Origin of the sequence: Bacillus infantis (genome assembly GCF_050107595.1) — a bacterium.
Taxonomy (GTDB): domain Bacteria; phylum Bacillota; class Bacilli; order Bacillales; family Cytobacillaceae; genus Bacillus_AB; species Bacillus_AB infantis_C.
The window spans coordinates 400,794-458,464 of record NZ_JBNILH010000002.1; the positions used below are offsets into that span (position 1 = coordinate 400,794).

The following is a 57,671-nucleotide window of genomic DNA, read 5'->3' on the forward strand; positions in this document are numbered from 1 at the left end:
ATGTTTGCATCCCATCTGGTGGGCTATGTTGAAAAGCCCGAAGAAGAGGATAAGGATGAACCGGACAGAACGCCTGCAGTGGGAAGGCTCGGGATAGAAAAAAGCCTGAATACCGTCCTGAGCGGCATCAATGGGAAGGTAACCTATGAAAAAGATCACTGGGGATATCTTCTTCCAGGGACTGACGAAAAGGTAAAACCTGCGAAGGATGGAAATGATGTTTATCTGACGATCGATAAGAAAATCCAGACATTCCTGGAAGACAGCATGAATAGTGTCCAAAAGGAATATAATCCGAAGAAAATGGTGGCGATCGTGGCTGACCCTAAGACCGGCGACATTCTTGCCATGTCGCAGCGGCCATCCTTTCACCCTCAGACAAGGGAAGGCCTTTCGGATGATTGGTATAATGAGGCAATCGAGATTTCGTTTGAACCAGGTTCGACCATGAAGATTTTCACGCTGGCATCTGCGATAGAAGAAGGGCAGTTCAATCCCAATGCCTGGTATGAGTCAGGGACATATGTGGTTGACAAGGGATCAAGACCGGTCCGTGACCATAACTATGGACAGGGATGGGGTTCGATCACCTATCTTGAAGGCGTACAGCGATCCTCCAATGTCGCTTTTGCAAAAATTGCCAAAGAGCAGCTTGGCTTTGATGCTTTCAGGAAGTATTTGACCAGGTTTGGGTTTGATAATCCTACGGGGATAAACCTTCCGAATGAAACAGGTGCTAAGTTCGCCTATCAGTATCCGATTGAAAAGGCTAACACTGCTTTCGGACAAGGGACGGCTGTCACACCGATCCAGCAGATCCAGGCAGCAACCGCTATTGCAAATAAAGGGCAAATGATGAAGCCCCATGTGATTGACAAAATCGTGGATTCACGCACAGGAGAAGTGATTAAGGATACAAAGCCAGAAAGCGCCGGAAAGCCGATTTCCGAAAAAACGGCAAAGGAAGTCCTTGATATACTTGAAACAGTGGTTTCATCAGAAAAAGGCACAGGCTATAAAAAATATAATCTGGAAGGCTATAAAGTTGCCGGGAAGACCGGTACCGCACAGATTCCGGGATCAGGCGGATATTTGACGGGGCCTGAGAACTATGTTTTCTCTTTCATGGGCATGGCGCCGGCAGAAGATCCTGAGCTGGTCATGTATGTGGCAGTCCAGCAGCCGCAAATCGATGATTACGTGAAAGGTTCTCTGCCTGTATCGCAGATCTTCAAGCCGGTTATGCAGAACAGCCTTCAATATTTGAATATTGAACCTTCAAAACAGACAAAGATCGAAGCAAAAGAGGTTCCAGATGTTGCGGGCCTTTCTGCAGATGCGGCTGCCAAAAAGCTGAGCGGCGCCGGTTTTATGCCGGCGGTGATCGGGAAGGGCGGCAAAATAACGGGACAGCTTCCGGAACCGGGTGCCATCATCCTTGAAGGTGAACGGGTGGTCATTAAAACGGACGGGACTTTGAATGTTCCGGATATGCAGGGCTGGTCTATGAGGGATGTTATGAAGACAGCTAAAATCGCCGGCCTGAAGCTGAATACGGTAGGAGGCGGCTTTGCAGTCAAGCAGAATCTATCCCCCGGGTCTCCAGTCAAGGAAGGCGAGTTTTTGATTGTGGACTTTGAAACGCCTCTGGAACAATACAGCCGGTCAGCGGCTGACAAGGAAGAAGCTGCCAGCGGGGAAGACGCTGAAGAGGAAGAAGTATTGGATTAACTGTTAAGGGCGCACCGCTTTAGGCGGTGCGTTCTATTTGTACTGGTACAAGCATATAGTTGAACGAGCCATAATTGAAGGAGGTTCGTTTTTCATGCGCGTTTCAAATGTTACCGTAAGGAAACGGTTGACCATTGCTTTGTTGGCAGGCATACTCATCTTTTTCATCATTGATATCCGGCTGGGATATGTACAGTTTTTCCTCGGCAGCATGCTGACGGATGAAGCTAAAGAATTGTGGAGCCGGGACATCCCCTTTGAGCCGGAAAGGGGAGAAATTGTCGACCGCAATGGTGTGGCATTGGCAACCAATGTCAGTGCCCCGACGGTCTATGTAGTTCCAAGGCAGGTAAAGGATCCTGATGATACGGCAGAGAAGCTGGCCGCCATACTGAATATGTCTAAGGAGAAGGCGTTTCAGCTGATCACCAAGCAGGCATCAAGTGTGAAAATACCCGAGGGCAGAAAAATTTCCCATGAAAAAGCAACAGAAATCAGGGCAGAGGGAATGGCTGGGGTTTATATCGCCGAGGACTCCAAACGGCATTACCCTTTTGGCAATTATCTATCCCATGTGCTCGGATTTGCCGGGATCGATAACCAGGGGCTTATGGGGCTGGAGCTTTATTATGACAAGGATCTTAAGGGCGAGAAAGGCTCTGTCAAATTTTACGCAAATGCAAAAGGTCAGCGGATGAATGATATGGCAGATGATTATAAGCCGCCGGTCGATGGGATGGACCTGAAGCTGACGATCGACTCGAAGGTGCAGACGATTGTCGAGAGAGAGCTGGATATTGCAGAGGCGGCCTATAACCCGGACGGCATCATTGCCATTGCCATGAATCCAAATACAGGGGAAGTCCTCGCTATGTCAAGCAGGCCGGACTTTGATCCTGCCAATTTCCGGAATGTTGCACCTGATATTTACAACCGGAACCTGCCGGTCTGGAGCTCATATGAGCCGGGTTCCACTTTTAAAATTATCACACTTGCAGCTGCCCTTGAAGAGGGGAAAGTAGACCTTGCCAAAGATCATTTTCATGATCCGGGCTATACTGAAGTTGGAGGAGCGAGGCTCAGATGCTGGAAAAGAGGGGGCCATGGAAGCCAATCATTCCTTGAAGTCGTCCAGAACTCATGCAACCCTGGCTTTGTGGAATTAGGAGAAAGGCTTGGGAAGGAAACACTGTTTAAATATATTAAAGACTTTGGTTTTGGCACGAAAACAGGCATAGATCTTCAGGGTGAATCAAAAGGGATTTTGTTCAATCTTGATAATGTCGGTCCGGTCGAGCAGGCGACCACTGCTTTCGGACAGGGTGTTTCCGTCACGCCGATCCAGCAGGTTGCAGCAATATCAGCAGCCGTCAATGGCGGGACGCTGTATACACCTTTTATAGCAAAAGAGCTGATTGACCCTGCTTCAGGTGAAATTGTGATGAGAAAAACCCCTGAGGCTAAGAGGAAGGTCATATCAGAGGAAACTTCAAAGGAAATACGCCTTGCGCTTGAAAGTGTGGTGGCTCAAGGATCCGGGAAAAAAGCGTTCGTAGATGGATACAGGGTCGGCGGCAAAACCGGAACTGCACAAAAGGCGGAAAACGGAAGGTATCTCGAAAACAATCATATTGTGTCCTTTATAGGCTTTGCCCCTGCGGACGATCCTGAGCTTGTGGTTTATGTGGCAGTGGACAATCCAAAGGGCACTATCCAGTTTGGCGGGGTTGTTGCTGCGCCGATCGTCGGGAATATCATGGGGGACAGTCTAAGAGCAATGGGTGTTGAGCCGAGAAAGGAACAGCTTGAAAAAGAGCTGACCTGGCTGGATACACCGATGGTGGAGGTGCCGGATTTAGTAGGCATTACGAAAAGGGAGCTAGGCGAATTGCTTGTCAACCTGAAGATAGACGGGAGCGGGGAAGGAGATACAGTTGTCAGGCAAACCCCTCAGGCTGGTGTGAAGCTGAAGGAAGGGTCTACAATAAGGCTCTATTTTGATGACAAATAAGAGCAAAATGCGGGCGGCGAGACAGCGCTGCCCGGTTTTTTTATAAGAAGCAAAAGGGAATTTCTCTCATCCGCTTCAGGCAAAGGAAGTTTTTCTTTAAATTTTCATTACTAAATGGCTAAAACAAGAATAATCATGTAAAATATAAGTCGCCATGCAGGAATAATTTTTGCTGAGAGCTTTAGGGAAAGCATACAGCTGCTTTTTTCAGTTATGAAAAAGCTGCTGGAGATTCGCTGCGTGGCCGACTGAGCAAAACGGCAGGAGATGATGAAGGCTGATACTGCCTGTCTTTCCTGTGGAATGAGAGGAATGGGTTCAATTGAAATTACATACACTGCTTAACTATCTCCATCCTTTTAAACCATTTGGTGGAGATAATCCTGAAATTCTTTCCCTGGAAAATGATAGCAGGCAAGTGAAAAAAGGGAGCCTGTTTATCTGCATCGAGGGTTTTACGGTTGATGGCCATAATTATGCAGAAACAGCGGTCCGGAACGGGGCGGCGGCCGTTTTGGCTGAGAGGGAGCTTTCGCTGAATGTTCCTGTAATCATTGTCAAGGATACGGCAAGGGCCATGGCTGTTCTGGCGGATGCTTTCTATGGACAGCCGAGCCAGCAGATGCATTTAATCGGGATCACCGGAACAAACGGGAAAACGACGACTAGCCATCTTATTGAAAAGATTTTGGCTGATGCAGGCAAAAACACGGGCCTCATCGGGACAATGTACACAAAAGTCGCCGGCGAGACGCATGAAACAAAGAATACGACGCCGGAAAGCCTTACATTGCAGAAAACCTTTGCTTCCATGGTCGAAAAGAAGGTGGAAGCAGCTGTCATGGAAGTAAGCTCCCATGCCCTTGATGAGGGGCGCGTCCATGGCTGCGATTTCAATGTGGCCGTTTTTACAAATCTTACACAGGACCATCTGGATTATCACAAAACGATGGACGAATACAGAAGGGCTAAAGGCTTGCTTTTTGCTCAGCTTGGGAGCTCATTCTGCCACAATAAGCCTAAATATGCTGTATTGAATGCTGACGATCCGGCAAGCGCTGAATACAGGAAATCGACTGCCGCGCAGATTCTTTCCTACGGAATCGACAATGAAGCGGATTTGCGTGCTGTGCACATCCGGATGGATGCCAGAGGCACTTCATTCGAACTGGTCAGCCCATTTGGCGTACACCCTGTTGCCATGCAGCTGATCGGCAAATTCAGTGTGTATAATGTGCTGGCTGCAATTGGTGCAGCCCTGGCTTCCGGTGTTGAGCTCGGAGCTATCCTGGAATCCATTTCAACCGTTAAAGGCGTCCCGGGCAGATTTGAAACAGTGGATGCCGGACAGGATTTTTCTGTGATTGTCGACTATGCGCATACTCCTGACAGTCTGGAAAATGCATTGGAAACGGTAAAAGAGTTTGCTGAAGGCAGGATTTTTGTCGTAGTTGGCTGCGGCGGTGACAGGGACAGGACCAAAAGGCCCCTGATGGCTAAGATAGCCTGCCGGCTTGCAACAGATGCGGTGTTTACATCTGATAATCCGAGAAGCGAAGATCCGGAGGAAATTCTGAAAGATATGGCTGCAGGCGTTCCTGAAGGAAACTATACAATGATTGCCGACCGCAAAGAGGCAATAGCATACAGTGTTGGTGCTGCCGGCAAAGGAGATGTGATTCTCATAGCAGGCAAAGGGCATGAAACTTACCAGCAGATTGGCTGGCAGACATTTGACTTTGACGACAGGACCGAAGCGAGAGAAGCTATACTGAACAGATAAACAGGGCAGCAGCCGGGAAAGCTGCTGCTCAGCTGAATATGCTCAATAAGAAATAATAAATAGATATACTGAAAGGCTTTTGATCATGATGAATAATAATCAATCCAGCGGTGCCGAATGCGGCATGGCTGCCCACAACCATAAGATAGAAAATAAAAGTCTTAATGACAGGCTCACTACATATGATATTGCAGTAATAAATGAGCGGCCATTACAGGAAGGAGGGGAATAAAATGATGGAGCAGGCAATATTTCTGACAATCCTTATGGGTTTTTTAATAACAGTCCTACTATCTCCCATTTTCATCCCTTTCCTTAGAAGGCTGAAATTCGGCCAGAGTATCCGGGAGGAAGGACCGCAATCGCATCTGAAAAAAACCGGCACACCGACAATGGGCGGAATCATGATTCTGCTCTCGGTCACTGTGACAACACTGGTGATGTCCAGCAAGTTTGCGGAGCCTACTGCTGAGATATATATGGTCCTGTTGGTCACACTGGGCTTTGGGCTTCTCGGCTTTCTTGATGACTTCATCAAAGTGGCGCTAAAAAGGAATCTTGGCCTTACTTCTAAACAAAAGCTGCTGGGCCAGATTATCATATCGCTCATTTTTTATTTTATCTTTCAAACAAATGAATTCTCAACAGAGGTTTCTATTCCATTTACAGATTTGTCCATTGATTTAGGCTGGGGCTATGCATTGTTCATCATTTTTTGGCTCGTCGGCTTTTCCAATGCTGTCAATCTGACGGACGGGCTGGACGGACTTGTTTCCGGTACGGCGGCAATTGCGTTCGGTGCCTTTGCTGTTCTGGCCTGGAACCAGTCCCAATTTGAAGTGTCGATCTTTTCAGTTGCTGTTGTAGGTGCTGTCCTGGGATTCCTTGTATTCAATGCCCATCCGGCAAAGGTATTCATGGGCGATACCGGCTCGCTTGCCCTTGGGGGGGCGATTGCAACTGTTGCCATCCTGACGAAGCTTGAGATCATCCTGATCATTATCGGCGGGGTTTTTGTCATTGAGACGCTTTCTGTCATTCTGCAGGTAATATCTTTTAAAACAACCGGCAAGAGGATTTTTAAGATGAGTCCCCTTCACCATCATTATGAGCTTGTCGGCTGGTCGGAATGGCGCGTAGTAGTGACTTTCTGGACAGTCGGGCTCCTGTTTGCAATCCTGGGAATCTATATCGAGGTGTGGTTATAATTGAAACAGATAGATACTTACCGTCATAAAAAAATTCTTGTACTCGGACTCGCCAAGAGCGGGGTGAGTGCAGCTTCCCTGCTGCACAAGCTGGGGGCCTTTGTCACTGTGAACGATATGAAGCCTTTATCTGAAAATCCGGAAGCCCAGGGCTTGCTTGAGCAGGGGATCAAGGTTATATGCGGAGACCATCCGATAGAGCTGCTTGATGAAGGTTTTGAACTTATTGTCAAGAACCCGGGGATCCCTTATCATAACCCAATGATAGAGGGGGCCATGGAGCGCGGGATTCCTGTCATTACAGAAGTGGAGCTTGCTTATCAGATTTCCGAAGCGCCATTTATCGCTATAACAGGTACAAACGGGAAGACGACAACGACAACCCTTATCCATGAAATGCTGGAAGCAGGCGGAAAGTCGCCATTGATTGCGGGGAATATCGGTACGGTTGCCACAAGTGTCGCAGAAGGTGCAAAATCCGATAATACCATTGTCATTGAGCTGTCTTCCTTCCAGCTGATGGGCATAGAGGCCTTCAGGCCAAAAATTGCGATTCTTACAAATCTGTATGATGCCCATCTGGATTATCATGGGACAAGGCATGATTACTTTGAAGCAAAAGCCAATATTACAAAAAACCAGACAGAAGAAGATTATTTTATTATCAATGCCGACCAGGAGGCCGTCGTCCAAATTGCAGGAAAAAGCCGTGCACGGATTGTGCCATTCTCTGTCAGCAGGGTTCTTGATGAAGGGGCATGTGTAAAGGATGGCTGGATCTGTTTTAATGGGGAGCCTGTCATGAAGCGGGAAGACGCATCCCTTCCTGGAAACCATAACTTAGAGAACATTCTTTCTTCGATTGCAGCCGCTAAGCTTTCAGGGGTGGATAATCAAGCGATCTTTAAGGTCACGTCCTCTTTTGCCGGTGTAAAACATAGACTTCAGTATATCGGTGAAGTGGATGGCCGGAAATTCTACAATGACTCCAAGGCTACGAATATACTCGCTACGAAAAATGCCATTGCCGCTTTTGAAGTTCCTGTCATACTGCTTGCCGGCGGTCTCGACCGGGGCAATGGGTTTGAAGAATTGATCCCTTCACTGGGCAATGTAGAAACATTGATCACTTTTGGGCAGACTGCAGGAAAAATAGAAGAGGCAGGAAAGCTTGCGGGAATAAAATCGGTCATGCGTGTCGATAATGTTGCTAGCGCCGTACCCGCCGCCTACAGGCTTTCAAAGCCGGGCGATGTCATCCTCCTCTCGCCGGCATGCGCAAGCTGGGATCAATACAAAACTTTTGAGGTCAGGGGAGACATTTTTATCGATGCGGTGCATAAGCTTAAGTAAGGGCTTGTCCCGGGCGATTCCCGTCCGGGAGCGACTGCATCTTCATTGTGCTGCAAACTAGAATGCATGCTCATACAGGCCCTAAAACTTGCATTCGAGGTGTATTCTGTTGCCCACAAAAAGATCTACTCCGGACTTCATATTGATTTTAGTTACGTTTTCTCTGCTGGCAGTCGGCCTCATTATGGTATACAGCGCCAGTGCCATTTGGGCAGAGTATAAGTTTGATGATTCCTTTTTCTTTGCAAAGAGGCAGATGCTTTTTGCAGCTGCAGGCATCATGGCCATGTTTTTTATCATGAATATCGATTACTGGACATGGAGGACCTGGGCCAAGGCAATTGTGATCATTTGCTTTGTACTGCTGGTTCTCGTTCTGATTCCCGGGGTGGGAAATGTAAGGAATGGATCAAGGAGCTGGATCGGCGTCGGTGCATTTTCCATACAGCCATCCGAATTCATGAAGCTTGCGATGATTGCGTTCCTGGCTAAATACCTTTCCGAAAGGCAAAAGCTGATCACCTCCTTCCGCAAGGGGCTCGTCCCTTCCCTTGGGCTCGCGTTTCTGGCATTCGGGATGATTATGCTTCAGCCTGACCTTGGAACAGGAACTGTTATGATCGGGACCTGTGTGGTTATGATATTTATCTCTGGGGCGAAGATAAGCCATTTTGCTGTTCTTGGGCTTATCGGTCTGGGCGGCTTTGCAGGGCTGGTGCTGTCAGCTCCTTACAGGATGAAGCGGATCACATCATTCCTTGATCCATGGGAAGATCCGCTGGGGAGCGGGTTCCAGATCATCCAGTCATTATATGCAATAGGGCCAGGAGGGCTTTTCGGGCTTGGTTTGGGGGAGAGCAGGCAAAAGTTTTTTTATCTGCCTGAACCCCAGACGGACTTTATTTTTGCAATCCTGGCAGAAGAATTGGGCTTCATCGGAGGTTCCTTCGTACTTTTATTGTTTTCGCTCCTCCTCTGGAGGGGGATAAGGATTGCCCTTGGTGCACCTGATCTGTACGGCAGCTTCCTTGCCGTCGGAATCATAGCGATGGTGGCGATCCAGGTTATGATAAATATCGGGGTTGTTACCGGGCTAATGCCGGTAACAGGAATTACACTTCCTTTCCTCAGCTATGGTGGTTCATCCCTCACTCTGATGCTGATGGCAATCGGAGTCCTCCTGAATATAAGCCGGCATGCGAGATATTGACCCTGTTTCCGACAGGGTTTCTTTTTACTTTACGGGCTGGGTCTGTTTAAGGAAGAATCGTACCTTCCCTGCAGCTTCAATAATCAGGATGGCTATCCAGATTTTTTCAGCATTTTTATTACATTTGCATGACATTAATGTTATGGCTTATTAGAGCCGTTTAGATTATAGTAGAATGGGGTAAAGCGTGAGAGTGTTTTTTTAGGGAGACTTTGTGCTGCCACCCCTTTAAGGCTATAATGCCTGTTTAATACCAACACTCTTCTTTGAGGTGAAAGTCATGAGAATTGCAGTCAGCGGAGGCGGTACAGGAGGACATATATATCCTGCACTCGCATTGATCAGAGAAATTCAAAAAGAGCATAAAGACACAGAGTTTTTATATATAGGCACTGAAAAGGGGCTGGAAAGCACTCTCGTGGAAAGAGAAGGCATCCCGTTCAAATCCATACATATCACTGGCTTCAAAAGAAAGCTTTCTTTTGAAAATATGAAAACTGTATTCAGATTCCTGAAAGGAACAGCTGACAGCAGGAAAATGCTGAAGGACTTCAAGGCGGACATTGTCATCGGCACAGGCGGCTATGTGTGCGGACCTGTTGTCTATGCAGCTGCCAAGCTTGGCATCCCCACAATCATACACGAGCAAAATAGTGTCCCGGGATTGACCAACAAATTCCTGAGCAGGTATGTCGATAGAATAGCAGTCTGTTTTGAAGAGGCAAAAGAATTCTTCCCATCGGAAAAGGTTGTTTTGACGGGAAATCCCCGCGCCTCTGAAGTGATTGGCCAGGACCCTGTCAAAGGCAGGCTGTCAGCCGGGCTGAAGACAAACATCCCTTCTGTTTTGATTTTCGGCGGGAGCAGGGGTGCAAGGCCGATCAATGAAGCAGTGCTGAAATCGCTCGCCGAGCTGCAGGATAAGCCTTACCAGGTACTGTACGTGACTGGAGAAGTGCACTATGAGGAAGTCAGGAAAGAGGTAGAGCTGGTCGGCAATCCGCCAAATGTGATCATAAAGCCATTTGTCCATAATATGCCGGAAGTTTTGGCTGGTACGGATTTGACAGTGGCAAGGGCGGGGGCGACCACTCTTGCTGAGCTGACATCTCTCGGGATCCCGAGCATACTGGTGCCAAGCCCTTATGTGACCAATAATCACCAGGAGAAAAATGCCAGGGCCCTTTCTGAAAACGGGGCAGCAGAACTGCTGCTCGAAAAAGAACTGACCAGCAAGAAGCTTGTCGCTTCAATTGACGGAATTCTCCTTGATGAGAAGAAACTGAAGGATATGAAAAAAGCGGCCAGGGAATTGGGGATACCGGATGCTGCCAGAAGGCTGCACCGCGTCATGGAAGACCTTGTCCGGAAGAAGGGCCAGTAGCCCAAAGAGCTTAATAGACATAAGATGGTAAAAAGAAAGGAAAGGGAGGTATATATGAACGAATTGATCAGCAGGCTTAAAGATATGCAGGTTGGAAAAGTGAAAGAAAATGAACCTTTGGCCAACCATACAACCATGAAAATAGGCGGCCCCGCCGATTTGTTTGTAGAACCTTCATCTATAGACAATTTTATTAAAACAATGGAGCTTATCCGTGAACATGATATCAAGTGGAGGGTAATAGGCAGGGGATCGAATCTGCTTGTATCTGATAAAGGGATTGAAGGGGCCGTCATTAAGCTTGGCCCGGGAATGGATAAACTTGAAGTGGACGGTTCTGAGGTAACTGCTGGAGGAGGATTCTCTATCGTGAGCCTATCCGTCCAGATCAGCCGGAAAGGCCTTTCCGGCCTGGAGTTCGCAAGCGGCATCCCCGGCTCGGTCGGCGGTGCAGTCTATATGAATGCAGGCGCCCACGGCTCTGATATTTCAAAAATCCTCAAGAAAGCCTTTGTGCTTTTTGAAGATGGAAAAATGGAATGGCTCACCAATGAGCAAATGAAATTTTCCTACCGTACATCAGTCCTTCAGAAGGAGCGGCCCGGCATCGTGCTTGAGGCAGTGTTCAGCCTTCAGGAAGGGGAGAAGGATAGCATTGTGGCAGAGATGCAAAAAAACAAGGATTACCGGAAAGAAACACAGCCCTATAATTATCCTTGTGCAGGAAGCATCTTCCGCAATCCGCTTCCCCAATATGCCGGTCAGCTGATTGAGTCTGCAGGTTTAAAAGGCCACAGCATCGGTGGGGCTAAGATTTCCGAGCTGCATGGAAACTTTATCGTAAATGCCGGCAGCGCGTCGGCTGAAGATGTACTTGGATTGATTGAGCATGTCAAAAATACTATCTATTCCCAATTTAAGGTTAAAATGGAAACAGAAGTGGAAATTATCGGCCGAAAGTAACAGGAAATTCTCCTTACTGCTGCCATTTATTGTGATATAATATTTCCTTAGAAATAACCTTTAAAAGCCGGCAGAAGCACCACCGGCATTTGGATATGCCGGTGCCCATTCTGCTTTCCGTCTGACGAAAACGTTATGCTGCCTGCCATGCTAATAGGCTATTGGCATTATGCGGCTAAAGCTTTTATAGTGAGGTGAAGGTTATGGAGAAAGGGAACGTAGTCTCGCTGGAGGATCGAATTCCCAAACTGAAGCAGCAAAGAAGGAAAAAAGCAAACCGCAGGCTTATAGTATTGTTGCTTTTATTCTTTTCTATGATTGTTTTTGTGATATATTTCCAGTCGCCTTTAAGCCGTGTAAAAGAGATCAGCATCAGCGGAAATCAGACATACACGACAGAAGAATTGATTGCCGTAAGCGGCCTTTCTAAGAAAACAAATATTTGGAAGGTTGATAAGGGGGCAATTGAGGGTAGACTGAAAGAGCTGCCTGAAATCAGCGGGGCCGAAATTGAAACCCGCCTCCCCAATACGGTTAAAATTAAGGTGGCTGAGCATAATCGCATTGCCTACATAGCAAAAGAAAAAAGCTTTTTGCCTGTACTTGAAAACGGGATGATACTTAGCAAACAGGAAATTACAGACATTCCAGTTAATGCACCGCTGCTGCTGGGTTTTAAGGAGGGCGACGTCCTCCTTGAGATGATAGACAGCCTGGAAAGCCTTCCGAAAGAGGTGCTGAACGCAATTTCGGAGATTCATTATTCTCCTAAAGAAACGGACGAGTATCATATTACTTTATATATGAATGACGGGTTCGAAGTTAGTGCAACATTGCGGAGCTTTTCAGAAAAGATGGCGCATTACCCTTCAATCATCAGCCAGCTGGACCCTGAGGTCAGCGGCGTGATTGATCTGGAAGTAGGTTCTTATTTTAAAGCCTACGGTCCGGAAGGAGATGATAGCCGTGGAGAAGAAGAAGAAGGTGAAAGGTAAGCGGGTCGTTCTTTCACTGGTGCTCCTTGTTCTCGGCTATATGCTTTCTTTTTCCTATCACTTTACAAAAAGTGAAAACGAGGAAGCAGACATGACAGGAAGCCAGTGGGAACGTGATTCTGCCCTGAGAAGCCAGCTTATCAGTATGGAAGAGCGCAACCGCAGGCTGCAGAAGGAATTGGACAAGAAACAGGGACAGGTTCTTCAATTTGAAAAAGATCTGTCAAAAGAGGCACAGGTATATTTCAACCTGGCTGAGGATGCAGAAAAATACAGGATGTATCTTGGGAAAGTCGGTGTCATTGGCAAAGGGGTGGAGGTCACATTGGCAGACGGGGATTATAATCCCAGCGAAGCCAATGTAAACAGCTATATTGTCCATGAACACCATGTTTTTAAGGTTATCAATGAACTTTATATCTCTGGTGCCTCAGCTGTTGCTGTAAACGGCCAGCGCCTTTCCCATGACTCCTATATTTTGTGCAATGGTCCTGTCATTGAAATTGATGGAAAGCAGCATCCGGCACCTTTTGTTATTGAAGCAATCGGCGATCCGGAGGTTCTTTCTTCAGCACTCAACCTTACAGGCGGAGTCAAGGATTCGCTGGTTAATGAGAATATCCAGTTCTCGCTTGAGGAGAAGGCTGAAATCGAAATGGAACCCAATCTGGGGAACTAAAAACGGCTGATCCACTTACTGGAAGCAGGAGAAAGTAAGGTGGAAATCGTGAAAAGGAATCAGATCATAAGCTTTACGGTAATTTCCGCTGTGATCGGCTTTATGATTGCGGTGCAGTTCCAATCCGTCAAAGAGCCGGTTGTGAGGGATACCCGCGATACATGGCAGCTTAGGGAGGACTTGCGGAAAGAACAGGAAATTCAGCTGAGGCTGATACGGGAGATCAGATCAAACGAGCTGAAGCTTGCCCAATATGAAAATAAGCGGGAACAAAGCAAAGAACAGGTGCTGAAGGAAACGCTGGGTGAGCTTAAAGAAGAAGCTGGCCTGACGGAAGTAAAGGGCCCTGGTGTTATCATCCTCATTGAGCCTGCTGTTGAAGAAGCACTCCTGGGCAACGCACCTGGTGACGTATCGCCTGATTTGCTTAAAAGGCTGGTCAATGAGCTTAATATGTATGATGCGGAGCAAATCTCGATTGACGGGCACAGAATTATTAATACGACCGTCATCCGCGACATTAATGGGGAAACCAAAATCGATGGCCATGCAATCAGTTCTTTGCCCATTGAAGTCAGAGTGTCTGCAGAAGATATGCAGTCAGCTCAAAAGCTTTATAATCAGATGCAGGTATCCAAATCGGCAGAAGAATTCTTCGTCGAAAACCTCAGGGTCACTATCCTGAAGCCAAAGGAGAATATTGTCATCCCAGCCTATCAGGACTCGATCCGGGTAAAAAATATGGAACCTGCAGAATCTGAAAAAGGAGGCAGTTCTTAATGTGGCTTCCCGTACTGGGTTTGCTTATCGGTGCCATACTGGGCCTTCTTACGGATTTCAGAATCCCCGATGAGTACTCCAATTACTTGTCGATTGCAGTGCTGGCTGCCCTTGACACCCTGTTTGGGGGCATCCGTGCGCATCTGCAGGATATATACGATGAAAAGGTATTTGTATCCGGCTTTTTCTTCAACATCCTGCTGGCAGCATCTTTAGCTTTTCTGGGGGTTCATCTTGGTGTAGACTTGTATTTAGCCGCTGTTTTTGCGTTTGGCGTAAGGCTTTTCCAAAACATAGCGGTCATTCGGAGAATTATTCTGACCAAATGGTCGAACCGAGAAAAAGTAGAAAAAAGTTAAGATAGAATAAAGGGAAATATATTAGTTTTGCCGAATAATTTAAATGATTATATTAATTTAAGATAAAACTAAAAATTGGCATTATTGTTGTTCAATAATTGTATTTGCAAAAGGAGGTGCCAGAGAATGAACAGCAATGAAATTTATGTTAGTCTTGACATCGGTACATCCAGTGTAAAAGTAATCATTGGTGAAATGGTCAACGACTCTTTAAACATTATTGGTGTAGGCAATGTGAAGTCTGAAGGATTGCGCAAAGGCTCAATTGTTGATATAGATGAAACCGTTCATTCTATAAAAAAGGCAATCGAACAAGCTGAGAGAATGATAGGGATGGAGATCAGGCAGGTCATCGTCGGCATCACCGGAAACCATGTCATGCTCCAGCCTTCCCATGGAGTAGTGGCTGTCTCCAGTGACAACAGGGAAATTACAGATGAAGATGTTGCAAGGGTTATCGATGCCGCCCAGGTGGTTTCCATCCCTCCAGAAAGAGAGATTGTGGATGTCATTCCAAAGCAATTCATTGTAGACGGTTTGAACGAAATAAACGATCCGCGGGGCATGATCGGTGTCCGCCTGGAAATGGAAGGCACTATTATAACGGGTTCTAAGACAATTCTACATAATATTCTGAGATGTGTTGAAAGAGCAGGGCTTGAAATTTTGGACATAACGCTCCAGCCGCTTGCAGCAGGGGCATTCGCACTTTCAAAGGACGAAATGAATCTCGGAGTGGCCTTGGTCGATATGGGCGGCGGCTCTACAACCGTTGCCCTGTTCGAGCAGGGAATCATGAAATCAACGATTGTACTGCCTGTCGGCGGGGACCATATCACAAAGGATTTATCCATTGGCCTCAGGACCTCTACAGAGGATGCCGAAAAAATCAAAACAAAATACGGTTATGCTTTTTATGACCATGCTTCTGAAGATGAAGTCTTCAGTGTCCCGATTATCGGGAGCGATCAGCACCAGCAATTTAATCAGCTTGAAATTTCTGATATCATTGAAGCAAGGATGGAAGAAATTTTCGATCTGATCCAGAATGAGATTAAGAGACTGGGAATCAGCGACCTGCCTGGCGGCTATGTCCTGACAGGAGGAGTAGCCAACACCCAGGGCATCCTGGAGCTGGCACAGATCATTTTCCAGAACCGCGTCCGGATTGCCATTCCGGATTATATCGGCGTAAGGGAGCCGCAGTATACAACAGCAGTCGGCCTGATCAAGTTTGCATATAAAAATGCAAGGCTTCAGGGCAGGCAGATAGAGCCTGCCCAAGTAAACGAGGCGAAGGAGAAACGCGTCCAAAAACAACCGCAACCAAAAGCAAGACCGGAAAAACAGCCGGAAGAAAAGATTACATCACGAGTTAAAAAGTTCCTTGGCTACTTTTTCGAGTAAACAGTGCTTTAAGGAATATCGACGAATTAGGAGGATTTGTCATGTTGGAATTTGACACTAATTTAGATTCACTAGCGACCATAAAGGTTATCGGCGTTGGCGGTGGAGGAAATAATGCGGTAAACCGCATGATTGAACACGGCGTTCAAGGCGTAGAATTCATCGCAGTTAATACGGATGCACAGGCACTGAACCTCTCGAAAGCAGAAGTGAAAATGCAGATCGGCGGAAAGCTGACGCGCGGACTGGGTGCCGGTGCAAATCCGGAAGTAGGCAAAAAGGCTGCTGAGGAAAGCAAAGAGCAGATCGAAGAAGCACTGAAAGGCGCAGATATGGTGTTTGTCACTGCCGGAATGGGCGGCGGTACAGGTACTGGAGCTGCTCCTGTCATTGCACAGATTGCAAGGGACCTTGGCGCTTTGACTGTAGGGGTCGTTACAAGGCCGTTTACATTCGAAGGCCGCAAGCGTGCCGGACAGGCAGCAGGCGGAATTGCTTCCATGAAGGAAGCAGTTGATACCCTGATTGTCATTCCAAATGACCGTCTATTAGAGATTGTAGACAAAAGCACTCCGATGCTTGAAGCATTCCGTGAAGCGGATAACGTGCTTCGCCAGGGTGTTCAGGGCATATCCGACCTGATTGCCACTCCAGGGCTGATCAACCTTGACTTTGCTGATGTAAAGACAATCATGTCAAGCAAGGGTTCTGCACTGATGGGGATCGGCGTCTCTTCAGGAGAAAACCGTGCGGCAGAAGCGGCAAAGAAAGCTGTTTCCTCTCCGCTGCTTGAAACGTCCATTGATGGTGCACAGGGTGTCCTGATGAATATCACCGGCGGTACAAGCCTGAGCCTCTATGAAGTTCAGGAAGCTGCAGATATTGTAGCATCTGCTTCAGACCAGGATGTCAATATGATCTTCGGTTCTGTTATCAATGAAAATCTTAAAGACGAAATTGTCGTTACAGTAATTGCGACTGGGTTCAATGAAGAAGTGGCCGCGCCAAAACCGGCACGCCCATCATTCGGCCAGCCTAAACAGCAGCAGACGCATTCACCTTCCCTTAACCGGGACAGGGACAGGGACAGGGAACCAAAGCGTGAAGAGCAGAGCCATGAGCCTCCTGTAAGGAACTCATCTTCTCAGTCATCACAAGGTGAAGAAACATTGGATATCCCGACTTTCCTGAGAAACAGGAACAGAAGAAGATAAGATAGCTTTCGCCGAACGGCGTCTCATATGAGGCGCCGTTTTATATTGGATTAAAAATTTCTCCGTATATTTTATACAGGCACATAATATAAAATACTGACAAAAAACGAAGGGAATAGTGAAAAATTCTCCTAGTTTGGCTACAGAAAGTGACACACTTTAATGATATGGCTGGGGTATACTTTTCCATAAGATTAATAGATAGATGAAAAAATCAGTTTTTGCCATCCGGGCCTGATATGCCGGATGTGTCTGGAGTGAAGGTGGATTGGCTATTTATTTGGATATCATTTGGCTGCTGAACTTTCTTTTTGACAGCCTCCTGCTGTATCTCACGGCGATCTTCCTGAAAAGGGATGTTTCTATTTGGAGGATACTGGCGGGCGGGGCTGCGGGCTCACTGATCGTTCTGCTCGCGGTGACACCGTTACACTCTATTTCCGGTCATCCGCTATCAAAGCTGCTATTCTCAATTGTCATGGTCGTCCTCGCCTTCGGATTTAAAAGGGCCGGTTATTTCGTTAAAGGCTTGTTTACTTTTTATATGGCAACATTCCTCATTGGAGGGACTTTGATAGGTGCCCATTATTTTGTGAAGTTTGATTTTGAACTTTCTTCAGCCGTTCTGCTGGGAAGTGTCAAGGGATTTGGGGATCCGATCAGCTGGATGTTTGTCATCTTTGGATTTCCTGCAGCCTGGCATTTTTCACGGAAGCATGGAGAAAACATGGAAATGGCAAATATCCAATATGACCAGCTTGCCGAGGTCTGCATTTCCATCAATGGGATTGACCTGAACTTCAAGGGGCTTGTAGACACGGGCAATCAGCTTTATGATCCAATATCCAGGACTCCGGTCATGATTGCATCCCTAAAAGGGATGGCAGAAAAGCTTCCGGAAGTTCTCCTCGCCGTTTCGCAGGACCCTGAACCCTTCCTAATGGGGGAGGCAAGAATCCCGCCTGACTGGGAAAATCGGATGAGAATTCTTCCCTGCAAGGTGGTTGGACAAGAACATCAGCTCATTATTGCCATGAAGCCGGACAGAATCATCATTCAAAGGGGGGAAGAAAAAATCCTGGCAGGCAAGGCGCTCATCTCCTTCACGATGCAGCAGCTCTCCAGTGATGATGCATTTGACTGCATTATCCATCCAAAGATGATGACAGGTGCCGGCAAAGCAGAATCAGCGGAAAAGGTAAGTTAATAATACTATACTCGGAAAAACATAATTTAGAAGGAGGACTACTCATGAAAAGTTTGAAGTTTCGCCTATCCTATTACTGGTATAAATTGCTGATCAAGCTTGGGCTCAAGACTGATGAAATATTCTATATAGGCGGCAGTGAAGCTCTTCCTCCTCCACTCTCAAAAGAAGAAGAAGAAGTTCTTCTGATCAAACTCCCCAAAGGCGATAAAGCTGCAAGATCAATGCTCATCGAAAGAAATCTCCGCCTTGTCGTATATATTGCGAGGAAATTTGAAAATACGGGCATCAATATTGAAGACCTGATCAGCATCGGAACCATCGGCTTAATAAAAGCAGTCAATACATTTAATCCAGAAAAAAAAATCAAGCTTGCCACTTATGCATCCCGCTGTATTGAAAACGAAATACTGATGTATTTGAGAAGGAATAATAAAATCAGGTCGGAGGTTTCCTTCGATGAGCCATTGAATATTGACTGGGACGGGAATGAGCTGCTTCTGTCAGATGTGCTGGGAACCGAGGAGGACATTATCACAAAGGATCTGGAGGCAAATGTAGATAAGAAACTCCTTTTGAAGGCTCTTCACCAGCTGACCGACAGAGAGAAGCAGATTATGGAACTTCGCTTCGGTCTTGGGTCTGGCGAGGAAAAGACACAGAAGGATGTGGCTGACATGCTTGGCATTTCACAGTCTTACATATCAAGGCTTGAAAAGAGAATTATCAAAAGATTGAAAAAGGAATTCAACAAAATGGTTTAAAATAATTTTTTTAAGTCCCGCTTAACCCTTATTCATGCTGTACATGCCGTTTCTCCATGGTCAGATGGGGCATCGGTGTGTGCATATTTTTCCTTTCCGAGGAGATACTGTTTTTTGTACAGCAGCTCCTGTGAGGAGGGAAATGGATTGACTCGAAATAAAGTAGAAATTTGCGGTGTTGATACATCAAAGCTTCCCGTTTTGAAAAACGAAGAAATGAGAAAACTCTTCAAGCAAATGCATGAAGGTGATACATATGCCCGGGAGTGCCTGGTCAATGGCAACCTGCGGCTGGTCCTGAGTGTCATCCAGCGCTTTAATAACAGAGGCGAATTTGTTGATGATCTCTTCCAGGTAGGATGTATCGGCCTGATGAAATCTATTGATAATTTTGATTTAAGCCAGAATGTAAAGTTCTCCACCTATGCTGTTCCAATGATCATCGGCGAAATCAGAAGGTATTTGAGGGATAATAACCCTATCAGGGTTTCCAGGTCATTGAGAGATATAGCTTACAAAGCTTTGCAGGTCAGGGAACGGCTCATGAGTGAAAACTCTAAGGAACCGTCGGCAGAGGAAATAGCAAGGGTGCTTGAAGTGCCCCATGAAGAAATTGTGTTCGCGCTAGATGCGATCCAGGATCCTGTTTCATTATTCGAGCCTATCTATAATGATGGGGGAGATCCGATATTTGTCATGGACCAGCTGAGCGACGAGCGCAATAAAGATATTCAATGGATTGAAGAAATTGCCCTCAAAGAAGGCATGCGCAGGCTAAACGAAAGAGAAAAGCTCATATTGAGAAAACGCTTCTTCCAAGGCAAAACCCAAATGGAAGTAGCCGAAGAAATCGGCATCTCCCAAGCACAGGTCTCCCGCCTTGAAAAAGCTGCCATCAAGCAAATGAACAAAAATATCCAAAGCTGAAAGCTGCTGAAAAGCAGCTTTTTGTTTTGGGTTTTGTAAGTGTTCCATACTGGCTTGTTCTTATAATAGGGTCTAAAATCAATGTCTGTATATTTGGGGTTAAATGGCAGCCAAAAAATTTATGAAAACCTGTTGATTGCAGTGGAAGGCACGAAGACTCCTCATAAAATGCATGCGCATTTTCTTCGTGCGATGTGATTTCAGGGAAGAAAATTCAATGTCCTGTGGGAGATAGCGGAAATGTTGAGACCCCGCAGCGCGCTAGCGTGAGGAGGCTCAACTACGCCCCACGGAAAGCGAAGTGCCTGCAACGGAAATCAACAGCTCATTGCAAAGCAGAAATCTATGGTGAAAACTAAAATCTTAATGTTCTCCTTCCAATAGTTATTTTTTATGGATATTTACCTAAAACTACCCCATGAAAATAAAATATTCCATCCTTCCGCAACATATAATCAAATAAGCAACAAAATGGCGGGGGTGGACCATGGTTAAGATTTCGGAATTCCAGGTCAAGGATGTAGTAAATGTAGCCGATGGCAAAAAACTTGGAAACATCGGAGATATTGACATCAATCTGATGAGCGGCAAAATTGAAGCGGTCATCATCAGCGGAGCTGGAAAAGTCCTCGGATTCTTTGGAAAAGATGAGGATATCATCATTCCGTGGAAAAATATTTTAAAAATCGGTGAGGATGTCATTCTTGTTCGCTATAAAATTTCAGAAGAACTCAAACAGGTGGAAGAGGATGCATAAGCTTCCTCCTTTTTTCTGTAACACGAACATTTATTATGATAAACTAAAGAAAAACACGAAGAGGAACGATAAATGGAGCCATTTGTACTAAAGGAAAGCAGATATTTTTCCATAGAAGATTGGACAGATAGATCTCCGGGCCTTGCTGCAGGTTTTTCCACGAAAAATGGAGGGAATAGCAATGGAGACTACAGCAGCCTAAACCTTGGCCTCCATGTAAATGATTCAGTCCAGGCGGTAAGCGGCAACAGGGAAATTTTCTCTGATGCAATCGGCTTTCCATTGCCAGCATGGACTGGGGCAGAGCAGACCCATGAAACCTATGTACGGAAGGTATCAAAGGAAGATGCAGGAACAGGCGCATTGGATTACGGCCAGGCATTCAGAAGGACTGATGGCTTTTTTACATTTGAGCGAGGTCTGCTTTTAACTCTCTGTTTTGCGGACTGTGTCCCTCTATATTACATACATCCGGATTCAGGGGCGATAGGGGCTGCACATGCCGGCTGGAAAGGAACTGTCGGAGGAATTGCCGGAAATATGGTCGAAGTCTTTAAAAATGAAGGCATCGAACCCGGTGACATTTTGGCGGCAATCGGGCCTTCCATTTGCGAGAAATGTTATATTGTCGACAGCAGAGTTGTCAATTTAGTGAAAAATAGACTAGAAGATGTCGATAAAAAACCATATAATCAAATAAAAGAGAATCAATACCAGCTAGATCTGAAAGAATTGAACAAACAGCTACTCATGAAATCAGGCGTCCGGGAAGAGAATATATTCGTATCCGGCTATTGCACCAGCTGCCATGAGGAATACTTTTTTTCCCATCGCAGGGATGGGGGGAAAACTGGCAGGATGATGAGCTACATAGGCTGGAAGGAGGCTGACTGCAGCTAGATGAAAGTTGAAGACAATCTTAAGGCTATTCAGGAAAAAATAGATGAAGCATGTAAGAGGACAGGGAGAAATCCTGGCGAAGTGACCATTATCGCTGTAACAAAATATGTTTCCGCGGAAAGAGCGAAAGAGGCGGTGTCTGCCGGAATTGCCAATCTCGGCGAAAACCGGGATGATGGTATGCTTGCCAAGCACGAAGAGATCGGCAATGCTGCCAAATGGCATTTCATTGGATCGCTGCAGACCAGGAAGGTCAAGAATATAATCGGCATCGCCGATTATATCCACTCACTGGACAGGCTTTCCCTGGCGAAAGAAATAGACAAACGGGCAGAAGAAACAGTTCAATGCCTGATTCAGGTGAATGCTTCCGGTGAAGAATCAAAACAGGGGCTTTCCCCTGATGAAGTGATTCCGTTTGCAAAAGAACTGGAGTCTTTTCCTCACATTTCTGCTGCAGGACTGATGACGATGGCTCCTTTGACGGACGATGAGCAAGCACTGAGGCATTGTTTCCGGACACTGAAAACTCTGCAGAAGGATATCCAGGATTTAAACCTTGCACATGCGCCCTGCAGGGAACTTTCTATGGGCATGTCCAATGACTTTGCAATTGCAGTGGAGGAAGGGGCCACCATGGTCCGGATCGGCACTGCTCTTGTCGGAGAATAAGCAGGAGGTATAAAAAATGAGCATTAAATCAAAAATAAAAACATTTTTTTTCCTTGATGATGAATATGACTATAAAGAAGAGGAAATCATCGAAGAAGAAATCGAGCCTGTCAGGCCTCAAAAACAGCCTGCTTCTCCAAAGCAGAATGTGGTCAGCCTGCAAAGTGTCCAGAAGTCTTCAAAGGTTGTCCTTGTTGAACCCAGGGTATATGCCGAAGCACAGGATATTGCAGACCAGCTTAAGAACCGCCGGGCTGTAGTAGTTAATCTGCAGCGCATCGAAAGGGATCAGGCAAAAAGGATTGTCGATTTCTTGAGCGGCACGGTATATGCCATTGGCGGAGACATCCAGAAAATCGGCACGGATATCTTTTTATGCACTCCGGATAATGTGGAGGTGTCGGGGAATATATCCCAAATCATGCAGGAGCATGATCTAGAAAATGCGAGGTGGTAGCTTTACATGGCAACAGTAGTAGGTATTTTAAGTCAAATAATTTCGTTATATTCCTGGGCACTGATCATTTACATATTGCTGTCCTGGTTTCCAAATGCAAGAGAATCGTCCATCGGCCAATTTTTAGCCCGAATCTGCGAACCATATCTGGAACCATTCCGAAGGTTCATCCCGCCGCTTGGAATGATTGATATTTCCCCGATTGTAGCAATTTTTGTCCTTAGATTTGCCACTCAGGGGCTTCATCAGCTTTTCTATTGGGTTGCATAGAATTACCAATAACTTGGGACTCTGAGCAGTCCCTTTTTTGGTGGCTGCTGTGATATGCTTGAACATGTCCGCAGATGCCTTCCTGAAAAATGAAAAAGGAGAGTGCCGATGTCTATTTATCAGCATTTTCGGCCTGAGGAGAAAGAATTCATCGACCAGTCTCTCGGCTGGAAGGATTATGTGGAAACCTCCTATGCCCCTAAATTGACTGACTTTCTTGATCCGAGAGAGCAGCAGATCGTAAAAATGATTGTCGGGGAACACTCAGGCGTGAAGATTTGTTTATTCGGGGGATCCGAAGGGACAGAGAGGAAAAGAGCCCTGCTGTATCCTGAATATTTTACCCCTGATGAAGAAGAATTCTCTATCACGCTTTTTGAAATAAATTATCCGAGTAAATTTGTTTCCATTGAACATCCTCAAATACTTGGGAGCCTTATGGCCCTTGGCTTGAAGAGGGGGAAGTTCGGGGATATAACTGTCGAGGCTGAAAGGGCGCAGTTTTTTGTATCGCAGGAAATTGAAGACTATGTAAGCATGCAGCTGGAATCAATCGGCAAAGCTTCCGTCACTCTGAAAAAATTGCCGCTTGAGAAAGCAATCACTGCTAACGATTCATGGGAGGAATCATCAGCTTCTGTTTCCTCGCTGAGACTCGATGCCGTCATTTCGGCAATATACAATATCTCCAGGCAAAAATCACAGCTGTTTATCCAGCAGGGCCTTGTAAAAGTTAACTGGGGACAGGTTGAGGATCCTTCTTTTGTTTGCGGGGAAGCTGATATTCTTTCTGTAAGGGGAAAAGGCCGATCTAAAATCATCGAAGTAGAAGGAAAAACAAAGAAAGATAAATGGAGAATCATCATAGGAAAGCAAAAATAAATTATTTTTTTGCAGGATTTTAAAAGAAAATGTCGAATACATCTTTATTGCTGTGATAATATCAGAAAAAAGCGGATTTTCGCTGTCATACATATGCTTTAAGACTCATAGGGGGTGGCATTATGCCTTTAACACCATTAGATATACATAACAAGGAGTTCAGCAAAGGCTTCAGAGGATATGACGAAGATGAAGTAAACGAATTTCTTGACCAAATCATCAAAGATTACGAAATTCTAATCAGAGAGAAAAAGGAGCTTTCCGAAAGGCTTACAGATCTGAACGACCGGATCGGGCATTTCACCAATATTGAGGAAACGCTGAACAAATCCATCGTCGTTGCACAGGAAGCCGCTGAAGAAGTCAGGCGCAATGCACAGAAAGAGGCCAAGCTGATCATCAAGGAAGCTGAGAAGAATGCCGACCGCATCGTGAATGAATCCTTATCCAAAGCAAGGAAGATCGCCCTGGAGATCGAGGATCTGAAGAAGCAGTCAAAGGTCTTCAGAACAAGGTTCAGGATGCTCATCGAAGCGCAGCTTGATATGCTCAACACAGAGGACTGGGACCATCTCCTTCAGTATGAGCTCGACTCAACGGATCTGAAATCAACTGAAGAAGAAGACTCACTGGCTTGACGCAGACTGCACTAATCGAATATAATCCATATCATAAGAAAATATTGACTGCGTTGAAAGGGACAGTACAGCATTCTAAATGCTTTTAAGATAGCGATCCAGGGACGGTGGGAGCCTGGAATAAGCGGATTGCTGGAACATCACCCTAGAGTACCTGCCTGAACGTTCTCCGAACCATTAAGGTGCAGGCGTTTCATCCGCGTTAAGGATGCTTTGAGCGGACAGAATGATTCTATTCTGTCTACAAGGGTGGTACCGCGGGAGCTATAAGCCTTCTCGTCCCTTTACCGGGATGAGAGGGCTTTTTTTGTTTTCTCAAAGGAAAACCGCCCGGAAACGGCAAGTCAATTTACCTAAATGAAAGCAGGAGGAATTGCAGTGGAATACAAAGATACATTATTGATGCCAAAAACAGAATTTCCGATGCGCGGAAATCTTCCAAAAAGGGAGCCGGAAATCCAGGGCAAATGGGAAGAAATGAATATTTATGAAAAGGTGCAGGAACATACAAAAGGCCGGCCGATGTTTGTTCTACATGATGGCCCTCCATATGCAAACGGCGATATCCATATGGGTCATGCGCTGAATAAAATCCTTAAAGATTTCATTGTGCGCTACAAGTCCATGAGCGGCTTCAATGCACCATATGTACCAGGCTGGGATACTCACGGCCTGCCGATTGAACAGGCGTTGACGAATAAAGGCGTTAAAAGAAAAGAAATGACAGTTGCCGAGTTCCGGAAGCTTTGCGAGGACTATGCTTATGAGCAAATCGACAGCCAGCGTTCACAGTTTAAACGACTTGGCGTCCGCGGAGACTGGGAGAACCCTTATATCACGCTGCAGCCTCAATATGAAGCACAGCAAATCAAAGTTTTCGGCGATATGGCCAAAAAAGGCTATATTTACAAAGGAAAGAAACCGGTCTACTGGTCTCCTTCAAGTGAATCGGCACTTGCCGAAGCTGAGATTGAATACCAGGATAAGCGCTCTCCTTCCATTTATGTAGGCTTTAAAGTCAAAGATGGAAAAGGCGTATTGGATCAGGATGTCCAAATCGTCATCTGGACGACAACTCCTTGGACAATTCCAGCCAACCTTGGAATCAGCGTTCATCCTGACCTCAATTATGTGGTGGCAGAAGTGGATGGCGGCAAATATCTGGTTGCGGAAGAGCTCCTGGAATCTGTGGCAGGAGAAACCGGCTGGGAAGAACCATCTGTCGTGAAGACAGTCAAAGGAAGTGAGCTGGAAAACATCCTTGCTTCTCATCCGCTCTATGGCCGTGATTCGCTTGTAATGCTTGGCGACCATGTAACCGTTGATGCTGGTACAGGCTGCGTACACACTGCGCCTGGACATGGTGAAGATGACTTTTATGTTGGCCAGAAATACGGGCTTGAAGTACTGTGCCCAGTAGATGATAAAGGTCTTATGACCAATGAAGCTGAAGGCTTCGAAGGTCTCTTTTATGATGAAGCCAACAAGCCGATCACCGAAGCGCTTAAAGAAAAGGGCGCATTATTGGGCCTGAAGTTCATCACCCACTCCTATCCGCATGACTGGAGAACGAAGAAACCGGTCATTTTCAGGGCTACAGCGCAATGGTTCGCTTCCATCAAGGATTTCCGCAGTGAACTCCTTGAAGCTGTTAAAGAAACGAAATGGGTGCCGGCATGGGGCGAAACACGCTTGTTCAACATGGTCCGCGACCGCGGTGACTGGTGTATTTCCCGCCAGCGTGCATGGGGTGTCCCTATCCCGGTTTTCTATGCTGAAAACGGCGACAGCATCATTACGGATGAAACAATTGATCATGTTTCTGCCCTTTTCAGGGAACACGGATCAAATATCTGGTTTGAAAAAGAGGCTAAAGAGCTATTGCCTGAAGGGTTCACACATCCTGGCAGCCCGAATGGCAAGTTCACAAAAGAAACGGATATCATGGATGTCTGGTTTGATTCAGGCTCATCCCACCAGGCTGTCCTGGAAGAACGCGATGATCTGCAGCGCCCTGCAGACCTTTATCTAGAAGGCTCTGACCAGTACAGAGGCTGGTTCAATTCATCCCTTTCCACAGGGGTGGCTGTAACAGGCAAAGCTCCATATAAAGGTGTATTGAGCCACGGATTTGCACTTGACGGCGAAGGCAGGAAAATGAGTAAATCCATCGGCAATGTTGTCGTGCCGGCGAAGGTCATGAACCAGCTAGGAGCAGATATCCTCCGTCTTTGGGTGGCATCTGTTGATTACCAGGCTGACGTAAGGGTCTCTGACCCAATCCTGAAGCAGGTTGCTGAGGTATACCGCAAAATCAGAAATACATTCAGATTCCTGCTTGGAAATCTGGCTGACTTCAATCCTGAAAAAGATGCAGTTGCCTATGAAAGCCTCAGGGAAGTCGATCAGTTTATGCTCGTGAAGCTGAACAAACTGGTCAAAAACGTCAAGGAAGCTTATGACCGCTATGAATTCGCAGGCATTTACCATGCGATCAATAATTTCTGTACACTGGACTTAAGCTCATTCTACCTGGATTTTGCCAAGGATGTTCTTTACATCGAGGCCGAGGATAATGCAGACCGCCGTGCGATCCAGACAGTGCTTTATGAAAGCCTTGTTGCGCTGGCAAAGCTCACTGCACCGATTCTTTCGCATACAGCTGATGAAGTATGGTCCTTTATCCCTTCTGTGAAGGAAGAAAGTGTCCAGCTGACAGACATGCCGGAATACAAAGAGCTTCCTAATGCAGATGAACTGATGAAAAAATGGACGTCATTCATGAATCTGCGCGATGAAGTGCTTAAAGCACTTGAAGAAGCGCGAAATGAAAAAGTGATCGGGAAATCCCTGACAGCAAAGATCACTCTTTACCCAACTGCTGAAACAAGAAGCCTTCTTGACAGCATTAAAGAAGATGTGAAACAGCTGTTCATCGTTTCCGGCTTCGAGATTGGCGGAGAGTATGGCGAGGCGCCTGAAGAAGCCCTCAAGCTCGATAAAGCGGCAATTCTTGTTGCCAAAGCTGAAGGCGAAACATGTGAGCGCTGCTGGACAGTTACTCCGGAGGTCGGCGCTGATTCCGACCACCCTTCACTTTGCCCGCGCTGTGCAAGTGTTGTAAAAAATAATTATAGCCATTTGGCATAATAACAGACCCGGCTGCCTGGTGCAGCCGGGTTTTTAATTTTCTATCCTGTCACTTTACCCAAAAGCTTCCCTGATTTTTCGATAAATCCTTCCACCTTATCTAAACTTTGTGCTCTTTGTTAAATGTTTATCAGGTTCTGTACGTTAAGGCCGGAGATAATAATTTTAAACAAAGAAGAACGGAGGAAGCGGCAATGGACAGCTCATTTGAAATGCTCTATTCAGAACTCCGTGCAACAAAAGAGGAATTGCTTGAGAGGCTGGAAAGCGGAAGATGCTCACACCTTATCCAGCCATTCATATATGATGAGTTGGCCGATATTAACCGTGCCATCGAAAAATTGGAAACAGGGGAGTATGGAAGATGTGAAATATCCGGGGAATTGATACCGGAAAATCTGCTGTCAGTCATCCCGACCATGGTGGCGATGTCAGATTATGAGAAGCTTGGGGCGTATTGCCGGAAGCCGATGGAATCAGTTTTTGAACCTACGGCAGACACCGCTTCTTTCTTGATGATGATCATGAGAGGCTGAACCTGGCAGCAGCAGTCTTCGCAGTGGATAAAAGGTGTCGTTTTCATGAAGATTATGCTAAAATGCAAAGGTAATGACTTCAAATTGGAGGTAGCCTTTGTGTTTTATTACATAATTGCCTTATTTGTTATTGCTCTGGATCAGCTGACCAAATGGCTGATTGTTAAAAATATGGAGCTTGGTGAAAGCATCCCGGTGATCGAGAATTTTCTGTATATCACATCGCACCGCAACAGGGGGGCGGCATGGGGAATTCTTGAAGGGCAAATGTGGTTTTTCTATGTTATTACAGTTGCCGTCATCATAGGTATTGTATATTACATCAAAACTGCAGCAAAAGGGAAGCGATTGCTTGGCATCGCACTAGGATTAATGCTCGGGGGGGCGATCGGCAATTTTATCGACAGGGTTTTCCGCAAAGAAGTGGTTGATTTCGTCAACACGTATATCTTTGGATACGATTTTCCTGTCTTTAATGTGGCCGATTCATCATTGGTTGTCGGGGTAATTATACTGATGATACAAATGCTCCGGGAAGAGCGGGAAGCGAAGGAGAAATCGAATGGAGAAAATGGAATACATCATTAATGAAGAAGTGGCAGGGGAAAGGCTTGATAAAGCTGTTTCACTGCTGAACGAAGAGCTGTCCAGATCACAGGCACAGCAAATGATCAAGGATGGCCTTATCCTTGTCAACGGCGAGGGAACAAAAACGAATTATAAGTGCAGCACCAACGACAGGATTGAAGTGTCGTTTCCGGAACCTGAAGAGCTTGATGTGGTACCTGAACAAATGGACCTTGATATCTATTATGAGGATGCTGATGTCCTTGTGGTCAATAAGCCTAAGGGTATGGTCGTCCATCCAGCGCCTGGTCATGCATCAGGAACGCTGGTCAATGGCCTTATGGCACATTGCAAAGACCTGTCAGGCATCAATGGCGTCCTGCGCCCGGGAATCGTACATCGAATCGATAAGGATACATCAGGCCTGCTGATGGTAGCCAAGAATGATATGGCCCATGAAAGCCTGGTGAATCAGCTTGTTGAAAAAACGGTGACAAGGAAGTACCAGGCAATCGTTCACGGAACCATCCCTCATGATTATGGGACGGTTGATGCGCCGCTTGGAAGGGATCCTAAAGACCGTCAGGCAATGACAGTGGTGGATGGCGGAAAGCATGCGGTTACGCATTTTCATGTGATCCATCGCTATAAGGATTTTACCCATGTGGAATGCCAGCTGGAAACAGGAAGGACCCATCAGATTCGCGTTCATTTGAAATATATCGGCTACCCGCTGGCAGGGGATCCAAAATATGGGCCAAGAAAAACGCTTGAACTGGGCGGACAGGCACTGCATGCCGGTGTCCTTGGCTTTGTGCATCCCAGAACCGGGGAATACATGGAGTTTGAGGCACCGCTGCCGGAATACTTCTCTGAACTCCTTGAAAAACTGGGCAAGTAGCATCTAATTAATAATAATCGTTGACATCTGTCCTAAAATATTTTACTATAGCTTTAATGAATATGACCTTTAAGACCAGTCCTGTGAGACGGAGAAGGTATCGGATATGGAAGGTATGCCCCTTCCTGCACATTAGTGCAGCCAAACCTCTCGTCCTGCAGGCGGGAGGTTTTTTTATACAAGGAATCGTGCAGCCTGATGCTGGAGGATGATGGAAATGACACAAAAAGCAGTAGTTTTGGATGAACAGGCAATCAGGAGGGCATTGACCAGGATCGCCCATGAAATTATCGAGAAGAATAAAGGGATCGATGACTGTGTGCTTGTAGGGATCAAGACCCGGGGCATTTATCTGGCTAACCGCCTCGCAGACAGGATCGAACAGATCGAAGGCAGGCGCATTTCGGTAGGGGAGCTGGATATCACCTTATACCGGGATGACCTGACAAAGAAAACGGATGACGATCAGCCGCTTGTCAAAGGCAGCGACATTCCGCAGGATATCACCAATCAAAAAGTGATCCTCATTGACGATGTGCTGTATACTGGCAGGACAGTCAGAGCGGGCCTCGATGCCCTGGTAGACATCGGCAGACCGGCTTCGATTCAGCTGGCAGTCCTGGTGGACAGAGGCCATCGGGAACTCCCGATCAGGGCGGATTATGTAGGCAAAAACATACCGACTTCAAGCTCTGAAAAGATAGTTGTTGAGCTGAAAGAAGTAGATGAAACCGATCAAGTAAGCATTTTTGAAAACTGAACATCCCCCTTTTAACGCAGTCCAGAGAGGCTGGCAAAGGGGAACATGGCTGAAGGTCTTCAGCTGTGCTCCTATGCCCTCTTTGCGAACAGCAAGAGGGCTTTTTTGCGGGGAAATACCTTAACACAAAAGGAGACAAAGCCATGAATAAACCCTTATTAGACGTAAACGAAGTGCCAGGACCCTTTCAATGGATCACATTAAGCATACAGCATTTATTCGCCATGTTCGGCGCAACCATTCTTGTTCCTTACCTTGTCGGGCTTGATCCGGCCATCGCTCTCATCTCAAGCGGACTTGGGACCATTGCTTTCCTGATCATCACAAAATGGCAGGTACCGGCATATCTCGGCTCTTCCTTTGCCTTCATCGCACCAATCATTGCAGCGAAGGCCGCAGGCGGACCGGCTGCAGCCATGATCGGCAGCTTTATGGCCGGCCTGGTATACGGCATCGTGGCACTCATCATTAAAAAAGCAGGCTATCGCTGGATCATGAAGCTGCTTCCGCCTGTTGTGGTCGGCCCGGTCATCATTGTCATCGGACTTGGTCTGGCAGGCACAGCAGTAGGAATGGCTATGAATAATGCGGAAGGGGAATACAGCCTCCTGTACTTTTCCGCCGGCCTCGTCACATTGGCGGCCACCATTGTTTTCTCCATCTACTTTAAAGGGATGCTGAGCATGATCCCGATCCTTGGCGGAATCATCGTCGGATATATATACTCCGTATTCGCGGGGCTCGTGGATTTCACTCCGGTTCTGGAAGCAAAGTTGTTTGAAGCGCCAAATTTCCTCATCCCATTTGCGGATTATAAGATTGAATGGTCAACTTTGAAAATTGCGGTACTGATGGTTCCTGTAGCAGTAGTTACCATTTCCGAGCATATCGGGCACCAGCTTGTATTAAGCAAAGTGGTAGGCAGGGATTATATCAAAAATCCGGGACTTCACAGGTCGATTCTCGGGGACGGGATGGCCACCATCATTTCTGCGCTGATCGGCGGACCTCCTAAGACGACTTACGGTGAAAATATCGGCGTCCTTGCAATCACAAGGGTCTACAGTGTATATGTGCTGGCCGGTGCCGCAGTAGTTGCGACAGTGTTTGGCTTCATCGGCAAGATCACTGCGCTGATCGCTACCATCCCGACACCTGTGATGGGCGGGGTTTCCATCCTGCTGTTCGGCATCATCGCCTCGTCCGGATTGAGAATGCTGGTTGACAGCAAGGTGGATTTTGGAGACAAACGGAATCTGGTCATCTCGTCTGTAATCCTGGTCATCGGGATCGGCGGAGCCCATGTAACACTGGGCGGATTAAATCTGGAAGGCATGGCGCTCGCAGCAATCTGCGGTGTGGTGCTCAACCTGATCCTGCCGGGTAAACCGCAAATTGAAGAAGATATGTTTGAAGCGGAAACCGAAAAAAAAAGTAATGTTGCATAGATAAGACACTTTTTAAAAAAGTCCAGAGAGGCTTGCAAGGGTGTTGATGTGCTGCGGGAGGAAGCTCGGCTGCTTTTTCCCGTGCAGTATGGCATGTTGACTTTTCAGCACCCTGAACTTTGTTCAGGGTGCTTTTTTTTACCGCCTTGCCCGCCTCCGTTAAGGAGGAAGCAAAGATGAAAGATCTGCTTACGATGAATGAACTGAGCATAACCGAAATCGGGGAAATTCTGAAACAGGCCCAGGAATTTGCTGAAGGTGCAGTGTGGAGGCCGTCTTCACAGTCCTTCGTTGCCAATCTCTTCTTTGAGGCAAGTACAAGGACCAAGTGCAGCTTTGAAGTTGCTGAGAGGAGGCTTGGCCTTGATGTCATCCCATTTGAAGCAGGGACTTCGAGCGTCCAGAAGGGCGAATCACTTTATGACACGGTGAGGACACTCGAGTCCGTAGGTGTCGATGCGGTGGTCATCCGCCATCAGGAGGAAGATTATTTCAGCGCACTTTCCGGTAAGATAGGCATCCCTGTCCTGAATGCAGGTGACGGCTGCGGGCACCATCCAACCCAGTCGCTGCTGGATCTGCTGACGATCCGGCAGGAGTTCCGCCGCTTTGCCGGCTTAAAGGTGGCCATCATCGGCGACATCCTTCACAGCAGGGTGGCAAGGTCTAATGCTGAAGCACTGGCAAGGCTTGGGGCAGAGGTTGTATTCTCAGGGCCGGAAGAATGGTTTGACCCTTCCTTCTGCCATTCTGGAAGCTTTGAAGAAATCGATGAAGCGGTTGAAACTGCGGATGTGGTCATGCTCCTGAGGATACAGCATGAGAGGCATCATGAAGGCACCGGGCGGTCTGCTGCAGAGTACCACGAAAAATACGGCCTCACCGTAAACCGCGAAAAGCGGATGAAGCAGGGGAGCATCATCATGCACCCAGCCCCAGTCAACAGAGGGGTCGAGATAGCAGACAGCCTGGTGGAATGCAGCAGGTCAAGGATTTTTAAACAGATGGAGAATGGTGTATTTGTCCGCATGGCAGTTCTAAAAAGGGCACTTGAACATAAAGAGGGGAGCGGTAAACATGAAGAAGCTGATCAAAAATGGCAGATTGCTTACTGAAAACGGAGAGCTGATACAGAAGGATATTCTGATCGAGGGCGGAAAAATCTTGAAGATAGGGGCTGGGATCACCAGTCAAGGTGCCGAAGTGATAGAGGCAGGAGGGCTGCTGGCTGTCCCGGGCTTCGTTGACCTTCATGTACACCTCAGGGAGCCGGGGGGAGAAAAGAAAGAAACGATCGATACGGGAACCAGGGCAGCAGCACACGGAGGCTTTACAACAATCGCCCCAATGCCTAACACGAGGCCGGTGCCTGACACGGTGGAACAAATGGAATGGCTGAACAACAGGATAGCGGAAACGGCACATGTACGGGTCCTTCCTTATGCCTCAATCACCGTCAGGCAGCTTGGCAGTGAGCTGACTGATTTTGAAGGGCTGAAGCAGGCCGGCGCCTTTGCCTTTACGGATGACGGCGTGGGAGTGCAGTCAGCCGGGATGATGCTTTCTGCAATGAAAGAGGCTGCGGCCGTTGGCATGCCTGTTGTTGCGCACTGTGAAGATAATACATTAATCAATAAAGGCTCTGTCCATGAAGGAAAGTTTTCAAGGAAGCATGCAATCAATGGGATCCCATCTGTATGCGAATCTGTACATATTGCTAGAGATGTGCTGCTGGCTGAAGCGGCTGGATGCCACTATCATGTGTGCCACATCTCTGCTAAAGAATCTGTCAGGGTTGTCAGGGACAGCAAAAAGGCAGGGATTAAGGTAACTGCTGAGGTGACTCCTCATCATCTGCTCTTATGCGAAGATGATATTCCGGGCCTTGATGCAAATTTCAAGATGAATCCGCCGCTAAGGAGCGCCAGTGACCGCGAGGCACTAATAGAGGGTCTTTTGGACGGTACAATTGATTTTATCGCAACCGATCACGCCCCGCATCCTGCGGAAGAAAAAGGCGAAGGGATGGAGCTGGCCCCATTTGGGATCACCGGGCTTGAAACAGCCTTTCCGCTTCTCTACACACACCTGGTGCTGAAGGGAATCCTCACTTTAAAACAGCTGGTCGATTTCATGACAATCAGGCCTTCAGAAGCTTTCGGTTTGCCATACGGAAAGCTGGAGGAAGGTTCATATGCCGACCTGGTGCTGCTTAATCTGGATCATGGGCAGAACATCGATCCGAAGGAATTTTTATCTAAAGGGAAAAACACCCCATTCTCAGGCTGGAGCTGCAAAGGCTGGCCGGTTCTGACAATAGCGGGCGGAAAAACGGTATGGGCGAAGGAGAGTGTCAACGCATGAAGAAACAGCTGATCTTGGAAGATGGAACCATATTTATCGGAGAAGGATTCGGGAGCGATTCGGCCGCTTTTGGCGAGGTGGTATTTAACACAGGGATGACCGGATATCAGGAGATCCTCTCTGACCCTTCATACTGCAGCCAGATCGTGGTGCTGACTTACCCCTTGATTGGGAATTATGGCATCAACAGGGATGATTTTGAAAGCATTCTGCCGGCGATTCATGGATTCGTTGTTAAAGAAGCGGCTGAATTTCCTTCTAACTGGAGGAACGAGCGCTCTTTAGGAGATTATCTTGAAGCAAAAGGCATTCCTGGAATAGCAGGGATCGATACAAGGAAGCTGACAAGAATCATCCGGAAGCATGGGACCTTAAAAGGGAGTATATGCCCAATTGAACAAGATCCTTCCGAAGTAATTGAAAAGCTGAAATCTGCTGTCCTCCCTCGCGACCAGGTGAAAAGGGTATCAACGAAAACAGCCTACCCTTCCCCTGGACGCGGCCGCAGGGTCGTGCTTGTGGATTATGGGATGAAGCATGGAATTCTCAGGGAGCTGAACAGGCGCGGCTGTGATGTGATTGTTGTGCCATACCATACAACAAGCGAAGAGATCCTCAGCCTGAGTCCTGACGGGGTGATGCTCTCAAATGGGCCTGGGGACCCGAAGGATGTAAAGGAAGCTATACCGATGATCCAGGGGCTGCTCGGGAAGGTCCCATTGTTTGGGATCTGCCTCGGCCACCAGCTGTTTGCCCTTGCTTGCGGCGCTGATACAGAGAAACTGAAGTTCGGCCACAGAGGATCCAATCATCCTGTAAAAGAACTCAAAACCGGGAAAGTGGCGCTAACATCACAAAATCATGGATACTCCGTCAATGAGGAGTCCATTGCAGGAACAGCCCTTGAAGTGACACATATCGCACTTAATGACGGGACAGTCGAAGGGCTGAAGCATAAACATATGCCGGCTTTCACGGTCCAGTATCATCCGGAAGCCTCTCCAGGGCCTGAGGATGCCAATAATCTTTTTGAACAATTTCTGCAAATGATCGAATCTGAGGAACGGGAAGGTGCTGCAGCATGCCAAAGCGTACAGATATAAAAAGCATTCTAGTAATCGGGTCGGGACCCATTGTCATAGGGCAGGCGGCGGAATTCGACTATGCCGGGACACAGGCCTGCATAGCGCTGAAAGAAGAAGGGTACAGGGTCATTCTTGTTAATTCGAATCCGGCTACGATCATGACAGATACAGAGATAGCCGATGCCGTCTATATTGAACCCCTGACGCTTGAGTTTGTCAGCAGGATCATCCGCAAAGAGCGGCCTGATGCGATCGTTCCAACCCTGGGAGGGCAGACCGGCCTTAACCTGGCAGTCGAGCTGTCTAAAGCGGGCGTCCTTGAGGAGTGCGGTGTGGAAGTGCTCGGCACAAAGCTGTCAGCCATTGAAAAAGCGGAAGACCGCGATTTATTCCGGAATTTAATGAATGAACTGGGCGAGCCGGTTCCTGAAAGTGAAATCATCCATAATATTGATGAAGCCCTTGCATTTGCCGGGCAGATCGGCTATCCCGTAATCGTCCGCCCCGCTTTTACACTTGGCGGAACTGGCGGAGGCATCTGCCATGATGAAGAAGAGCTGCTGGAAATTACGGCGAGCGGCCTGAAGAACAGCCCTGTCACCCAATGCCTTCTGGAGAAGAGCATTGCCGGCTTCAAGGAAATAGAATACGAGGTTATGAGAGACTCAAATGACAATGCGATCGTTGTCTGCAACATGGAAAACATCGATCCGGTCGGCGTCCATACGGGGGATTCCATCGTTGTCGCCCCGAGCCAGACCTTAAGCGACCGTGAATACCAGCTGCTTCGCAATGTATCGCTGAAAATCATCCGCGCCCTTGAAATCGAGGGAGGCTGCAATGTTCAGCTTGCACTGGATCCATACAGCTTTGATTACTATATCATTGAAGTGAATCCTCGTGTGAGCCGCTCTTCTGCGCTGGCCTCCAAGGCAACGGGCTATCCGATTGCCAAGCTGGCTGCGAAGATTGCCGTTGGCCTGACCCTTGATGAAATGATGAACCCGGTCACCGGAAAAACCTATGCCTGCTTTGAGCCTGCCCTTGATTATATTGTGACAAAGATTCCGCGCTGGCCTTTTGATAAATTTGAGTCAGCCAACCGCTCGCTCGGCACTCAGATGAAAGCAACAGGAGAAGTAATGGCCATCGGGCGGACATTTGAAGAGTCACTGCTTAAGGCCATCAGGTCGCTGGAAGCCAATGTATACCATTTTTCTTTGAATAATCCTGAGGAAATTGATGATGCTCTTATGGAAAAGCGGATCCGCAAAGCAGGCGATGAAAGGCTGTTCTATATCTCTGAAGCACTGAGGCGGGGAGTATCAATCGAAACCATCCATGAGTGGAGCCAGATCGACTTATTCTTCCTTTATAAAATGAACAAAATCGTTTCATTTGAACAGAATCTCTCTGACAAACGGTTTGACCAGGAGACCGCGAAAAAAGCAAAGGAAATGGGTTTTTCTGACCGGGTGATTGCCGGGCTGTGGGATGCCTCAGAGCAGGAGGTCTACAGCTGGCGGAAGGAAAATGGCATCATACCTGTATATAAGATGGTCGATACTTGTGCAGCTGAGTTTGAATCAGAAACACCTTATTATTATGGAACCTATGAAGAAGAAAACGAGTCTATCGTTACTGACAGGAAAAGCATTGTCGTGCTTGGGTCCGGGCCGATCCGCATCGGGCAGGGAATTGAGTTCGACTATGCAACCGTGCACTCTGTATGGGCAATTAAAGAAGCAGGCTATGAAGCAATCATCATCAATAATAACCCGGAAACCGTTTCTACAGATTTCAGCATTTCTGACAAACTTTATTTTGAGCCGCTGACGATTGAGGATGTTATGCATATCATTGATCTTGAAAAGCCTGAGGGAGCAGTTGTCCAATTCGGGGGCCAGACAGCGATTAATCTTGCAGCAGAACTTGTGAAACGCGGGGTGAAAATCCTCGGGACTTCTCTTGAAAACCTTGACCGTGCAGAGGACAGGGACAAATTTGAAATGGCGCTGACAGACCTGGGCATTCCCCAGCCGCAGGGAAAGACAGCCTTCTCTGCACAAGATGCGGCCGTGATTGCTGCTGAAATCGGCTATCCTGTCCTTGTCCGCCCTTCGTATGTCCTTGGAGGCAGGGCGATGGAGATTGTCTATAAAGAAGAAGAACTGCTTCATTATATGAGAAATGCGGTCAGAGTGAATCCTGATCATCCTGTCCTGATCGACCGCTACCTGACAGGCAAGGAAATCGAAGTAGATGCGATTTCTGACGGGGAAAGAGTCGTCATCCCGGGCATCATGGAGCATATCGAGCGGGCAGGCGTCCATTCGGGCGACTCCATCGCCGTATACCCGCCTCAAAATCTGACAGATGAGGTGAAAGCTAAACTGGCCGAATATACGGAAAAGCTGGCAAAGGGCCTCGGCATCATCGGTCTCCTGAATATCCAATATGTTGTGGCTAAGGGAGAGGTATTTGTCCTGGAAGTGAATCCGCGGTCCAGCCGGACAGTTCCATTCCTGTCTAAAATCACCAATGTCCCGATGGCTAATATTGCAACAAAGGTAATCCTTGGGCAGTCGCTTGAAAGCCAGGGGTATGAGTCTGGCCTTGTACCGGAAAAGCAGGGCGTATATGTAAAGGTGCCGGTGTTTTCCTTTGCTAAGCTGAGGCGGGTAGACATCACGCTCGGTCCTGAAATGAAATCAACAGGCGAAGTCATGGGGAAAGATCATACCCTTGAAAAAGCACTATATAAAGGTCTTGTCGCATCAGGGATGAAAATCAGCGGATACGGGAATGTCCTGATGACAGTGGCCGATAAAGATAAAGAAGAAGCGCTGGCACTTGCCAGGAGGTTTGCCGAAATCGGCTATCAGGTAATGGCGACAAGCGGTACAGCAGGGTATTTCTCTGCTGCAGGCATTCCAGTGAAAGTTGTCGACAAAATCGGGGCAGAAGGCCCTGACCTGCTGGATGTCATCCGCAATGGAGAGGCACAGCTGGTCATCAACACGCTGACAAAAGGAAAGCAGCCGGCGCGCGATGGCTTCCGGATCCGCAGGGAATCAGTAGAAAACGGCATCGCATGCCTGACATCCCTGGACACGGCTGAAGCGATTCTCCAGGTAATTGAATCAATGAACTTCTCAGCAGAGGCGATGATGCCAGGCAGCCATGAGAAGAAGGCGGTCCTTCTATGATCAGGAAGGAGCTCTGCACGATTGTTTCACATAAAGAAATCAGCAAAGATATTTATGAGCTCACCTTAAAAGGTGAGCTTGTCAATGAGATGGAGACTGCGGGACAGTTCGTCCATCTAAAGGTATCAAACGGATATGATCCGCTTTTAAGAAGGCCGATTTCAATTGCAGAAATCAATAAAAGCAGCCAGACCTTTACGATGATATACAGGGCAGGGGGCAGGGGCACTATTCTGCTGGCTTCAAAGCAGGCAGGCGAAAAGGTTGATGTCCTTGGTCCGCTGGGCAATGGCTTTCCTGATCAGGAAGCCCGCACTGGCCAGACAGCCCTCCTTGTAGGCGGGGGAATTGGTGTGCCGCCTTTATATGAATTATCTCAAAGGCTGAAGGCGCGGGGAGTCAAGGCGGTACATGTGCTTGGATTTCAATCGGCTGAACAAGTGTTTTATGAAAAGGAATTTTCAGTGCTGGGAGAAACATATATGGCAACCGCGGATGGAACATACGGATCAAGGGGATTTGTGACCGACGTCATTGTTCGGGAAGAATTGGAATTTGATGTGCTGTATGCCTGCGGACCGACACCGATGCTGAGGGCGCTGGAATATGCCTATCAGGACAAAAAAGTTTTTTTATCTCTGGAAGAGCGGATGGGCTGCGGCCTTGGGGCATGCTTTGCCTGTGTCTGCCATACGGCTGACGATCCCGCAGGCTACAGCTATAAAAAAGTCTGCACAGACGGGCCTGTATTCAGAGCAGGGGAGGTCGTGCTATGAGTATGCTGAATGTTGAATTGCCGGGATTAACCCTTAGGAATCCGGTAATGCCCGCTTCCGGCTGCTTCGGATTCGGAAAGGAATACAGCGGGTTGTATGATTTGAGCCTGCTGGGGGCCATTATGATCAAAGCAACCACTCTTGAGCCAAGATTCGGGAATCCGACTCCGAGGGTCGCGGAAACACCTGCCGGGATGCTGAATGCAATCGGCCTTCAAAACCCGGGGCTTGATAACGTGCTTATGAAAGAACTTCCAAGACTGGAGCAATATGATGTTCCGATTATCGCCAATATAGCAGGCAGCACGGAAGAAGATTATATAGAAGTGGCCAGTGAGCTGTCAAAAGCGTCAAACGTTAAGGCTTTGGAGCTTAATATCTCCTGTCCGAATGTGAAGACAGGGGGCATTGCTTTCGGGACCATCCCGGAAGTTGCAAAGAACCTGACAAAGAAAGTGAAAGCTGTTTCTTCTGTACCTGTGTATGTAAAACTGTCCCCTAATGTCACAAATATTACAGAGATGGCTAAAGCCGTTGAAGAAGGCGGTGCAGATGGTCTTACCATGATCAATACGCTTCTTGGCATGAGGATGGATCTGAACACAGGCCGCCCGGTACTTGCCAACCGGACAGGAGGTCTTTCAGGGCCATCGATAAAGCCTGTAGCATTAAGGATGATCTATGAAGTGAGCCAGCAGGTGGATCTGCCTGTCATCGGGATGGGGGGAGTGGAAACAGCTGAGGATGTGATCGAGTTTTTTTATGCCGGAGCTTCAGCTGTTGCGGTTGGAACGGCCAATTTTGTGGACCCATTTGTCTGTCCAAACATTATTGATGAGCTCCCAGGACTGCTGGAGAAGCTTGGTTTCGAGCATATTAGCGAATGTACGGGAAGGAGCTGGGGCAAGCATGAAAAATCCGCTTATCATCGCGCTTGATTTTGCCGGAAAAGAAGAAGTTCGATCGTTCATTGGTAAATTTCCGGAAGAAAAATTATATGTAAAAGTGGGCATGGAGCTTTTTTACCAGGAGGGACCTGATATGGTGAGGGAACTGAAGGCGGACGGGCATGAAGTGTTCCTGGATTTGAAGCTCCATGATATTCCTAATACAGTCGGCAGCGCGATGCGCAGGATTGCCGGTCTTGGCTGCGACCTGGTCAATGTCCATGCAGCCGGCGGCAGCGAAATGATGAAAGCCGCCCTTGAAGGGCTGGAAGAAGGGACAGCAGCCGGCAAAAAAAGGCCACTATGCATAGCGGTGACACAGCTCACCAGCACATCAGAGAAACAGATGCGGGCAGAGCAGCTGATCCCGGTTTCCCTGAATGATTCTGTTATTCATTATGCAGGGCTTGCCAGACAGTCCGGGCTAGATGGCGTCGTCTGCTCCCCTCATGAAGCAAAGCTCCTGAACAGCCGTTTTGGAGAAGAGTTCCTGACAGTAACGCCCGGCATCCGTCTGGCAGCAGAGTCGTCAGGCGATCAAAAGAGGATCAGCACACCGGTATTTGCAAGGCAGGAAGGAGTCTCGGCCATTGTGGTAGGCCGTTCCATCACAAGAGCAGCTGATCCGTATGTAGCTTATCTGTCATTTAAAAATCAATGGGAGGGCGTTTTGTCATGAAAAAAACAATTGCTGAAAGATTGCTGGAAATAGGAGCGGTTGCCCTGCAGCCTTCCGAGCCTTTTACCTGGTCATCGGGCCTGCTTTCGCCCATCTACTGCGATAACCGCCTGACGATGTCATATCCTGAAGTGCGCAGGGAAATTGCCGCAGGGCTCAAAGTGCTTATTGAAGAGCATTTTCCGGAAGCTGAAGTCATAGCCGGAACTGCGACAGCAGGCATCCCTCATGCTGCCTGGGCAAGCGATTTGCTGGAGCTGCCGATGTGCTATGTCCGTTCAAAAGCGAAGGGGCATGGAAAAGGAAAGCAAATTGAAGGAAAGGCGGAAAAAGGGCAGAAAGTGGTTGTTGTTGAGGACCTCATTTCCACTGGGGGCAGCGTCATCACAGCTGTTGATGCTCTTCGTGAAGCAGGCTGTGAAGTGCTTGGGGCTGTATCCATCTTTACATATGAACTGAAGCAGGGTGATCAGAAGCTTGCTGAAGCAGGGATAAAGTCGTATTCCCTGGCAACTTTTACAGAGCTTGCGGAGACAGCAAGGGAGAAGGGTTATATCACATCTGGCGAAATCTCTGCCCTTTCGGAATGGAGAGAGAATCCAGCCGAATGGGGTGCGGTCAGGAAATAATAAAAAGGAAGCAGAATCTTAGGACTCTGCTTCCTTCTTTCATTTTGCCAGCTTTACTGCATTTTCTTTAGAGCCAAAACAGTTTCTTCGTCAGGTGTTACATATACAGTCTGCTGATTGTCGTAGATGACAAATCCCGGCTTGGCACCGCTTGGCTTTTTGACATGGCGCACCTGGGTATAGTCAACCGGGACCGAGCCAGAGCTGCGGGCCTTGCTGAAATAGGCAGCCAGTTTTGCGGCTTCAAGTATCGTTTCATCGGAAGGAGTTTTATCCCTGATGACGACATGGGAGCCGGGAATATCCTTTGTATGAAGCCAGATTTCATCTCTGGCTGCAAGCTTATTGGTCAGATAGTCATTTTGCTTGTTATTCTTTCCGACATAAATTTCTGTGCCGTCCGTTGCGGTATATCTGTCCAGGAGAGGCTTTGCGTTGGCTGTTTTTTTGTTCTGTTTTTTCTGGCGGATGCGTATATATCCGCCCTCTGCCAGCTCTTCTCGTATTTCTTCGATATCCTTAGTGGATGCTGCTTCAACCTGCTGCATGAGCGATTCGAAGTATGCGGCCTCTTCCCTCGCTTTATCGATCTGCTCTTTTACGATGCCTGCGGCTGTTTTAGCTTTCTGATATTTTGTGAAAAATTTCTGCGCATTCTCTGAAGGGGTTTTTTGCGGATCGAGCGGGATGACCATCGTCGCGCCGTTTTCATCATAATAGTTGATGACCTCGATTTCCTTCATGCCTTTTTCAGCTGCATACAGATTGGCTGTGAGCAGTTCCCCGGACAGCTGGTACTGATCGGCGTTCCTGGCTTCCTCCAGCGTTTTCTCAAGCTTCTCAATCTTTTTCTCGTTTTTCTCTTTTTCATTAATAATGAAGCGCTCAAGGTCATTTCCCTGCTGCTTGACGCGGTCCCTTTCGGCTTTTCCGAAATAAAACCGGTCCAGCATCCCGCTCAAGGTCTCGAAAGTCCTGCTCTCGCCGCCTGTGTGCTCCAGGGGGAACAGATAGAAGTTTTCTTTTTGGCCTGCCGTAATGGCTGGTGTATATTCGTGCTCTTTAATAGGGACGAGCAATTCCATAAATGCCTTGGGGATTGTATTCCGGTTGCTCATCCCTGCACGCTTGACAGCTTCTTTCGCAAAAAGAGGAGAAATACCCGCAAATTGTTCAACAAGCTGCTTATCCATTTTACCGGCATTAAAATCAAGCCTTCTGAGTATATCTTCTTCCCCGAGCTCCAGCGGATTGATTTTATTCTGCTCCGGCGGGCTTACATACTCCTGGCCCGGCAGTATGGCCCTGTGGCTGTTCAGGGCATATGAAACATGCTTGATGCTGTCAAGGATCATATTGCGGCCTTTATCTACAAGTACGATATTGCTGTGGCGCCCCATGATTTCCACAATCAGCTGTTTGTATGAGATATCGCCGATCTCATTCCGCCCTTTTACATCAAGGATGAGAATTCTGTCCAGGCCTGCCTGGCGGATATCCTCGAGTATGTAGCCTTCCAGATGCTTGCGTAGCAGCATGCAGAACATAGGGGGCTCACTCGGGTTGTCATAAGCCTCATTTGTAAGCTGGGCCCGCGCATAGCTTGGATGGGCGGAGAGCAGCAGCTTGTGGTTTTTTCCATTCGCCCTGATGACGAGTACGATTTCGTTTTTGAATGGCTGGTGGATTTTATTGATCCGCCCGCCCTGCAATGTATCTGAGAGCTCATGTGCCATGGCTCTTGTAAACAATCCATCAAATGACATAAGGAACATCCTTTTCTTTTGTCCAGCTGGGAATGGTCCCAATCCGGGTAAGTATTTTCAGCGGCAGTTTTATGCAGCGCTTTTTTGTTTCTAATATCTTATTTTATCAAAAATCCCGCAAGATTGCTCATTCTTCCCCTGGCTTCTGGCATTTTTTTGGACAGGTCTGAATAAGATTTCTTAGAGCGGAGTGGGACAGCTTTGCGCCAGTAACTGCAGCAGGGCTGGAAGACGGGGGAATTCATTCAGATCGAGCAGGATTTCTGTCATGGCCTGCTTCAAGGAGGCAGGCTCCCATAGAATTTTAAAGGAGGAAGAGTGATGGCCGGATGAAGTTCCATGAGATGAATGAAAGAGAAGTGGAAGAAGCATTAAATACGAATTTTTCGGCTGGGCTGACCGATGATGATGTGAAAAAACGGAGGAACCAGCATGGCTTCAATGAACTGGCAGAAGGGGAAAAGCAGTCGGCCCTGCTGCTGTTTTTCAGCCAGTTCAAAGATTTCATGGTGCTGGTCCTGCTTGCGGCCACTCTTGTTTCAGGGCTGTTGGGAGAATATATCGATGCGATTGCCATCATTGCAATTGTCATCATTAATGGTTTGCTAGGCTTTTTCCAGGAAAGGAAAGCAGAGAAATCACTTTCTGCTTTAAAGGAATTGTCCGCACCGCAGGTACAGGTTCTCCGCGGCGGCAAGTGGGTCAGGGTACCCTCCAAGGAGGTAGTGCCAGGTGACCTGCTGAAGTTTTCGAGCGGCGACCGGATTGGTGCAGACATCAGGCTGATTGAATCCAAAAGCCTTGAAATTGAAGAGTCGGCTTTGACGGGTGAGTCGGTTCCTGTCCAAAAGACAACTGCCTCTTTAAAGGCCGATAACCCGGGGCTTGGCGATATGGAAAATATGGCTTTTATGGGCACGATGATTACCAGGGGCAGCGGTGTTGGAGTGGTCGTCGCTACTGGCATGAAGACAGCGATGGGCCAGATAGCCGATTTGCTTCAGAATGCCGAAACGATGGAAACGCCCCTTCAGCGCAGGCTGGAGCAGCTTGGTAAAATTCTGATTACAGCAGCTCTCCTATTGACAGTCCTTGTCGTCCTTGTCGGCGTCATACAGGGCCACGAACTGTACACGATGTTCCTCGCAGGCGTTTCACTTGCGGTAGCAGCCATTCCTGAGGGACTGCCTGCCATTGTAACGGTTGCCTTATCGCTTGGGGTTCAGCGGATGATCAAGAAGAATGCCATTGTGAGGAAACTGCCTGCTGTAGAAACGCTGGGATGCGCTTCTGTCATCTGCTCTGATAAAACCGGAACGATGACGCAGAACCAAATGACGGTCACCCATCTTTGGAGCGGAGGGAAACAGTGGACGGTGGCCGGAATCGGCTATGAGCCTGCCGGAAACTTTTATTGTGATGATAAGCGGGTGGATGTTAAGGCCCAGAAGTCGCTCCAGCAGATGCTGATGTTCGGGCTGCTTTGCAATCATGCGGAGCTTGCAGAGAAAAAAGGGGAATACAGCATCGATGGAGATCCTACAGAAGGAGCTCTCCTGGTAGCTGCTATGAAGGCTGGCTACAGGAGGGAAAGCCTGACGGATCAGTACCAGGTCCTCAATGAGTTTCCTTTTGATTCGGCCAGGAAAATGATGAGCATCATTGTCAAAGACAGAAACGGCAGGCAATTCATTGTAACAAAAGGCGCCCCGGATGTGTTGGCGGGAATCAGCGATTCTATCCTTTGGAACGATAAACGCCAGGTAATGACGGGGGATATGAAAAAGACGCTCCAGGAAGCGATCGATGGACTTGCTTCCCAGGCGCTTAGGACTATTGCCATCGGCTTCAGGGAGCTTCCGGCAAACCAGGTGGTTCTTGATGAAAAAGAAGCAGAGAAAAACCTTACTCTGATCGGCCTTCAGGGCATGATCGATCCTCCGCGTCCTGAAGTGCGGACAGCGGTGAAGGAGTGCAGGGAAGCAGGCATTAAAACTGTGATGATTACGGGCGACCATGTTATTACTGCCAAGGCGATTGCCAAACAGCTGGGCATCCTGACAGGCAGCAGCAAGGTTCTCGACGGGAAGGCGCTCTCCGAGATGTCGGTCGGCCAGCTGGAGGACGTGGTTGATGATGTTTCTGTCTTTGCACGGGTGTCGCCAGAGCATAAGCTTAAAATAGTCAAAGCCCTGCAAAATAAAGGGCATATCGTTGCGATGACAGGTGATGGGGTTAATGATGCGCCTGCCATCAAAGCGGCAGATATTGGAGTGGCCATGGGCATTACAGGAACAGATGTGGCGAAGGAAGCTTCGGCCCTTGTCCTTCTGGACGATAACTTCGCCACTATTAAGGCAGCAATCAAGGAAGGGCGGAATATCTATGAAAATATCCGCAAGTTCATCAGATATCTCCTTGCCTCTAACGTGGGTGAAATTCTGGTAATGCTCTTTGCAATGCTTCTTGCCTTGCCGCTGCCGCTTGTTCCTATCCAGATTCTCTGGGTCAATCTTGTTACAGACGGGCTCCCGGCAATGGCCCTCGGGCTTGACCAGCCGGAGGATGATGTGATGAAAAGGAAGCCGCGCAGCCCGAAGGAAGGCGTTTTTGCAAGGGGGCTCGGCTGGAAGGTGGTATCCCGGGGCTTCCTGATAGGGATTGTAACACTTGCAGCATTCATGCTCGCATATAAGAACAATCCGGATCAGCTCGGATATGCTCAGACAGTGGCGTTTGCTACCCTCGTCCTTGCACAGCTCATCCATGTCTTCGACTGCCGGAGCGAGAAATCAGTTCTGGCCAGGAATCCGTTCGGCAACAAATATCTTGTTTGGGCTGTAATTTCTTCGCTTCTGCTGATGATTATCGTTATCTACTATCCGCCGCTGCAGCCAATCTTCCACACGATGGCTATACAGCCTGGAGACTGGATTATGATCACAGTACTTGCTTCCGTTCCAACTTTTTTGCTTGCCGGAACGTTTTTGTTAAGAAAAACAAAATAAATTATGGTATAATCCTAAAGGTAGTAGAGAAGCCTCTATTACCTTTTCTTTTGTCTTGAAACGCCGGCAAGCTTAGCTTGCTGCTCAGCATACATAAATCTTGAGCAAGATTTGAAAGCCTCATAGCAGCTCCAGCTTTTGGGGACAGGGAAGTTGCTGTCTGCCGGGGGTGGCCCCGAAAAAAGAATGGATGTGATTTTGTGGTTTCAAGTATGACCGGCTACGGCCGGAGCAATAAAAGCACAGATGGCCTTTCGGTCACTATCGAACTAAAAACAGTGAACCACCGGTTTTCCGAGCACCAGCTCCGGATACCGAGGCAGATGATCAGGCTTGAGGATAAAATCAAGAAGGTTATAGCCTCCAGAATTAAGCGGGGCAGAGTCGAATTATTTGCCGGCATTGAAGGGGAAGGGGCCGTCAGCCGGAAAGTTAATGTTGACTGGGACCTCCTGGATGAATATTATCAATACATAATGCAAATCAAAGAAAGATATCATCTGAGCGAGGGTCCGTCCATCGCAGATCTGGCCAGCCGGGAGGATATGCTATCCATTCAGGAAGAGGATGCTGCGGATGGAAAGCTTGAAGCTATGGTCATTGAAGCGGTCGAGGAAGCTGCAGCCCAGCTGGTATACATGCGGAAAGCTGAAGGAGCAGAGCTGGAAAAAGATATCCGGGTGCAGCTGGAGAAGCTGCAGGCCTGCCTTGCGCAGCTTAGGAATCTTGCGCCGCTGGTTATCAAACAATATGGCGACCGGCTTGAGAAGAAAATGACAGAGTTCCTTGGCGGGCAGATTGATCAAAACCGCATCTTGGCCGAAGTGGCTGTGTTCTCTGATAAAGCCGATATCAATGAGGAAATAACGAGGCTCGAAAGCCATATCGGCCAGTTCGGAAGCACCCTTTTGCTGGATGAGCCTGTCGGCAGGAAGCTGGACTTCCTTCTCCAGGAAATGAACAGGGAAGCCAATACCATTGGATCTAAGGCCAATGATTCTTCGATTGCCAGAGAAGTGGTTGAGATGAAAAGCCTTCTGGAAAAGATGAAAGAGCAGGTCCAGAATATAGAATAACGTTTAAAAGACTTCAATAACGGCCAAAATAAGTAACTGACGATTGGAGGACCACCATGCCGATTAAACTGATTAATATCGGGTTTGGCAATATCGTGTCAGCAAACCGGATTATTTCGATCGTAAGCCCTGAATCAGCACCGATCAAAAGAATTATCCAGGATGCCCGTGACCGGGGCTCTCTCATAGATGCGACATATGGCAGGCGGACAAGGGCTGTCATTGTGATGGACAGCGACCATGTTATTCTGTCGGCTGTCCAGCCGGAGACGGTCGCCCACCGATTAAATGACCGTGATGAAATTATTGATGAAGGGTAGGATCTGATAAATGCAGGAAAAGGGTTTACTAATCGTTCTTTCTGGTCCTTCAGGGGTAGGTAAAGGAACTGTACGAAAACAGATTTTTTCACAGCCGGATACTTCTTTTGAGTATTCAATTTCTATGACTACCAGGCTTCCGCGTGATGGCGAAGTTCATGGAGTCGATTACTTTTTTTCAAAAAGGGAAGAGTTTGAAGAGCTGATCAAACAGGAGAAGCTCCTTGAATATGCCGAGTTCGTCGGCAACTATTATGGGACTCCTGTTGATTATGTAAGGGAGACATTAAATAAAGGAAGAGATGTGTTCCTTGAAATCGAAGTCCAGGGCGCACGGCAGGTCCGTGAAAAGTTCCCTGACGGCCTGTTCATTTTCCTTATGCCGCCAAGCCTTACAGAGCTGAAAAACAGGATAACAACAAGGGGAACTGAGACAGAGGATGTTATCAAGAATCGTCTGACAGCAGCCAAAGAAGAAATTGAAATGATGAATCTGTATGATTATGTAGTAGAGAATGACCAGGTGGAACTGGCAAGCGAAAGGATCAAATCCATTGTGGTGGCTGAACATTGCCGCAGGGAACGGGTCGAGCCGCGCTATAAAAAAATGCTGGAGGTTGAATGAACATATGTTATATCCTTCTATTGACTCTTTAATGACTAAAATTGACTCTAAATATTCCCTTGTATCTGTGGCGGCAAAACGTGCCCGCAAGCTTCAGATTGATGCGAAGCCTCAGCTTGACAAATATGTGTCACATAAAAATGTCGGCAAGGCGCTTGAAGAAATTCATGCCGACGAGCTTCACTACAGACTAGGAGAAGTTCCACAGGGTGAAGAGCTGGAATAAACGTTAAAATAACAACCTGGCATGCAGGGTTGTTATTTTTTTTGCTGCTTACAGGACGCGGGTCATGCAGGCGTTGCCACAGGACGTGGCGTTCTTAGCCTGCGTTCCTTTATGAACAAGCGCCTCCGCATTTCGGATTGTCCAGCTCCAGCGGCTAGAGCCTCGAGTCATAAGCCACGGCAGAATTAAAGGCAAAGAACGCCTTTTATTCTGCCGCGTCTTATGCTTGTCGGCTCTGGGCAAGCCGCTTCCGCATTTCAGGATAAAATAGATGAAATATATGTTCGTTTGGAGCATAATGGAGTTTAGAATATTGGGTTTGGATGGGGGTTCGGTTTATGCTGAATGGAAAAAGAATTCTCTTGTGTGTTACAGGCGGGATTGCTGTTTACAAGGCAGCTGCACTGACGAGCAAGCTGACTCAGGCCGGTGCGGAGGTTAAGGTCATGATGAGTGAGTCGGCAGTGAAATTTGTGGCGCCGCTGACCTTTCAGGCGCTTTCCCGCCATGACGTTTATATAGATACTTTTGATGAAAAAGACTCCAGAGTGATTGCCCATATCGACCTGGCTGATTGGGCCGATCTTATCCTGGTTGCCCCGGCGACTGCCAATGTAATCGGCAAGCTGGCCAATGGGATTGCGGATAATATGATCACAACAACGCTACTGGCTGCAACTGCGCCGGTTTGGATCGCCCCGGCAATGAATGTGCATATGTATGACCATCCGGCCGTACAGAAAAATATCAAGCTGCTTTATGAATACGGCTGCAGGTTCATTGAACCGGGTGAAGGCTATCTGGCGTGCGGATATGTCGGGAAGGGCCGCCTTGAAGAGCCGGAAAAGATCGTCAGCAATATAGAAGGATTTTTCAGGAACAGGGGAAGCCTTTCAGGCAAAAAAGTCGTGGTGACAGCAGGACCGACAAGGGAAAAAATCGATCCTGTCCGCTATATCACCAACCATTCTTCTGGAAAGATGGGCTATGCACTGGCAGAAGAAGCCTTGAAGGCCGGTGCTGAGGTTACGCTGATTTCAGGTCCGACTTCGCTGGGGAAGCCTGCCGGAGCCGCTGTTATTGATGTGGAAAGTGCAGAAGAAATGTATCAGGCTGTTGATCGTGTATTTGATGGAGCCGATATTGTCATTAAAACAGCGGCAGTTTCTGACTACCGCCCTAAAGTGGTGCACGAAAGCAAGGTAAAGAAGCAGGATGGCGACCAGGTTCTTGAGCTTGAGAGGACTAAGGACATCCTTATGGACCTTGGCCGCAGAAAAAAACAGCAGATCCTCATTGGATTTGCTGCTGAGACGGACCGTGTTGAAGAATATGCCAGAAAAAAACTGGCCAAAAAGAATGCCGATATGATCGTTGCCAATAATGTAAAATCTGAAGGAGCAGGATTCGGCACAGATACGAATATTGTCACCATTTTTAAAAAAGATGGCGGGGAATTAGCGCTGCCCCTCATGAGCAAGAATAAAGCAGCTGCAAGAATTCTGGAAGAAGCCTCAGCTCTGCTAAAGGATGAGGACCGATGAATGTTGCGAGTGTCATAGTCGATGTGCCGGCCAAGCAGACGGACAGGGCCTTTGATTATAAAATCCCTGACAGCCTTATCGGGGCAATCAAGCCTGGGATGCGTGTGATAGTACCTTTTGGACCGAGAAAAATACAGGGATTTGTCATAGGTTTAAAGGACAGCTCTGATTTCGGCAAGCTGAAGGAGCTCATTGAGCCGATGGACCTGACGCCTGTTCTGAATACAGAGCTTCTTTCTCTTGGCAATTGGCTGACCAGCCACACACTCAGCTATAAAATATCCGCCTTCCAGGCGATGCTTCCTGCAGCACTTAAGGCGAAATACACGAAAAGGATAAGGCCAGCCGCCGGCTTGGAAATAGGTTCTTTGCCGGATACTGTGCAGCAGGCTTTTGGGAGCCGGGAAGAGGTGCCCTGGGAAGATGCTTCCAAAGAGGGGCTCCTGCCGCTTTTGCAGAAGGAAGCAGATAAGGGGAACCTGGAGGTCATCTATGAAGTGAAGGCAAAGGTAAGGAAGAAGAAGCTCAAGCATATCATACCGGCTGCGCCGGAAAAGCTGATCAGCTTCAGAGAGGATCTGCCAGTCCAGGCTTCCAGGCAGAAAGAGGTCATCGATTATTTTATAGATAACAATGGACCTGTTGAATTGCGCGGGCTTCTCCACGCTCTGGGTGTTTCCGCTTCTACCATCAAAGGGCTCGTACAAAAGGGCATACTTGCTGAAAAAGAAATGGAAGTCTACCGGGATCCATATGAAGACAGGAGCTTTGAAGCAACATCTCCCCTTACCCTGACCGCTGAGCAGGATGCGGCCATCAGGCCGATCCTTTCGTCCATCAATGAAAATGAGCACCATGTCTTCCTGCTGTACGGAGTAACAGGCAGCGGGAAAACCGAGGTTTACCTTCAGTCCATTCAGCGCGTGCTTGAGCAGGGACGGGAGGCGATCGTGCTGGTGCCTGAAATTTCCCTGACACCGCAAATGGTGACCAGGTTTAAGGGCAGGTTCGGGAATCAGGTTGCCGTCCTCCACAGCGGGCTCTCTGCAGGCGAAAAATATGATGAGTGGAGAAAAATTCAGCGCAAGGAAGTAAAGGTCGTTGTCGGTGCAAGGTCTGCCGTTTTTGCCCCCTTCGAGAACCTTGGGATCATCATCATTGATGAAGAACATGAAAACAGCTATAAACAGGAAGAGAACCCCAGATACCATGCAAGGGACGCTGCGATTGAAAGGGCAAAATACCACAGCTGCCCTGTCGTCCTCGGAAGTGCCACACCTTCGCTAGAGACCTTTGCAAGGGCACAGAAGGGTGTCTATGAAAAGCTGGAGCTCACCAAAAGAATGAACAGCCAGCCTCTTCCAAAGGTTGAAATCGTAGATATGCGTGAGGAATTAAGGGAAGGAAACCGCTCCATGTTCTCCCGCCAGCTTCTTGATAAATTAAAAGACAGGCTGGAAAAGAAAGAGCAGACGGTACTTTTCCTCAATAAAAGGGGACATTCCTCTTTTGTCATGTGCAGGGACTGCGGATATGTCGTCAATTGCCCCAATTGCGATATCTCTCTCACCTACCACCAATACAGCCGGCAGATGAAATGCCATTACTGCGGCCATGAAGACCATGTTCCCCCTGTATGTCCGGAATGCGGAAGTGAACATATCCGATATTTTGGAACAGGGACGCAGAAAGTGGAAGAAGAGCTTGGGAAAATCCTGCCTGAAGCCAGGGTCGTCAGGATGGATGTTGATACAACCAGCCGAAAAGGCTCACATGAAAGGCTGCTGAACGAATTTCAGGAAGGGCATGCTGATATCCTCCTTGGAACCCAGATGATAGCCAAGGGCCTTGACTTTCCGAATATCACCCTTGTAGGTGTGCTGTCAGCAGACACAATGCTGCATCTCCCCGATTTCCGGGCGTCTGAAAAAACGTTCCAGCTCCTGACACAGGTCAGCGGAAGGGCTGGGCGCCATGAATTGGAGGGAGAAGTGGTCATACAGACCTACACCCCTGAGCATTACAGCATCGAGCTTGCCGGTGAGCAGGATTTTGAAAGCTTCTACCGGACGGAAATGATGGTCAGAAAGATGCATCAATATCCTCCCTTCTATTATATATCGCTCATCACTGTCAGCCATGAAGATTTAATGAAGGCAGTTTCGGTGACAGAGAAAATAACGCAGTTTGCTGCGGCAAGGCTGAGCCCGGAAGCTAACATCCTCGGCCCGGTTGCATCGCCGATTCCACGGATCAATAATAGATATCGCTATCAATGTCTGATAAAATACAAACGGGAACCAGGATTGGAAAAAGTGCTAAAATCGGTTCTCGACCATTATCAGCAGGAGATATCCGCAGGCCTGCAGATATCGGTTGATCTTAATCCCTATATCATGATGTAGCGGTGGAATAATGGTTATGAGTTTAGGGAATTTGGTTGAAAATAGAGAAAAAGACATTGGAGGCAAGAAATTGGCCGTTAGAAAAATAGTTACTTATCCAGCAGCAATACTTGAAGAGCCGTGCGAGACGGTTTCAGAATTCGATAAGAAGCTTGTGAAGCTTTTGAATGATATGTATGATACGATGATAGAGTTTGACGGCGTCGGCCTTGCAGCACCTCAGATAGGCATAAAGAAAAGAATCGCTGTCGTCGACATTGATGACGAAAATGGTACGATTGAGCTCATCAATCCTGAAATTATTGAAACGGGCGGAGAACAAACAGGCCCGGAAGGATGTTTGAGCTTCCCTGGACTGTATGGAGAAGTGACAAGACCATTTACTGTTAAAATAAAAGCCCAGGACAGAAAAGGAAAAAGCTTTACGCTGGAGGCAGATGATTTTCTGGCAAGGGCGATTCAGCATGAAATCGATCATCTGGACGGTGTCCTGTTTACCTCAAAGGTTAACAGATACCTGGAAGAAGAAGAGTTGGAAGGGTTGGAAAGCGAATGACAAAAATCGTATTTATGGGAACGCCGGATTTCTCGGTTCCTATCTTAAAGCAATTAATATCGGAAGGCTATAATGTGATTGCAGCAGTGACGCAGCCGGACAGGCCGGTCGGCAGGAAAAGAATCCTGACCCCTCCTCCTGTCAAGGCAGAGGCTGTAAAGCAGGGAATCCCTGTCTATCAGCCGGAAAAGATCCGGGTGAAGGAAGAGCTGGACAAGATCCTGGCCCTTGAGCCTGACCTGATCGTTACAGCGGCATTTGGCCAGATTTTGCCGAAGGAGCTGCTGGAGTACCCTAAATACGGCTGCATCAATGTCCATGCTTCCCTTCTCCCTGAGCTGCGGGGCGGCGCACCGATCCATTATTCAATCATCCAGGGTAAAGAAAAGACGGGCATCACCATCATGTATATGGCTGAAAAACTGGATGCAGGCGATATTTTGACGCAGGCAGAGGTTGTCATCGAGGAGAACGATACGGCAGGCTCTCTCTTTGATAAGCTGAGCGAAGCAGGGGCAGCCCTTCTGTCAGATACTCTTCCAAAGCTGCTCAAGGGCGAGATTGAGCCGATTCCTCAAAATGATGAAGAGGCAACTTTTGCTTATAATATAAAAAGAGAGCAGGAACAGGTTGACTGGACTAAGACAGGTGAAGAAATATACAACCATATCCGCGGCATGAATCCCTGGCCTGTAGCTTTTACCACCCTTGACGGGTCAGTGCTGAAACTGTGGAGCTCTGAAAAAGTCGGCCTGAAGGAAAAAGCCCATCCCGGTACGGTTGTCGGGATTGAGAAAGACGGCTTTATCGCGGCAGCCGGGAATATGACCGGCATTAAGATTACCGAGCTGCAGCCGGCTGGAAAGAAAAAAATGTCCGGAGAACAATTTCTCCGCGGTGCAGGCTCTTCCATGAGCATCGGCACTGTGCTGGGAGAACAGCATGGCGAATAAAAATGTGCGCGAGGCAGCGGTAGAGCTGCTGGAAGCTATTGAAAAAAACCAGTCATACAGCAATCTCCTCTTAAACAGCAGCATTAAGAAAAATGATATCAGCAGCAAAGATGTCGGGCTCCTGACTGAGCTTGTCTACGGTACCCTGCAAAGGAAAATGACCCTTGATTATCAGATGGAGCCTTTCCTTAAGAATCCGAAGAAACTTGAAAGCTGGGTAAGGCAGCTGCTCAGGATCACTTTTTACCAGATGATCTATCTGGATAAAATTCCTGACCGGGCCGCTATCTATGAAGCGGTGGAAATCGCCAAGCGCAAAGGGCATAAAGGCATCTCAGGGATGGTCAATGGCGTGCTGAGGAGCCTCCAGAGGCAGGGGGCACGGAGCCTCGATAGCATCAAGGACAGTGTGGAAAGGCTGGCAATGGAAACAAGCCATCCGCTCTGGCTTGTCAAAAGATGGGTCGATCAGCTCGGGTTTGAACGCGCGAAAGAAATGTGTGAGCTGAATCTGACAGCTCCTCTGCAGACAGGAAGGGTTAATCTGATGAAGGTGAGCATGGATGAATGCCTTGCCATGCTGGAAGAAGAAGGCTACCAGGTTGAAGCCAGCCCAGTCATCCCTGAGGCGGTCAAAAGCAGAAAAGGGAATCTTGCCCATTCACGTGCGTTCAAGGAAGGCTATCTGAGCATCCAGGATGAAAGTTCTATGCTTGCGGCATATGCCCTGGGAGCAGAAACGGATAATAATGTCCTTGATGCCTGCGCCGCTCCGGGGGGGAAAACAACCCATATTGCCGAAAAACTTGAAAATACCGGACAAGTCATTTCACTTGATTTGCATGAACATAAGGTTAAGCTTATTGCTGACAATGCCAGAAGACTGGGGCTGTCAAATATCGAAACAAAGGCGATGGACAGCAGGACTGTACAGGAGCACTTCGATGCGGGGTCTTTCGACCGCATCCTGCTTGATGCCCCATGTTCAGGGCTGGGTGTCATGAGGCGCAAGCCTGACATGAAGTACACTAAAAAAGAAGAAGATATCATGCATCTGCAGAAAGTGCAGCTTAAACTGCTGGAAGCAGTTGCCCCTTTGCTAAAGGACGGGGGAACCCTTGTCTACAGCACATGTACAGTGGATCGGGAGGAAAACGAAAACGCGGTGAGGCAATTCCTTGATTCACATCCCGAATTCTCCGGTGACCATTCCTTAGCGGATAGGCTGCCTGAAGCAGTGAGAGCATTGGCAAAAGACTTTGAACTACAAATATTGCCCCAGGACCTGGGGTCGGACGGCTTTTATATAGCCAGCCTGAGAAAGAAGGTGCAATAGTGGAAAACGTTAAAACAACAGAGAAGAAGCAGACAGCCGAGCAAAAACCATCCATCTATTCATTGCAGCTCGATGAGCTGAAGGATTGGCTCAAGGATAATAACGAGAAGGCATTCCGTGCCGCGCAGATATTCGAATGGCTTTACCAGAAAAGGGTGGCAACATTCGACGATATGACAAACCTCTCAAAAGCTTTGAGAGACAAACTGAATGAAACCTTTGCCCTGACGACATTAAAAACACTCATCCAGCAGACCTCTTCTGATGGAACAATCAAGTTTCTGTTCGAGCTTCATGACGGCTATTCCATTGAAACCGTTTTGATGCGCCATGAATACGGAAATTCCGTTTGTGTGACAACCCAGGTGGGCTGCCGGATAGGCTGTACATTCTGCGCCTCCACACTCGGGGGATTAAAACGCAATTTAGAAGCAGGAGAAATCGTTGCTCAGGTCGTAAAAGTACAACAGGCACTTGATGAAACTGATGAAAGGGTCAGCTCTGTTGTCATCATGGGCATCGGCGAGCCATTTGACAATTATGATCATATGATGTCTTTCCTTAGAATTATCAACCATGATGACGGGCTCAATATCGGGGCACGCCATATTACGGTTTCAACAAGCGGGATCATTCCGAAAATCTACAAATTTGCAGATGAAAACATGCAGATCAACTTCGCAGTTTCCCTGCATGCGCCAAACACGGAAATCCGCAGCAGGCTGATGCCGATTAACCGGGCATATAAACTGCCGGACCTGATGGAAGCCATCCGCTATTATGTCGATAAAACGGGCAGGCGGGTAAGCTTTGAATACGGCTTGTTCGGAAGCGTGAATGACCAGGTGGAGCATGCTGAGGAGCTTGCATCACTGATTAAAGGGCTGAAATGCCACGTGAACCTGATTCCCGTCAATTATGTGCCTGAAAGGGATTATGTAAGAACACCTAAGGATCAGATCTTTGCTTTCGAAAAAGCGCTGAAGAACAGAGGTGTGAACGTGACCATCCGCCGCGAGCAGGGCCATGATATCGATGCAGCATGCGGCCAGCTCCGTGCGAAGGAGCGCAAAGAAGAGACGAGGTGACAGAATGAAAGCTGTCTTTATGACGGACAGGGGAAAGATCCGTCAGCATAATGAAGATAACGGCGGAATTTTTGTCAACCGCAGCGGGCAGCGCCTTGCCATCGTAGCCGATGGCATGGGCGGCCACCGTGCGGGTGACGTTGCCAGTGAGATGACCCTCCTGAAGCTGAAGGAGCTGTGGGAAGGCAATGAGGGGATTGAAACACCGGAGCAGGCTGAGGAATGGCTGAGGACCAATATTGGAGAAGTGAATGCCCTGTTGTTCGAACATTCAAAGAATAACAGTGAATGCGAAGGGATGGGGACGACCATCGTTGCCGCCATTGCGACCGGCCTGTTTGCCACCATTGCCAATATTGGCGACAGCAGGGGTTACATATTGAACGAATCAGGATTCAAGCAGCTGACAGAAGATCATTCCCTTGTGAATGAGCTCCTCCGGTCAGGCCAGATTTCAAAAGAAGATGCAGAGCATCACCCCCGAAAGAATGTTTTGCTGAGAGCACTTGGAACTGAAGAAAAGGTACAGATGGACACCAGGACCATCGTATTTGAGGAAGAGGATCTGCTGCTTCTCAGTTCGGATGGACTGACAAATAAGGTTTCTGAGCAGGAGATGCATGAAATCCTGGCCGGGGAAAAAGAGCTCGGTGATAAGGCAGCGGATCTGATCCAGCTTGCCAATGACAACGGCGGTGAGGACAATATCACCCTTGTGATTGTCGAGTTCATGGATGCAGGCAGTTCTGGTGATACAGAATGCTGATTGGTAAAAGAATAAGCGGCCGCTATAAGATTTTGGATATGATAGGCGGCGGCGGGATGGCGAATGTATATCTGGCGCATGATATGATCCTGGACCGCGATGTGGCCGTTAAGATTCTGCGCCTGGATTTTGCTGAGAATGACGAATTCATCAGGAGATTCCACCGTGAAGCGCAATCTGCTACAAGCCTCGCACATCCGAATATAGTTAGCATCTATGATGTCGGCGAAGAAGATTCAATCTATTATATTGTCATGGAATATGTGGAAGGGCAAACACTCAAACAGTATATCCAGCAGCATTCACCAGTACCCGTTGACACGGCACTGGATATTATGAAGCAGCTTTTGTCTGCCATTTCACATGCCCATCAGCATCATATCGTCCACAGGGACATCAA

At 47.8% G+C, this 57,671-nt stretch carries 53 protein-coding genes and 1 other annotated feature (2 of these 54 cut by a window edge); of the genes, 52 read left to right on the forward strand and 1 reads right to left on the reverse strand.

Annotation, left to right across the window (positions count from 1 at the left end):
* The 39 genes from ACQCVH_RS05295 to pyrE all read left to right on the forward strand — a co-directional run.
* Positions 1–1,731, forward strand: partial view of a penicillin-binding protein gene (locus tag ACQCVH_RS05295; protein WP_426834758.1) — the 3' portion only. It extends 513 nt beyond the left edge of the window; only the last 1,731 of its 2,244 coding nucleotides appear in the window; the start codon falls outside the window, past its left edge; it ends in the stop codon at positions 1,729–1,731.
* Between the two features lie 94 nt (positions 1,732–1,825).
* Positions 1,826–3,742, forward strand: a complete 1,917-nt coding sequence (locus tag ACQCVH_RS05300; RefSeq protein ID WP_426834759.1) for a stage V sporulation protein D — start codon at positions 1,826–1,828, stop codon at positions 3,740–3,742.
* A gap of 322 nt (positions 3,743–4,064) precedes the next feature.
* Positions 4,065–5,525, forward strand: a complete 1,461-nt coding sequence (locus ACQCVH_RS05305) for a UDP-N-acetylmuramoyl-L-alanyl-D-glutamate--2,6-diaminopimelate ligase (protein WP_426834760.1) — start codon at positions 4,065–4,067, stop codon at positions 5,523–5,525.
* Positions 5,526–5,610: 85 nt separating this feature from the next.
* Positions 5,611–5,757 (forward strand): hypothetical protein, encoded by a 147-nt coding sequence (locus ACQCVH_RS05310; protein ID WP_426834761.1) that lies wholly within the window; start codon positions 5,611–5,613, stop codon positions 5,755–5,757.
* Position 5,758: 1 nt separating this feature from the next.
* Positions 5,759–6,733, forward strand: coding sequence for a phospho-N-acetylmuramoyl-pentapeptide-transferase (gene mraY / locus ACQCVH_RS05315; RefSeq protein WP_426834762.1), 975 nt, complete (start codon positions 5,759–5,761; stop codon positions 6,731–6,733).
* Entirely contained in the window at positions 6,734–8,086 is a 1,353-nt protein-coding gene (gene murD / locus ACQCVH_RS05320) for a UDP-N-acetylmuramoyl-L-alanine--D-glutamate ligase (protein WP_426834763.1), read from the forward strand.
* Between the two features lie 109 nt (positions 8,087–8,195).
* Positions 8,196–9,296 carry a stage V sporulation protein E gene (gene spoVE, locus ACQCVH_RS05325; RefSeq protein WP_426834764.1) on the forward strand — a complete coding sequence of 367 codons (1,101 nt, stop codon included), beginning with the start codon at positions 8,196–8,198 and terminating at the stop codon, positions 9,294–9,296.
* A gap of 280 nt (positions 9,297–9,576) precedes the next feature.
* Complete coding sequence (gene murG / locus ACQCVH_RS05330; RefSeq protein ID WP_426834765.1) at positions 9,577–10,680, forward strand: undecaprenyldiphospho-muramoylpentapeptide beta-N-acetylglucosaminyltransferase; 1,104 nt, start codon at positions 9,577–9,579, stop codon at positions 10,678–10,680.
* A 54-nt stretch (positions 10,681–10,734) separates the two neighbouring features.
* Complete coding sequence (gene murB, locus ACQCVH_RS05335) at positions 10,735–11,643, forward strand: UDP-N-acetylmuramate dehydrogenase (protein WP_426834766.1); 909 nt, start codon at positions 10,735–10,737, stop codon at positions 11,641–11,643.
* A 203-nt stretch (positions 11,644–11,846) separates the two neighbouring features.
* Positions 11,847–12,638, forward strand: coding sequence for a cell division protein FtsQ/DivIB (locus ACQCVH_RS05340; RefSeq protein ID WP_426834767.1), 792 nt, complete (start codon positions 11,847–11,849; stop codon positions 12,636–12,638).
* Complete coding sequence (locus tag ACQCVH_RS05345) at positions 12,601–13,317, forward strand: DUF881 domain-containing protein (RefSeq protein WP_426834768.1); 717 nt, start codon at positions 12,601–12,603, stop codon at positions 13,315–13,317. The genes ACQCVH_RS05340 and ACQCVH_RS05345 overlap by 38 nt, the downstream gene beginning before the upstream one ends.
* Positions 13,318–13,365: 48 nt before the next feature.
* The gene (locus ACQCVH_RS05350) at positions 13,366–14,097 is read left to right on the forward strand and encodes a DUF881 domain-containing protein (protein WP_426834946.1); all 732 of its coding nucleotides are present in this window, start codon (positions 13,366–13,368) and stop codon (positions 14,095–14,097) included.
* Entirely contained in the window at positions 14,097–14,456 is a 360-nt protein-coding gene (locus tag ACQCVH_RS05355) for a small basic family protein (RefSeq protein ID WP_009791189.1), read from the forward strand. The genes ACQCVH_RS05350 and ACQCVH_RS05355 overlap by 1 nt, the downstream gene beginning before the upstream one ends.
* A 126-nt stretch (positions 14,457–14,582) precedes the next feature.
* Positions 14,583–15,863 carry a cell division protein FtsA gene (gene ftsA, locus ACQCVH_RS05360; RefSeq protein WP_426834769.1) on the forward strand — a complete coding sequence of 427 codons (1,281 nt, stop codon included), beginning with the start codon at positions 14,583–14,585 and terminating at the stop codon, positions 15,861–15,863.
* A gap of 41 nt (positions 15,864–15,904) precedes the next feature.
* Complete coding sequence (gene ftsZ, locus ACQCVH_RS05365; protein ID WP_426834770.1) at positions 15,905–17,077, forward strand: cell division protein FtsZ; 1,173 nt, start codon at positions 15,905–15,907, stop codon at positions 17,075–17,077.
* A 268-nt stretch (positions 17,078–17,345) separates the two neighbouring features.
* Complete coding sequence (spoIIGA, locus tag ACQCVH_RS05370) at positions 17,346–18,284, forward strand: sigma-E processing peptidase SpoIIGA (RefSeq protein WP_426834771.1); 939 nt, start codon at positions 17,346–17,348, stop codon at positions 18,282–18,284.
* A gap of 44 nt (positions 18,285–18,328) precedes the next feature.
* A complete protein-coding gene (gene sigE / locus ACQCVH_RS05375; RefSeq protein WP_426834772.1) occupies positions 18,329–19,048 on the forward strand; it encodes an RNA polymerase sporulation sigma factor SigE in 720 nt (239 codons plus the stop codon).
* 147 nt (positions 19,049–19,195) lie between these two features.
* Complete coding sequence (gene sigG, locus ACQCVH_RS05380) at positions 19,196–19,975, forward strand: RNA polymerase sporulation sigma factor SigG (RefSeq protein ID WP_224904088.1); 780 nt, start codon at positions 19,196–19,198, stop codon at positions 19,973–19,975.
* 487 nt (positions 19,976–20,462) lie between these two features.
* A complete protein-coding gene (locus ACQCVH_RS05385; RefSeq protein WP_426834773.1) occupies positions 20,463–20,732 on the forward strand; it encodes a YlmC/YmxH family sporulation protein in 270 nt (89 codons plus the stop codon).
* Between the two features lie 72 nt (positions 20,733–20,804).
* Positions 20,805–21,632 carry a peptidoglycan editing factor PgeF gene (gene pgeF / locus ACQCVH_RS05390; RefSeq protein ID WP_426834774.1) on the forward strand — a complete coding sequence of 276 codons (828 nt, stop codon included), beginning with the start codon at positions 20,805–20,807 and terminating at the stop codon, positions 21,630–21,632.
* On the forward strand, positions 21,633–22,304 hold the full coding sequence (locus ACQCVH_RS05395; protein ID WP_426834775.1) for a YggS family pyridoxal phosphate-dependent enzyme: 672 nt from the start codon (positions 21,633–21,635) through the stop codon (positions 22,302–22,304). It abuts the gene before it with no gap.
* A 16-nt stretch (positions 22,305–22,320) separates the two neighbouring features.
* On the forward strand, positions 22,321–22,761 hold the full coding sequence (locus ACQCVH_RS05400; protein WP_009791729.1) for a cell division protein SepF: 441 nt from the start codon (positions 22,321–22,323) through the stop codon (positions 22,759–22,761).
* A gap of 6 nt (positions 22,762–22,767) precedes the next feature.
* Complete coding sequence (locus tag ACQCVH_RS05405) at positions 22,768–23,031, forward strand: YggT family protein (protein WP_148973850.1); 264 nt, start codon at positions 22,768–22,770, stop codon at positions 23,029–23,031.
* 108 nt (positions 23,032–23,139) lie between these two features.
* A complete protein-coding gene (locus ACQCVH_RS05410) occupies positions 23,140–23,913 on the forward strand; it encodes a YlmH family RNA-binding protein (RefSeq protein WP_426834776.1) in 774 nt (257 codons plus the stop codon).
* A 122-nt stretch (positions 23,914–24,035) separates the two neighbouring features.
* Complete coding sequence (locus ACQCVH_RS05415; RefSeq protein WP_022543700.1) at positions 24,036–24,551, forward strand: DivIVA domain-containing protein; 516 nt, start codon at positions 24,036–24,038, stop codon at positions 24,549–24,551.
* A gap of 44 nt (positions 24,552–24,595) precedes the next feature.
* Positions 24,596–24,838 (forward strand) — a binding site (T-box leader).
* 91 nt (positions 24,839–24,929) lie between these two features.
* Positions 24,930–27,701: an isoleucine--tRNA ligase gene (ileS, locus tag ACQCVH_RS05420; protein ID WP_426834777.1), complete on the forward strand. Its 2,772-nt coding sequence runs from the start codon at positions 24,930–24,932 to the stop codon at positions 27,699–27,701.
* Positions 27,702–27,895: 194 nt separating this feature from the next.
* The gene (locus ACQCVH_RS05425) at positions 27,896–28,237 is read left to right on the forward strand and encodes a TraR/DksA family transcriptional regulator (protein ID WP_426834778.1); all 342 of its coding nucleotides are present in this window, start codon (positions 27,896–27,898) and stop codon (positions 28,235–28,237) included.
* Between the two features lie 99 nt (positions 28,238–28,336).
* Complete coding sequence (lspA, locus tag ACQCVH_RS05430) at positions 28,337–28,825, forward strand: signal peptidase II (protein WP_022543702.1); 489 nt, start codon at positions 28,337–28,339, stop codon at positions 28,823–28,825.
* On the forward strand, positions 28,800–29,705 hold the full coding sequence (locus ACQCVH_RS05435) for an RluA family pseudouridine synthase (RefSeq protein ID WP_426834779.1): 906 nt from the start codon (positions 28,800–28,802) through the stop codon (positions 29,703–29,705). The genes lspA and ACQCVH_RS05435 overlap by 26 nt, the downstream gene beginning before the upstream one ends.
* Before the next feature lie 217 nt (positions 29,706–29,922).
* Positions 29,923–30,465 carry a bifunctional pyr operon transcriptional regulator/uracil phosphoribosyltransferase PyrR gene (gene pyrR / locus ACQCVH_RS05440; RefSeq protein ID WP_426834780.1) on the forward strand — a complete coding sequence of 181 codons (543 nt, stop codon included), beginning with the start codon at positions 29,923–29,925 and terminating at the stop codon, positions 30,463–30,465.
* 143 nt (positions 30,466–30,608) lie between these two features.
* Positions 30,609–31,913 (forward strand): solute carrier family 23 protein, encoded by a 1,305-nt coding sequence (locus ACQCVH_RS05445; protein ID WP_426834781.1) that lies wholly within the window; start codon positions 30,609–30,611, stop codon positions 31,911–31,913.
* 176 nt (positions 31,914–32,089) lie between these two features.
* Positions 32,090–33,028 (forward strand): aspartate carbamoyltransferase catalytic subunit, encoded by a 939-nt coding sequence (locus ACQCVH_RS05450; RefSeq protein WP_426834782.1) that lies wholly within the window; start codon positions 32,090–32,092, stop codon positions 33,026–33,028.
* A complete protein-coding gene (locus ACQCVH_RS05455) occupies positions 32,991–34,277 on the forward strand; it encodes a dihydroorotase (protein WP_426834783.1) in 1,287 nt (428 codons plus the stop codon). The genes ACQCVH_RS05450 and ACQCVH_RS05455 overlap by 38 nt, the downstream gene beginning before the upstream one ends.
* Positions 34,274–35,380, forward strand: coding sequence for a carbamoyl phosphate synthase small subunit (locus ACQCVH_RS05460; RefSeq protein ID WP_426834784.1), 1,107 nt, complete (start codon positions 34,274–34,276; stop codon positions 35,378–35,380). Before ACQCVH_RS05455 ends, ACQCVH_RS05460 begins: the two co-directional genes overlap by 4 nt.
* Positions 35,359–38,571, forward strand: a complete 3,213-nt coding sequence (carB, locus tag ACQCVH_RS05465) for a carbamoyl-phosphate synthase large subunit (RefSeq protein ID WP_426834785.1) — start codon at positions 35,359–35,361, stop codon at positions 38,569–38,571. Before ACQCVH_RS05460 ends, carB begins: the two co-directional genes overlap by 22 nt.
* Positions 38,568–39,347 carry a dihydroorotate dehydrogenase electron transfer subunit gene (locus ACQCVH_RS05470; protein WP_426834787.1) on the forward strand — a complete coding sequence of 260 codons (780 nt, stop codon included), beginning with the start codon at positions 38,568–38,570 and terminating at the stop codon, positions 39,345–39,347. The genes carB and ACQCVH_RS05470 overlap by 4 nt, the downstream gene beginning before the upstream one ends.
* A complete protein-coding gene (locus ACQCVH_RS05475; RefSeq protein WP_426834788.1) occupies positions 39,344–40,285 on the forward strand; it encodes a dihydroorotate dehydrogenase in 942 nt (313 codons plus the stop codon). Before ACQCVH_RS05470 ends, ACQCVH_RS05475 begins: the two co-directional genes overlap by 4 nt.
* Positions 40,257–40,973: an orotidine-5'-phosphate decarboxylase gene (pyrF, locus tag ACQCVH_RS05480; protein WP_426834789.1), complete on the forward strand. Its 717-nt coding sequence runs from the start codon at positions 40,257–40,259 to the stop codon at positions 40,971–40,973. Before ACQCVH_RS05475 ends, pyrF begins: the two co-directional genes overlap by 29 nt.
* On the forward strand, positions 40,970–41,602 hold the full coding sequence (gene pyrE, locus ACQCVH_RS05485) for an orotate phosphoribosyltransferase (RefSeq protein WP_426834791.1): 633 nt from the start codon (positions 40,970–40,972) through the stop codon (positions 41,600–41,602). The genes pyrF and pyrE overlap by 4 nt, the downstream gene beginning before the upstream one ends.
* A gap of 53 nt (positions 41,603–41,655) precedes the next feature.
* Here pyrE and ACQCVH_RS05490 read toward each other — a convergent pair whose 3' ends face one another.
* Entirely contained in the window at positions 41,656–43,368 is a 1,713-nt protein-coding gene (locus tag ACQCVH_RS05490) for an Rqc2 family fibronectin-binding protein (protein ID WP_426834792.1), read from the reverse strand.
* A 329-nt stretch (positions 43,369–43,697) separates the two neighbouring features.
* On the opposite strand from ACQCVH_RS05490, the gene ACQCVH_RS05495 reads away from it, so the two are divergent.
* From ACQCVH_RS05495 to pknB, 13 genes are all read left to right on the forward strand, one after another.
* Entirely contained in the window at positions 43,698–46,376 is a 2,679-nt protein-coding gene (locus tag ACQCVH_RS05495) for a cation-translocating P-type ATPase (RefSeq protein ID WP_426834793.1), read from the forward strand.
* A gap of 200 nt (positions 46,377–46,576) precedes the next feature.
* Positions 46,577–47,452: a YicC/YloC family endoribonuclease gene (locus ACQCVH_RS05500; protein WP_426834794.1), complete on the forward strand. Its 876-nt coding sequence runs from the start codon at positions 46,577–46,579 to the stop codon at positions 47,450–47,452.
* Between the two features lie 56 nt (positions 47,453–47,508).
* A complete protein-coding gene (remA, locus tag ACQCVH_RS05505) occupies positions 47,509–47,772 on the forward strand; it encodes an extracellular matrix/biofilm regulator RemA (RefSeq protein WP_009795972.1) in 264 nt (87 codons plus the stop codon).
* A 10-nt stretch (positions 47,773–47,782) separates the two neighbouring features.
* Positions 47,783–48,397 (forward strand): guanylate kinase, encoded by a 615-nt coding sequence (gene gmk, locus ACQCVH_RS05510; RefSeq protein WP_426834795.1) that lies wholly within the window; start codon positions 47,783–47,785, stop codon positions 48,395–48,397.
* 4 nt (positions 48,398–48,401) lie between these two features.
* Positions 48,402–48,623 carry a DNA-directed RNA polymerase subunit omega gene (gene rpoZ / locus ACQCVH_RS05515; protein WP_022543704.1) on the forward strand — a complete coding sequence of 74 codons (222 nt, stop codon included), beginning with the start codon at positions 48,402–48,404 and terminating at the stop codon, positions 48,621–48,623.
* Between the two features lie 338 nt (positions 48,624–48,961).
* Positions 48,962–50,167 (forward strand): bifunctional phosphopantothenoylcysteine decarboxylase/phosphopantothenate--cysteine ligase CoaBC, encoded by a 1,206-nt coding sequence (coaBC, locus tag ACQCVH_RS05520; protein WP_426834796.1) that lies wholly within the window; start codon positions 48,962–48,964, stop codon positions 50,165–50,167.
* Positions 50,164–52,572, forward strand: a complete 2,409-nt coding sequence (gene priA, locus ACQCVH_RS05525; RefSeq protein WP_426834797.1) for a primosomal protein N' — start codon at positions 50,164–50,166, stop codon at positions 52,570–52,572. Before coaBC ends, priA begins: the two co-directional genes overlap by 4 nt.
* A 70-nt stretch (positions 52,573–52,642) precedes the next feature.
* Positions 52,643–53,128, forward strand: coding sequence for a peptide deformylase (def, locus tag ACQCVH_RS05530; RefSeq protein ID WP_426834798.1), 486 nt, complete (start codon positions 52,643–52,645; stop codon positions 53,126–53,128).
* Positions 53,125–54,081 (forward strand): methionyl-tRNA formyltransferase, encoded by a 957-nt coding sequence (gene fmt, locus ACQCVH_RS05535; RefSeq protein ID WP_426834799.1) that lies wholly within the window; start codon positions 53,125–53,127, stop codon positions 54,079–54,081. Before def ends, fmt begins: the two co-directional genes overlap by 4 nt.
* Positions 54,071–55,417, forward strand: a complete 1,347-nt coding sequence (rsmB, locus tag ACQCVH_RS05540) for a 16S rRNA (cytosine(967)-C(5))-methyltransferase RsmB (RefSeq protein WP_426834800.1) — start codon at positions 54,071–54,073, stop codon at positions 55,415–55,417. The genes fmt and rsmB overlap by 11 nt, the downstream gene beginning before the upstream one ends.
* Positions 55,414–56,505 (forward strand): dual-specificity RNA methyltransferase RlmN, encoded by a 1,092-nt coding sequence (gene rlmN / locus ACQCVH_RS05545; protein ID WP_426834947.1) that lies wholly within the window; start codon positions 55,414–55,416, stop codon positions 56,503–56,505. Before rsmB ends, rlmN begins: the two co-directional genes overlap by 4 nt.
* A gap of 4 nt (positions 56,506–56,509) precedes the next feature.
* Entirely contained in the window at positions 56,510–57,271 is a 762-nt protein-coding gene (locus ACQCVH_RS05550) for a Stp1/IreP family PP2C-type Ser/Thr phosphatase (protein ID WP_426834801.1), read from the forward strand.
* Positions 57,265–57,671, forward strand: the beginning of a protein-coding gene (gene pknB / locus ACQCVH_RS05555) for a Stk1 family PASTA domain-containing Ser/Thr kinase (RefSeq protein ID WP_426834802.1). 1,570 nt of this gene lie beyond the right edge of the window; the window shows 407 of its 1,977 coding nt (coding positions 1–407); the start codon lies at positions 57,265–57,267; its stop codon lies beyond the right edge, outside the window. Before ACQCVH_RS05550 ends, pknB begins: the two co-directional genes overlap by 7 nt.

Bases quoted from the DNA above. Each gene is read 5' to 3' on its own strand.
- ACQCVH_RS05300 (WP_426834759.1), top strand. From the start codon at position 1,826: ATGCGCGTTTCAAATGTTACCGTAAGGAAACGGTTGACCATTGCTTTG.
- ACQCVH_RS05310 (WP_426834761.1), top strand. From the start codon at position 5,611: ATGATGAATAATAATCAATCCAGCGGTGCCGAATGCGGCATGGCTGCC.
- mraY (WP_426834762.1), top strand. From the start codon at position 5,759: ATGATGGAGCAGGCAATATTTCTGACAATCCTTATGGGTTTTTTAATA.
- murG (WP_426834765.1), top strand. From the start codon at position 9,577: ATGAGAATTGCAGTCAGCGGAGGCGGTACAGGAGGACATATATATCCT.
- murB (WP_426834766.1), top strand. From the start codon at position 10,735: ATGAACGAATTGATCAGCAGGCTTAAAGATATGCAGGTTGGAAAAGTG.
- ACQCVH_RS05340 (WP_426834767.1), top strand. From the start codon at position 11,847: ATGGAGAAAGGGAACGTAGTCTCGCTGGAGGATCGAATTCCCAAACTG.
- ACQCVH_RS05345 (WP_426834768.1), top strand. From the start codon at position 12,601: ATGATAGCCGTGGAGAAGAAGAAGAAGGTGAAAGGTAAGCGGGTCGTT.
- ACQCVH_RS05355 (WP_009791189.1), top strand. From the start codon at position 14,097: ATGTGGCTTCCCGTACTGGGTTTGCTTATCGGTGCCATACTGGGCCTT.
- ftsA (WP_426834769.1), top strand. From the start codon at position 14,583: ATGAACAGCAATGAAATTTATGTTAGTCTTGACATCGGTACATCCAGT.
- ftsZ (WP_426834770.1), top strand. From the start codon at position 15,905: ATGTTGGAATTTGACACTAATTTAGATTCACTAGCGACCATAAAGGTT.
- sigE (WP_426834772.1), top strand. From the start codon at position 18,329: ATGAAAAGTTTGAAGTTTCGCCTATCCTATTACTGGTATAAATTGCTG.
- ACQCVH_RS05385 (WP_426834773.1), top strand. From the start codon at position 20,463: ATGGTTAAGATTTCGGAATTCCAGGTCAAGGATGTAGTAAATGTAGCC.
- pgeF (WP_426834774.1), top strand. From the start codon at position 20,805: ATGGAGCCATTTGTACTAAAGGAAAGCAGATATTTTTCCATAGAAGAT.
- ACQCVH_RS05395 (WP_426834775.1), top strand. From the start codon at position 21,633: ATGAAAGTTGAAGACAATCTTAAGGCTATTCAGGAAAAAATAGATGAA.
- ACQCVH_RS05400 (WP_009791729.1), top strand. From the start codon at position 22,321: ATGAGCATTAAATCAAAAATAAAAACATTTTTTTTCCTTGATGATGAA.
- ACQCVH_RS05405 (WP_148973850.1), top strand. From the start codon at position 22,768: ATGGCAACAGTAGTAGGTATTTTAAGTCAAATAATTTCGTTATATTCC.
- ACQCVH_RS05410 (WP_426834776.1), top strand. From the start codon at position 23,140: ATGTCTATTTATCAGCATTTTCGGCCTGAGGAGAAAGAATTCATCGAC.
- ACQCVH_RS05415 (WP_022543700.1), top strand. From the start codon at position 24,036: ATGCCTTTAACACCATTAGATATACATAACAAGGAGTTCAGCAAAGGC.
- ACQCVH_RS05425 (WP_426834778.1), top strand. From the start codon at position 27,896: ATGGACAGCTCATTTGAAATGCTCTATTCAGAACTCCGTGCAACAAAA.
- ACQCVH_RS05435 (WP_426834779.1), top strand. From the start codon at position 28,800: ATGGAGAAAATGGAATACATCATTAATGAAGAAGTGGCAGGGGAAAGG.
- pyrR (WP_426834780.1), top strand. From the start codon at position 29,923: ATGACACAAAAAGCAGTAGTTTTGGATGAACAGGCAATCAGGAGGGCA.
- ACQCVH_RS05445 (WP_426834781.1), top strand. From the start codon at position 30,609: ATGAATAAACCCTTATTAGACGTAAACGAAGTGCCAGGACCCTTTCAA.
- ACQCVH_RS05450 (WP_426834782.1), top strand. From the start codon at position 32,090: ATGAAAGATCTGCTTACGATGAATGAACTGAGCATAACCGAAATCGGG.
- ACQCVH_RS05455 (WP_426834783.1), top strand. From the start codon at position 32,991: ATGAAGAAGCTGATCAAAAATGGCAGATTGCTTACTGAAAACGGAGAG.
- ACQCVH_RS05460 (WP_426834784.1), top strand. From the start codon at position 34,274: ATGAAGAAACAGCTGATCTTGGAAGATGGAACCATATTTATCGGAGAA.
- carB (WP_426834785.1), top strand. From the start codon at position 35,359: ATGCCAAAGCGTACAGATATAAAAAGCATTCTAGTAATCGGGTCGGGA.
- ACQCVH_RS05470 (WP_426834787.1), top strand. From the start codon at position 38,568: ATGATCAGGAAGGAGCTCTGCACGATTGTTTCACATAAAGAAATCAGC.
- ACQCVH_RS05475 (WP_426834788.1), top strand. From the start codon at position 39,344: ATGAGTATGCTGAATGTTGAATTGCCGGGATTAACCCTTAGGAATCCG.
- pyrF (WP_426834789.1), top strand. From the start codon at position 40,257: ATGAAAAATCCGCTTATCATCGCGCTTGATTTTGCCGGAAAAGAAGAA.
- pyrE (WP_426834791.1), top strand. From the start codon at position 40,970: ATGAAAAAAACAATTGCTGAAAGATTGCTGGAAATAGGAGCGGTTGCC.
- ACQCVH_RS05490 (WP_426834792.1), bottom strand. From the start codon at position 43,368: ATGTCATTTGATGGATTGTTTACAAGAGCCATGGCACATGAGCTCTCA.
- ACQCVH_RS05495 (WP_426834793.1), top strand. From the start codon at position 43,698: ATGAAGTTCCATGAGATGAATGAAAGAGAAGTGGAAGAAGCATTAAAT.
- remA (WP_009795972.1), top strand. From the start codon at position 47,509: ATGCCGATTAAACTGATTAATATCGGGTTTGGCAATATCGTGTCAGCA.
- gmk (WP_426834795.1), top strand. From the start codon at position 47,783: ATGCAGGAAAAGGGTTTACTAATCGTTCTTTCTGGTCCTTCAGGGGTA.
- rpoZ (WP_022543704.1), top strand. From the start codon at position 48,402: ATGTTATATCCTTCTATTGACTCTTTAATGACTAAAATTGACTCTAAA.
- coaBC (WP_426834796.1), top strand. From the start codon at position 48,962: ATGCTGAATGGAAAAAGAATTCTCTTGTGTGTTACAGGCGGGATTGCT.
- priA (WP_426834797.1), top strand. From the start codon at position 50,164: ATGAATGTTGCGAGTGTCATAGTCGATGTGCCGGCCAAGCAGACGGAC.
- fmt (WP_426834799.1), top strand. From the start codon at position 53,125: ATGACAAAAATCGTATTTATGGGAACGCCGGATTTCTCGGTTCCTATC.
- rsmB (WP_426834800.1), top strand. From the start codon at position 54,071: ATGGCGAATAAAAATGTGCGCGAGGCAGCGGTAGAGCTGCTGGAAGCT.
- ACQCVH_RS05550 (WP_426834801.1), top strand. From the start codon at position 56,510: ATGAAAGCTGTCTTTATGACGGACAGGGGAAAGATCCGTCAGCATAAT.